This window comes from Streptomyces sp. NBC_00009 (assembly GCF_045040855.1).
Classification (GTDB): domain Bacteria; phylum Actinomycetota; class Actinomycetes; order Streptomycetales; family Streptomycetaceae; genus Streptomyces; species Streptomyces aureus.
The window spans coordinates 4,171,887-4,226,821 of record NZ_CP108312.1 but is presented as its reverse complement, the minus strand read 5'-3'; the positions used below and the strand labels follow the sequence as shown (position 1 = coordinate 4,226,821).

Below are 54,935 nucleotides of genomic sequence, written 5' to 3'. Positions count from 1 at the left end.
TGTCCAGGTCGCTCACAGTCGCTCCAACTGGCGCTTCGCGAGAGCCATCACGGTCTTCTCGGGGATCGGCCTGGTGTCGTACAGCCGGATGTCCATGACGATGTCGCCACGGGCGGCGAGCGCCCTGGCCTGGTACATCGGGAGGTAGCCGGCCTCGGTGTGCGGCTTGTCGTAGACGTAGACGCGGCCGTTGCCGCTGCCGGTGAGCGGCACCCCCTCGTTGCCCGCCCAGTCGCTGTCACCCATGTAGCTCTGCTGGCCGTCCAGGAACTTGCGCGAGCCGGAGTCGGTGTCATCCCGGAACTGGATGAGCTGGACCTCCGTCGTGGACTGTCCGCGCCGCCAGGCCTCGATCGTGGCCCGGCGGAAGCCGCCCTCGGCGAGCTGCCCGAACATCCAGCGCGGATCCCGGAAGCCGTTCGCGAAGTCGTACTGGTTCAGCCAGCCCTGCCGCGCGTCCGACTTCTGCGTCCCGGCGGGCCTGGGCGCGAGGAGCTTGCGCAGATCGCCGTCCTGGGCCCGGGGCGCCGTCTTGGGGCCCTCGCCCTTCGCCTGCCCGACCACCGCCAGGGACAGCGGCGGCAGCGCGGTCGGCTTCCGGTCCGCCTGTACGACGTAGCCGGTGCACACGCCCGCGACGGCGCCGAGCAGGGCGGCGCAGGCGATCAGCAGGGTGGTGCGGCCGCGGCGCCGCGGTCTCTCCGGCGCCACGGGCACGGAAGGCTCCGGCGCCCCCTGCTGTATTCGTTCGTCATCCAACGGGTCCCCCCACGGAACTCGAAGCGCGGATTCCGTATCCGCGCGCACAGGAGACCCACCAGCAACATCCCTGGTTGTACGGGAGGTGATTACGATTCAGTCATGGCGAACAAGCTCGTGATCAAGGTGACCGCGGGGGCCGATGCCCCCGAACGCTGCTCGCAGGCCTTCACGGTCGCGGCGGTGGCCGTGGCCAGCGGCGTGGAGGTCTCGCTCTGGCTGACCGGTGAGTCGTCGTGGTTCGCGCTGCCGGGCCGCGCCGCCGAGTTCGAGCTGCCGCACGCCGCGCCGCTGCCCGACCTGATCGAGTCGATCCTGGCGGCCGGGCGGATCACGCTGTGCACGCAGTGCGCGGCCCGCCGCGAGATCACGGAGAAGGACGTCATCGAGGGCGTCCGGATCGCCGGTGCGCAGGTCTTCGTGCAGGAGGCGATGACGGACGGGACGCAGGCGCTCGTCTATTGACGCGGCGCGGACCTACGCTTGAAGCATGTACTCGCGGCGTCGTCACCTGTACTTCGCCATGATGGGCCTCTGCATCGGCCTGTTCGTCCTGGCCTGGGCCGTTGTGCGCCTCTGGTCCGTGCCCGCCGCGGTGGCGATGTGCATCGTGGCGATGGTGATTCCGCCCGTCGCCGCGATCGTCGCGAACCGCCGCGGGCCCGACGACCGCTGGTGGGACGACCCCTCGGGCGACGCGAAGTCCGACGAGTGGTGGGACGAGCTGGACGGCAAGAAGCGCCCCCAGGACCCGTATGACCGTTAGGGCCTTTCGTTTGGATCAGGCTGGATCAGGGAGCGGGGTCATGGGGGTCCCCCCTGCTCGAGCGAAGCCGAGAGCTTGGGGGAGCGTGCAGCTGCAAGGCGGAGGATTGAGGCGACGCGGAGCGTCGGTGATTGACGACAACGCGGCAGATGTGCGTGCCAGACCCCGCGAGCCCAGCCCGATCCAAACGAAAGGCCCTAGGCCACCCAAGGAGCCCCAGGACCTGTAAGACCCCTAGGGCCTCTCGTTTGGATCATGCCGGCCGGCGCGGCGCATCGCGACGATCTCCGCGACCGTCTCCAGCCACCGCGCCGCCCGCGTCTCGTCACCCGGCGCCTCGGCCACCTGCGCCGCCGTCTCCAGCCAGTCCCGCAGGCAGGCGGACGCCGCACCTGACGGCAGCGGCTCGGGCAGCGCGGCCGCGTACGCGAGGCCGCCGGCCCGGACGATCTTTGCCACGTACGTCACCGAGCGCGGCAGCACGCCGAGCCGGTCGAGGGTGACGGCGGCGGCGATCGCACCGTCGCCGAAGAGCGCGGTGCGGAAGGTGTCGCGGGTGAGGCCGTGGCGCAGCAGCGTCGAGACGTCGGTGGCGGCGAGCACCTCGTCGTCGGTGCGCGGGGAGCGGTCGTGGACCATGGTCATTCCGTTCCGTTCCGTCGTTCCGTTCCCGTGCAGGTCAGCGGACGGTGATCGTGTAGACGTAGTAGGCGACCTGGTCGTCCGACTTCGTCGGGGCCGCCGTGTTCGTGGCGGTCGGGACCGGGCTCGCGCTCACCTCCGCGGCGCTCCCGCACAGGCCGTGCGGGCAGAACAGCAGCTTCACCGTCGTCCTGCCGGCCGCGCGCGCCTTGAAGTCGAAGAACTGGGCACCGTCACCGCTGCCGATGAGGTCCTCGTCGCCCCCGTCTTCCTCCTCGCGCCGGCCCTGGTACGTGACGACGCCCTTGTCGGGGTGCGGGCTCGCCAAGTACCAGTTCTGGCCGAGGGCGGGGCTGGCCGGGACCTCGAGCGTGAACGTGTCGCCCTTGTCGACGGAGACGCTCCGCTCGCCCGGCCCGAAGGCGGTGGGCCCGGTGGAGCCGCCGCATCCGGAAAGGGTGACGAGGGCGGCGGCCGAAGCGGCCGCAGTACGCACAATGTTTCGCATTCGCAGGGTGTTTCGCATTCGCACGGTGGGTTCAGTCCTGCTGGAGGTAGACGCGGTTGACGTCGCCGTGGTGAGCCTTGGAGTAGCGGTCGTCGGCGGCGGACTCGAGATCACCGTTGATGAAATCGTCCTCGCTGATCCAGGACGTGGTGCCCCACGGGTTGTAGACCTGGAGTTTGCCGTCCTCCTGCCCGATGATCATCAGGCTGTGGCCGTGGCGGTTGCCGTCCTCGTCGACGCGCGTGATGTTGATGGGCACGGGCTTGCCGTCGGCGACGGACTTCTCGATGTCGGGCAGGACGCCGCGCCGGTCGTCGGCGCCGTCCATCTCCTTCTGGTCGTACTTGTCACCGGTGTGCGGGCCGAGCTCCTTGTTGGAGATCTCCTCCTGCCCGTCGGAGTCCATGCCGGCCGGGTGTTGGTCCCACCACCAGCCGTCCATCTCGCCGTCGCCCTCGTCGTTCATCCGGAACTGCTCGTCGTGCAGGCGCTTGCGGAAGTGATCCGGGTCGTCGTCGGTGCCATCGGGGCCGCCGGTGAGTTCGAGGGCGTACACCGGGTCGACGAGGGCGCGGGCCGTGACCGTCGAGGACGGGACACAGGTCTCGTCGTCCTGGTCCCAGAGCTCGCCGCGGAAATCCTGCTGCTCCTTGCCGGGCGCGACAGAGTTCGTGGTGACCGGCGTCAGGTGCTCCGAGAGCCACGCCGCGTCCTTGCCGTGGATCTTCCCGCCGAACTTCTCGACCTCGCCGACGTCGTAGCCCGAGGCGAGGGCCTTCATGAGGTACGCCTTCTCCTGCGGGCTCGACGCGTTCGCCAACAGCTTTTCCATGCGGGCCCGTTCGGCGGGCGACATGTCCTCCATGGCGCGGCCCGAGCGTTCGAGGTCGTTGGCGCTGAGGATCTCGTTCAGTTCGAGGTCGCCGCCGGGGTTGGCGGTGTCGGCGAGGGCGAGCCGGTCGGCGGCGGTCAGCTCGTCGGTGCCCATCTGGCCGGCGCGGGCCTCGGCGGCGAACTTGTTGAGGTCGCGGGCCGCGACACGGGCGGCGTCGTCGGCGTCGGCGGCGGCCTTGTGCAGGTCGTCGGCGCCGTGGGAGGCCAGCGAGCGGGCCTTCAGACGGAGGGCTTCCTCGTCGTCGTCCTCGTGCCAGTCGTCGAACCAGCCGTCCTTGCCCCCGAGCATGCCGCGGGCGTCGCGAAGCTTGCCGCGCCCCGTGCCGTCGAGGGTCTGCGCGGTCTCCAGCGCGTCGGACAGTGCGATCAGGGCCTTGCCGCCGCCCTGGAACGCCTCGATCATCTGCTGGGCGTCGCGGGAGGCCGCGCCCACCACGTCGGAGGCGAGGACACTCGTGTCGCCGACCCAGACCTGCGGCAGACCCTTGCGGGCGATCTTGTCGATCCGGTCGCTCACGGCGTCGGCCTCGTCGGTCTGGCCGGTGTAGCGCTTGCCCAGCGCTTCGATCACCTTCGGATCGCCCACCGGGCCCGAGACGCCGAGGGCGTCCTCGATCGCGTCGATCAGGTCGTTCTTGCTGCCGGCCGAAGAGATCTTGTCGCGCAGGCCGTTGAGTTTCTGCCTGCGGTCGTTCGTGGATTCCGTCACGGTCGCGGGCCCCGTCAGTAGGCGGACAGCGCGGACGGGCGCTCGGCGTACGCCGGCATCGTGCCGACGCGCTCCTCGGCCGCCGAGCCGACGGATACGGACTTCGCCCCGTTGCGTACGCCGATGTCGGAGCCGGAGTACGCGCGGCTGGAGAGGCGGACCTTGTCCGCGAGTTCGTGCAGGGCCGCTTCGAGGACCTTGGTCTCGGCCTCCCAGGCGGCCGCGAACGTGTTGAACGCGGGTGCGGTGTCGGAGCCGCCGAGCGCGTCCTGCGAGTAGCACATCGTGCTGGCGATGGCCTTGCCGATCTTGCCGACGTCGCTGCCCGCGCCGTCGAGTTCGCCGGCCTGGCCCGACATGCCCTTGTGCCCGACCTGGTAGCCCTCCGGAGAGGCCATGGCTGTTCCCCCGAATTTCTTGAGTCCACGACCTCGACGCACCTTCCGCACAAGGAAGTTGGGTCAGGTCACAGCCTTCAAGAAATTAGCAGAATGCCGCCATGTACACGCCTTTCAGCACGGGCTCCGCACAAAGCCGAGGGACCGCACCTCGATTCCGTAGGCGTCCAACCCCCGGAGGTGCGGCCCCTCGGCCGTATCTGCGCCGCCGTCACACGGCGAGCCGCGTCAGACGGCGATGGCGACCTCGGAGAGACCACCGGTCTGGGCGACGACCGTGCGGTCCGCCGAGCCGCCGGGGACCAGGGCGCGCAGCGTCCACGTGCCCTCGGCCGCGTAGAAACGGAACTGGCCCGTCGCCGAGGTGGGGACCTCGGCCGTGAACTCGCCGGTCGAGTCCAGCAGGCGCACGTAACCGGTGACGGGCTCGCCGTCGCGGGTCACCTGGCCCTGGATGGTGGTCTCACCGGGCTTGATCGTCGAGGCGTCGGGGCCGCCGGCCTTCGCTCCACACATGTGCTTCTCCAAAAAGGTCGGTCAGGTCTGTCTGAGGGGTCCGGAAGGGTTACTTGTTGGCGCCGAGCTCGATCGGCACACCGACGAGGGAGCCGTACTCGGTCCACGAGCCGTCGTAGTTCTTGACGTTGGCCTGGCCGAGCAGCTCGTGCAGGACGAACCACGTCAGGGCCGAGCGCTCACCGATGCGGCAGTACGCGATGGTGTCCTTGGCCAGGTCGACCTGCTCGTCCTCGTAGAGGGCCTTGAGCTCGTCGTCCGACTTGAACGTGCCGTCGTCGTTGGCGTTCTTCGACCACGGGATGTTGCGCGCGGACGGGACGTGGCCCGGACGCTGCGACTGCTCCTGCGGGAGGTGCGCCGGCGCGAGGAGCTTGCCGGAGAACTCGTCGGGGGAGCGCACGTCGACGAGGTTCAGGCTGCCGATCGAGGCGACGACGTCGTCACGGAAGGCGCGGATCGAGGTGTCCTGGGCCTTGGCCTTGTACTCGGTGGCGGGGCGCTGGACGATCTCGGCGACGAGGTCGCGCGAGTCGAGCTCCCACTTCTTGCGGCCGCCGTCGAGGAGCTTGACGCTGTCGTGGCCGTAGAGCTTGAAGTACCAGTAGGCGTAGGACGCGAACCAGTTGTTGTTGCCGCCGTAGAGGACGACCGTGTCGTCGTTGGCGATGCCGCGCGAGGACAGGAGCTTCTCGAAGCCGGCCTGGTCGATGAAGTCGCGGCGGACCGGGTCCTGGAGGTCCTGCTGCCAGTCGACCTTGACGGCGTTCTTGATGTGGTTCTTGTCGTACGCCGAAGCGTCCTCGTCGACCTCGACGATGACGACCTTCGGGTTGTCGAGGTTCGCCTCGACCCAGTCGGCGTCTACCAGGACGTCGCTGCGGCTCATGTTTTTCTCCTCCGGGGCAGTTACGGCGGGGTGCGGGAGTGCGGGTGCGGTGCGGGCACGGTCCCTGCATGCGAACAGGGACGGCATTCGGCGCGCGCGGGGAGGCCTCAAAGGGGCCTGGGGAAGCGGGAGTTGCCGTCCCGCTCAGGCGGTGCGACAGAGCATGGCGGCGACGCGGCACAGGTCTACTGCCCGCCGCTTCGTGAGATCCGCCTGTCGCTTCATGCCACCGATCGTAGGTACGCACGGGCAGCTGTGTCACCGGCGTGTCGCATCGTGAGACACGATCGTCCGCGATACGAGACGGGTGCGGCCCCGGAGCCTCTTTCCTCAGGCTCCGGGGCCGCTGCGGCTCCGCCGATCACTGCTGTGCGGACGGCTCCGTCTCGCAGTGCGGACGCGCCGTCTTCCGGGTGCCTGCCCGACGAGTTTCCGGGTGCCTACCCGACGAGGTTGAGCTTCGAACCCTTCACCGAGATCTCGACGCCGTCCTTGACCGCCTCGACCCGGTCCAGCTCGATCCCGGCCGGCAGGTCGTCGATCGCCTGCTGGAAATCGGTGACGGCGCGGATCCGGCCCTCGGCCAGGTCGAACGCGCCGACCTTGGGCAGGCTGTCGGCACGCGCCGAGACCTTGCCGTCGGTGACCTTGATCGAGCTGAGGACGGTGGGGTGCAGGGTGCCCAGCGGCGTGTGCACGGTGACCGCGACCTTGACCTTGTCGCCGCCGCCGTAGGAGAGGCCTTCGATCTGCGCCGTCATGCCCGGGGCGACCTGGGCGGCGTCCTGCTTCCTGACGGCCTTGAGCAGCTCGGCGTAGGAGATGCGGGCGGTGCCGGTGGCCGAGTCGGCGGTGGCGGAGCTGAAGCTGCTGTTGAACTGAACGCCGTGCATCTCGGCGTTCAGATCAGCGATCCGGATCGACTCGCCGCCGCTCTTCGCGTCGTAGTCCTTGATGCCGATCTCTACGTCGTCCAGCGTGCCGCCCGCGAGCTGAGTCAGGAACGGGAAGCCCTTGATGGACACGTTGGGCGTACTGGCCAGGCCCTCGCTGGTGCGCACCCGGTCGGCCGCCTCGCCCTCCGCGTAGTTCACCGCGACCCGGTCGGCGATGACGAACAGGCCGCCCAGGATCACGACGACGATCAGAAGTATCCGCAGAGCACGCATGGCCCGGTGTTTCCCCCCACCTGGACGACAGTTCCTGATCGCGAGCGTACGGGCCGGGCCCCCACGAAGGGGGCCCGGCCCGATTCTTGTCGATCAGCTGTGACAGGCCGTACGCCCGCCGGACGCTCAGCCCACGACCCGCCCGAGCAGGTAGACGGCCGGGGCTGCGGCGGCGAGCGGCAGGGCCACGCCCGCCGTCATGTGCACGAAGCGGGACGGATAGTCGTAACTCGCGACGCGGTGGCCGATCAGCGCGCAGACACCGGCGCCGAGGCCGAGGAGCGCGCCCTTGGACCCCATGTCCGTCATACCGCCGGCCGCGATTCCGGCGCCCGCGGCGGCGAGCAGCGCGACGACCACGGAAGCGGGCGTGGGCAGTGGGAGCGCCCGTGCGAGGACGGCGACGGCGACGGCCACGCCGCCGACGGTCACGGCGTCCGGGTCGGCCGCCAGGTGTCCGGTCGCGACGATGGCGAGCGCCGTCGAGGCGACCGTCGCCATCAGGCCGTACATGCGCTCGTCCGGTGCCGCGTGGCTGCGGAGCTGGAGGACGAGGGTGAGCAGGACCCAGACACCGAGGGTGCCGAGGATCGCTGCGGGCGCATTCTCCCGGCCGGTGACGAGCAGCGCGGCGTCGGCGGCGAGGCCGCCCGCGAAGGCGAGCGCGATGCCCTGCCGGGCCGGCCACATGCCGTTGAGCCGGAACCAGCCGGCGGCCGTGACGGCCTGGAGCAGCACGAGCGGGACGAGCAGCGCGTACTGGCCCACCGCGGCGCCGCCCGCGAGCAGCAGCCCGAGCAGCGCGGTCAGCGCGGCGGGCTGCATCCCCGGCTCCATGATCGGCGACCGCCCCTCGGCACGGGCGCGCTGCGCGTCGGTGACGCGGGGGTTGCCGGTGACGGTGGCGGGCCCGTAAGCGGCGGCCTCCGGCTCGGCGACGGGCAGCGGCTGGGCTGCCGCCACCGTCCCAAAGGCCTGCGTCTGCTGGTCGACACCGGGAGTGTGGGGGCCCTGCCCGTACGCTGCCGGTTCGCCGTACGCGGCATGCGCGGGCGGCGGCGTGGTCTGCCCGCCCGGCGTCTGCACCGCCGGCCCCTGCCCGTAGCCGTAAGCCTGCTGGTCACCGCCGTAAGCCTGCTGGTCGCCGCCGTAAGCCTGCTGGTCGCCGTACGCCTGCTGGTCGCCGCCGGTCTGGCTCACCGGGCCCTGCCCGTACGCGGCCTGCCCGTACGCGGCCTGGCCGGGCTCGAATCCCCCGGGCTGGGGGTACGTCGACTGGACCTGGGTGTCCCAGGTCTGGCCCTGCCACTGCTGGGTCTGCTGGGGCGGCTGCTGCTGCCCGTACTCGTCTTCGTACGGCTCGTTACTCATCGCGGTCACCCTCCTGCGAACGGCGGGAGCACCTCGACCGTGCCGCCCTCGGCAAGCCGTACCGTCTCATGCCCGCGCTTGCCGACGGGATCGCCGTCGATCAGGAACGAGGAACGCTGCAGGACGCGCACCAGGTCTCCGGGGTGTCGCGCACGCGCGCCCTCCAGCGCGTCGGCCAGCGTCTCGGCCTCGTATGGCTCCTCGGCGACACCGGCGGCCGCCTTGGCCGCGGCCCAGTAGCGGATGATCCCGTTGGCCATGTGCGGCGTTCCTCCCATGCGGTCTATTCGGCGGTTGCCGTCGTCCATGATGCCGTGGCCCAGTCGCCGATCCGCGCGAGGAGCCCGTCGTCCGCCGCGTGCTCGGCGTGCCCCATGCCCGGTTCCAGCCACAGCTCGGCCCCGCCGGACGCGGCCGCGGCGAGCATCCGCGGGTGGTCGAGGGGGAAGTACGGATCCCGGTCGCCGTGCACGATCAGGAGCGGCGTCGGCGCGATCAGCGGCACGGACTCGACCGGCGAGAGCGGCACCGGGTCCCACTCGTGCGGGTGAATGCGGGTGCGGAGCCCGACACGGCCCACGATCCGTCCGGCGGGCCGCGTCACCAGCCAGTGCAGCCGCCGCATCGGCGCGGTCCCCCGGTAGTACCAGCGGGCCGGGGCACTCACCGCGACCACGGCGTCGGAGCGCGCTTCCGTGCGCCCCCTGTGCAACGCGGCGTGCCGCAGGACGACGGAACCGCCCATCGAGAAGCCGACGGTCACCACTTGTTCATGCCCGAGTGACCTCGCCCACTCCACGGCGGCCACCAGGTCGAGTACCTCCCGGTCGCCGACGGTGGACCGTCCGCCCGACCGCCCGTGCCCGCGGAACGAGAACGTGACCACGGCGGCACGCTGCGCGAACACCCCCGCCGCGCGCCGGACGTGCGGCCGTTCCAGATCGCCCGTGAACCCGTGCGCGACCACGATCACCGGGCCGCCGGCGGGGCCCGGCCCGGGGTCGTGGGCGGCCTCGATCGGGACCCCGTCCCGCGTGCGCAGCATCACACGCCGTGAGCGGGCAGTGATCGGCTGCACAGAAGATCGTGCGTCTTGACCTGCCGGACCGGAGCTCATGTGGGCTATTCTCCTAGGCAGAGGATCCGGGCAGCGAAGCCCCCGGGTCCTTTTGTGCTTTCGGACGGCGTTGTATACGAACGCCGGCCGCGAGGCGCACAGGGCCCCGGGGCGCGGGACCCGAAGCACCACAAAGCAGTACGAACAAGCAGTACGAAGCAGTGCCGTAAACGTCCTCGCAGGGACCGAGGAGGAACCGACGTTATGGGCGAGCGAAACGTGCACGACCGTAGGACGACCCAGGCAGGTGGGCCGCGATGAGTTCATTGCTGCTCCTCACGAATGCCCTTCAGCCGTCGACGGAGGTGCTCCCCGCTCTCGGCCTGCTGCTGCACAACGTGCGGGTCGCCCCCGCCGAGGGCCCGGCTCTCGTCGACACCCCCGGTGCCGACGTCATCCTCATCGACGGGCGCCGCGACCTCCCGCAGGTACGCAGCCTGTGCCAGCTACTCCGCTCCACCGGGCCCGGCTGTCCGCTGGTCCTCGTCGTGACGGAGGGCGGCCTCGCGGCGGTCACCGCCGACTGGGGCATCGACGACGTACTTCTCGACACGGCGGGACCGGCCGAGGTCGAGGCGCGGCTGCGCCTCGCGATGGGCCGCCAGCAGATCGTCACCGACGACTCCCCGATGGAGATCCGCAACGGCGACCTGTCGGTCGACGAGGCCACCTACAGCGCGAAGCTGAAGGGACGGGTCCTCGACCTGACCTTCAAGGAGTTCGAGCTCCTCAAGTACCTCGCGCAGCACCCGGGCCGTGTCTTCACGCGCGCCCAGCTGCTCCAGGAGGTGTGGGGCTACGACTACTTCGGCGGCACCCGCACCGTGGACGTCCACGTGCGGCGCCTGCGCGCGAAGCTCGGGCCCGAGCACGAGTCGCTGATCGGCACCGTGCGCAACGTCGGCTACCGCTTCGTGACGCCGGAGAAGGTCGAGCGGGCGGCGGACGGGGCGAAGGCCAAGGCGGCGGCTCCGAGGCCGGACCAAGCAGAGCACGCGGCACCGGCGGAGCACACGGCACACGCCGACACCACGGACTCCGCGCCGGATTCCCGTGCCGTGCGGGAGCCGGCCGAGCAGCCCCGGGCGGGCGCTCATCAGGCCGCCACCGGACGCCCTGCCCAGCGGTAGGTCCATCCGCGTAGACTCCGCGCGTGGCCAAGGTGACTCGGGATGATGTGGCGCGACTGGCGGGTACTTCGACCGCGGTCGTGAGCTACGTCATCAACAACGGACCTAGGCCGGTTGCCCCGGCCACGCGCGAGCGTGTACTCGCCGCGATCAAGGAACTGGGGTACCGGCCCGACCGGGTCGCCCAGGCCATGGCGTCGCGGCGGACCGACCTCATAGGCATGATCGTGCCGGACGCGCGCCAGCCGTTCTTCGCGGAGATGGCGCACGCCGTCGAACAGGCGGCGTCCGAGCGCGGAAAGATGGTCCTCGTCGGCAACTCCGACTACGTCGAGGAGCGCGAGGTCCACTATCTGCGCGCCTTCCTCGGCATGCGGGTCTCCGGCCTCATCCTCGTCAGCCACGGCCTGAACGATCTGGCCGCGGCCGAGATCGAGGCGTGGGACGCGCGCGTGGTCCTGCTGCACGAGCGCCCCGAGGCGATCGACGACGTCGCGGTCGTGATCGACGACATCGGCGGCGCCCAGCTCGCCACCCGCCATCTGCTTGAGCACGGTCACCCGTACGTCGCCTGTGTCGGCGGCACCGCCGAGACGCCGTCCGTCGGCGACCCGGTCTCCGACCACGTCGAGGGCTGGCGCCGGGCCATGCACGAGGCGGGACTCTCCACCGAGGGACGGCTGTTCGAGGCGCCGTACAACCGCTACGACGCGTACAAGATCGGGCTTGAGCTGCTCGCCGGGCCCCAGCGGCCGCCGGCGATCTTCTGCTCCACGGACGACCAGGCCTTCGGCATCCTGCGGGCCGCGCGCGAGCTGCGGATCGAGGTGCCGGGCGAGCTGGCCGTCGCCGGGTTCGACGACGTGAAGGAGGCGGGTCTGACGGATCCGCCGCTGACGACGGTCGCGTCCGACCGCTCGGCGATGGCGCGGTCCGCCGTCGACCTCGTCCTCGACGACTCGCTGCGCGTCGCCGGGTCCCGGCGCGAGCGCCTGAAGGTGTTCCCCTCGCGGCTGGTCGTCCGCCAGTCCTGCGGCTGCCCCTGACCTCACACAGCGCACGCGCCGGCCCGGAACACCGGACCGGCGCGCTGCTGTGTTCCGGGTCGCTCAGAACATCAGGTTGTACTGGTTGAACCCGGTGCCCAGGCTCTTGCGCGCGCCGAAGACGTCGGCGGACGCCTTGTTGGTGCCCGGGTAGAGCCAGAGCGTGCCGCCCGAGTCGCGGGCCATGACGTCGGCGATACCGTCGCCGGTCACGTCGCCGCTCGTCACGTACGAGGTGAAGTTCCAGCCCGTACGCGCCTGGATGCGCGCGGCGAACGGGGTCTTCTCGACCTGCGTGCCCCGGTAGAGGTACAGGACGCCGGAGCTGTTGCGGACCAGGAGGTCGGCCTTGCCGTCGCCGGTCAGGTCGCCGCGGCCGAAGATCTTGACGCCCTTCCAGGCCTTGTCGACGACCTTGACCCTGCCGTAGAACTCGCCGTTGCCCTTGCCCGGGTAGAGGTACGTCGAGCCGTCGGCGTCCACCGCGACCAGGTCGGGGCGGGCGTCACCGGTCATGTCGCCGGGGATGGCATAGGACTTGTAGCCGCCCCACACCGAGGTGATCTGCATCCACTCGAAGGCGTCCGACGCGTGGTTGTAGTAGCTGCGGTACAGCTTGCCGTCGGTGCTGTCGCGGATGACCAGGTCCTGGAAGAAGTCCCGGTCCAGGTCGGCCTGGAGGGCCCAGCTCGCGGTCTGCCAGCCGGCGCTCCGGTAGGCGCGCGTGGCGAGCGACGTGCCCTTGCTGTCCTGCTCGAACAGGCCCCCGGAGGGGGTGCGCGCCAGCAGGTCGGCCCGGCCGTCGAAGCTCAGGTCCGTGTCGTCGATGCGCGGCTGGGCCGCCCAGACGTACGAGGACACCTTGGTGAAGACGGGGTAGGCGCCCTTCGCGGTGCAGCCGGAGACGCCCCACGAGACGATGCCGACGACGCGGCCGCCGACGACCACCGGACCGCCGGAGTCACCGCTGCAGGTGCTCTTGGTGCCCTCGTCGGTCCCGGTCGCCGGGGTGCCTGCGCAGAACATCGAGCCCTCGACGAAGTCGTCCTCGCCGAGCACGGACTGCATCGCGGTGTTGCAGGTGGAGTCGGAGACCAGCGGCAGGGTCACCTTGCGCAGGGTCGCCGACAGGTCGGCGTCCTCGGCGCCGGAGGTCAGGCCCCAGCCGTAGACGGTGGCGGAGGTACCGGCCTTGTAGGAGGCGGTGTCGTTGCTCTGGACCAGCTTCGTCCACTGGTCCTCCAGCGGACGGTCCAGGGTGAGGACCGCGATGTCGTTCTGGATGGTGTCGGCGTTGTACCGCGGGTGGTTCCACTGGCGCCAGACGCCCGCGACGGTGCCGTTGGTGCTGTCGAGCAGGCCTGTGGCGCCGGCCACGACCGCGCCGTTGTTCACCCAGTCCAGACCGGCGACGCAGTGGGCCGCGGTGAGGACCTTGTTCGGGGCGACGAGGGTGCCGCCGCAGAAGTAGCCGTCGCCGGACGCGGCGTCGTAGTACGAGAGCTGGACCATCCACGGCGCGGAGGAGATCGACGTCTCGGTGCCGCCGATGATGAACGGCGTCTTCCTGGGCTCTGTCTCCGGGGTCGCCCGGGTCTTCGCGGCCTCGACGACCCGCTTGCGCAGTTCGGCGTCGGAGGCGGAAGGGGCCGGATTCGCGGTGCGGGCGACGCTCGCGTCGGGCAGTCCGGGCGGATCGTCGGCCGCGGTGGCGGGGTGCGCCACGAGGGCGCCGGCGCAGCTCAGCGCCAGCGCGAGAGCGGCCGTGGACAGCGCCGTGACGGGGCGTCTCCAGCGGTCGCGCAGGGCAGGTATCACTCAGGGCTCCTGGTGTGAAGAGTGGCTTCAGGGCCCGAGAAGAGGCATACGGCGCGCACCACGGCAGGTACCGGACACCGAGCGGACAAGAAGTCGGATTCGGGCTCGGACCCAGGCACCACCGCAGACCCCCCTCCGGCGCACGGATCGTAGATCCCGCGGGCCCCTCGACACACGACCTTCACAGCAGGCAGGTGAGAGTTGTTCCGGCGCCCTCCCGCACCTCACCCTCAGTCAACCCGCCGTTTTCCGGGGGCGTCTTTATTTCGGGCAAACAGGGTTCTCGCGGGACTCTCAGGGCACGCTCAGGTGGCTCTCATGAACGCGGCACAGGCTTGCTGCCATGACCGAGAGCTTCCGCCGAAGCGGCGAGTACCCCCAGGGCCAGCAGCAGCACTCGCAGTCCTCGTATCCGGGGACCCCCGAGGCGGGCGGCGCCTTTCCGCCCCCGCCCGCGTACGACCCGCCGCAGCCGGTGAACGCCGCCCCGGGTTCGGCGATGTGGCCCGCTCCCACGCCGGAGGGCTCCCCCGCGCCGCCCGCCCCGCCCGCGCGCCGGCGGCGGGTCAAGGGCCCGCTCGGGCTTCTCGCCGCGGTCGCCATCGCCGCCGCGGCCGTGGGCGGCGGCACCGCGTACGCCTTCCAGGAGCTGACCGGCAAGGAATCCACGTCCACCAGCGCCGGCGCGAGCGTCGTGCCGACCAGCAAGAAGGGCACCGTCGCCGGTGTCGCCGAGGCCGTCAGCCCCGCCATCGTGGAGATCAGCGCCACCTCGAACGCGGGCAGCTCCACCGGCTCCGGCGTCGTCATCACGAGCGACGGCGAGATCGTCACCAACAACCATGTCGTCTCCGGCGCCTCGACGGTCAAGGTGCAAACGAGCGACGGCAAGACCTACACCGCCGAGGTCGTCGGCACCGACGCCAAGAAGGACCTCGCCCTCATCAAGCTGAAGAACGCGTCCGGCCTCAAGACCGCGTCCCTCGGCGACTCCGACAACGTCAAGGTCGGCGACGAGGTCGTCGCCATCGGCTCCCCCGAGGGCCTGACCGGCACCGTCACCAGCGGCATCGTCTCCGCGCTCGACCGCGACGTCACCGTCTCCACGGACGAGGAACAGCAGCAGCAACAGGGCGGCGGCAGCGACGGCCGGTGGCCGTTCGAGTTCGGCGGGCAGCAGTTCAACGGCGACACGGGCTCGTCGAAGACGACGTACAAGGCCATCCAGACCGACGCGTCCCTCAACCCCGGCAACTCCGGCGGCGCCCTCATCGACATGAACGGCAACATCATCGGCATCAACTCCGCGATGTACTCGGCCAGTTCGGACAGCGGGTCCGGATCGTCCAGCGCGGGCAGTGTCGGTCTCGGCTTCGCCATCCCCGTCAACACCGTCAAGGCCGACCTCGACTCGCTGCGCAGCGGGGGCACCTCCGGCAGCTGACCCCGGCCGCGCGCCGCCGCGCCGCACGCACCCGCAGCGCCACCGTGCGAGGCTGATACCGGCCCCCCACCACCGTCCGCACCCCCGAGGAAGCCCGCCCATGAGCCCCGCCGAAGGCGACCGCGAACCCCAGCGCATTCTCATCGTCGACGACGAACCCGCCGTCCGCGAGGCGCTCCAGCGCAGCCTCGCCTTCGAGGGCTACGGCACGGAGGTCGCCGTCGACGGCGCGGACGCGCTCGACAAGGCGGCCGCGTACCAGCCCGACCTGGTCGTCCTCGACATCCAGATGCCGCGCATGGACGGCCTCACGGCCGCCCGGCGGCTGCGGGCCGGCGGGTCCCGCACCCCGATCCTCATGCTCACGGCCCGCGACACCGTCGGCGACCGCGTGACCGGGCTCGACGCGGGCGCCGACGACTACCTGGTCAAGCCCTTCGAACTGGACGAGCTGTTCGCGCGAGTACGGGCGCTGCTGCGGCGCAGCGCCTACGCCTCCGCGACGGGCCCGGCGGACGACGCCGGTGACGTCCTGTCCTTCGCCGACCTGCGCATGGATCTCGCGACCCGCGAGGTCACGCGCGGCACGCGCACCGTCGAGCTGACCCGCACGGAGTTCACGCTCCTGGAGATGTTCCTCGCCCACCCGCGCCAGGTCCTCACCCGCGAGCAGATCCTCAAGGCCGTGTGGGGCTTCGACTTCGAGCCCAGCTCCAACTCCCTGGACGTGTATGTGATGTATCTGCGGCGGAAAACGGAGGCGGGCGGGGAGCCGAGGCTCGTTCACACGGTGCGGGGTGTGGGGTATGTGCTGCGCTCGGGCGGGAGCGAATGAACCGGGTCGTCCGCTACTTCCGGAAGCTGCCCCTCAGGTCCCGGCTCTCGGTGCTGTCCGCCGTCGCCGTGGCGTTCGCCGTGGCCGCGGTGTCGGTGACCTGCTGGTTCATCGTGCACGACCAGCTGTACAGCAAGCTCGACGACGACCTGCGTGACGCCCTCCCGGGCGCGCCCGCGTCCCAGTACGCGCAGCTGGTCGCCAACTGCACGACGACGACCGCCGAGGACAACGGCTTCGGCCACCCGCAGGTGTACTACATCCAGGTCGTCGACAGCCACGGAAGGGTGTGCGTCGCCCTGAACTCGCTCGGCACCGTCGAGGCCACCTCCACCGACCGGGACATCGCCCGGCGGGGCGACGCCGATCGCGTCTACTTCCGCAACGGCGTCGACAGCGACGGCAAGCCCCTGCGCGTCATGACCCGCGCCGCCGTCACCGACGGCCCGGCGCGCGCCGTGGTGCAGAACCTGGCACTCACGGTCGCCGTGCCTCTGACGGACACCGACAAGACCCTCAACCGCCTCGCGCTGGTCCTCCTGGTCATCGGCGGGATCGGCGTCGTCGGCGCGGGCGCCGCCGGACTGTGGGTGGCCCGCACAGGGCTGCGCCCCGTCGACGAACTCACCGACACCGTCGAACACGTGGCCCGTACCGAAGATCTCACCGTCCGCATCCCCGTGGAGGGCGACGACGAGATTGCGCGCCTGTCCGCGTCCTTCAACTCCATGACCGCCTCCCTCGCCTCGTCGCGTGACCTCCAGCGCCAGCTCATCGCCGACGCCGGGCACGAGCTGCGCACCCCCCTCACCTCCATGCGCACCAACATCGAGCTGCTCACCCGCAGCGACGAGACGGGCCGGGCGATCCCGCCGGACGACCGCAAGGCGCTGATGGCCTCGCTCAAGGCCCAGATGACCGAACTGGCCGCGCTCATCGGGGACTTGCAGGAGCTGTCCCGTACGGGACTGGCCGGCGGGGACGGCCCGATCAAGGTCGTCTCGCTGCACGACACGGTCCGCACCGCGATCGAGCGGGCCCGGCTGCGCGGACCCGAGCTGACGATCACGTCCGAGCTCGCCCCCTGGTACGTACGGGCCGAGCCGGCGGCTCTTGAGCGCGCGATCGTCAACCTGCTCGACAATGCGGTGAAGTTCAGCCCGCCCGGCGCCACCGTGGAAGTCCGGTTGATGCGGGGAGAGTTGACGGTACGGGACCACGGCCCCGGCATCCCCGCCGACGAACTCCCGCACGTCTTCGACCGGTTCTGGCGCTCACCGACGGCCCGCGCACTGCCGGGCTCGGGCCTCGGCCTGTCGATCGTGGCCCGCACCGTGCAGAACTACGGCGGCGAGGTCGCGCTGGCCGCGGCGGAAGGCGGCGGCACGGTGGCGGCCCTGCGGCTTCCGGGGGCGCCTACGCCGCCGCCGGATGTCGATCACAGCGGGCACGGCGGGAGCGCCGACGCCGGCCAGTGAAAGCCGAGCATCCTCGGCGCGTCACCTCGGCTCCCGTACGTCACCGACGAAGGCGGCCCAGGCGCCCACGCCGAACACCAGGGCCGGGCCCTGGGGGCGCTTGCTGTCGCGGACCGGGACGACGCCCGGGTAGTTGTCGGCGACCTCGACGCAGTCGTTGGCGCCGCCCTCGCTGAAAGTGGACTTGCGCCACACAGCGGTGCTGAGGTCAGGACTCCGCATCATGATCTGTGCTCCTCCAGTGCGCCCCTGATGAACGCGAGTGACTCCGGCGGGGACAATGCCAGATCCCGAAGGCGATCGTAGGACAGGCGAGCCTTCAGGACCTCCTCCTGATCCTCGATCAACTCGCTGCACCCGTTGCCCTCCTTGTAGGCAACGGCCGTTCCGTCCTTCTGCCACAGCAAGGCCAACGTCCCGCTCATGTGGTGGTGGGCGCCAGCAGCAAAGGGCAGCACCTGGAGTGCCACATGCCGCCACATCGCGACGGCTTCAATGCGCAGCAGTTGGTCGTCCCAGGTCTGGGCGAGCGCGGCAGGACGACGGAACGCGAACTCGTCGATGACGATGCGGACTTCAGGGGCCGGAGAACGCTCCAACAACTGCTGACGCCCTACACGGGCTGCCACCTGCTCGTCAATCTCTTCGTCACTGTCTGCCGTTGTCTGCGCGCCGGACAACAGATAGTGGGCGAACTCCTCCGTCTGCAGAAGCCCCGGCACTCCCAGTGAGAACAGACGGATGACCCGAGCCGTCTCCTCCAGCCCCATGTACTCCTTGTACTTGTCCTTGAAGACGTCGTTCCGCGCGGCCTTCCAGAGGCTGACCAGCAGGTCACCGGCCCCGTAATACCGGCCCAAGTCCTCCATCACAGCCACCTTGGACAGCCGCTCCCCTGACTCAAGGCGCGACAGATAGCTCTTGTCGTACGCCGTCTCCTCCGCCAGCTGCCCCAGCGTCTGCCCGGCCTTCTCCCGCAGGAACCGCAACGTCCTGCCCAGCGCGGCGCGCCCCGACTCGCCCTCAACGGACGGCAGTTCGACCATGTCACCCCTCCCCGTTGCCTGGCGCACAGGCAACACCAGGCCTCTTCCGCAGCGTACGCCGGGCCGGTGACGATCGAACCACGAACGGTAATCACCGCTCGTCAGCGCCCTGCCCGGAAGGCCCCGCCATGCCCCAACGCGCTCTGCTGCTCCCCTTGTTGCTCCTCCTCGCCGCATTACTCCCGCCGCGCGGACGCCACCGCGCGACAGCTCCCCCGCCCCGCACCCGCCGCGAGCGGCGCCTGCGACGGCGGCGCCGCCACACCCTCTGGCTCGCCGCGCACGGCATCGACGTAGGACCGAGGCGCATCCACGGCGTGGAGGTGGCGGCGCGATGAACCGGCCGGCCACCCTGCGCCTGCTCCCCTGGACCAGCCCCGAGGGCAAGCCCTGCTATCTGAGCACCGACAAGCCCGACAGCCCGCTCTCCCGGCTCGCCGACGACGTAGAAGAGGATCAACTCACGTGTGCGTACGACGTGTTGGCCGGGGCACGCGCCGTGCTGGCAGACGCGAGGGCGGGTGAGCACGCCCTGCGTTTCGCGCTCACCCGGGCCGCCGAGTCACTGCGGGACGCCCTGCGCGTGGCGGAGAGCCGCGGCGGCGCCCACGGGGAGGGCGCCCGCGGCTACGACGTCGCGGAGTGAGCGGAGCGGAACGCCTTCAGCGTCATCGTCGCCTGGTCGGGCACCGTGCCGCCGCCCGCCTGGTGCAGCCCCGCGTACACGCCCCCGCGCCGCAGCAGCTCCCCGTGCGTGCCGCTCTCCACCACCCGTCCGCCGGCCACGACCAGGATCCGGTCGGCGTCGGGGGCGAGCGCGAGGTCGTGCGTGATCATCAGGGTCGTACGGCCGTTCATGAGGCGGCGGAGCGGCCCCACGACCCGGCGGGCGGCCACGGCGTCGAGGCCGGCCGTCGGCTCGTCCAGGACCAGGACGGGAGCGGCGCGCAGCATCGCGCGGGCGATGGCGATCCGCTGGAGCTGGCCGCCGGACAGGGCCGCGGTGCCGGGGTCGATCGGGGTGTCGTAGCCCTCGGGGAGTGCCGTGATGAAGTCGTGGGCGGCGGCCGCGCGGGCCGCCTGCTCGATTTCCGCCTCGCTCGCCCAGGAGCGGCCGCAGGCGATGTTCTCGCGGACCGTGCCGTGCAGGATCAGCGTCTCCTGAGGCAGGAGCGTGACATGGTCGCGGAGGAATTCGAGCGGGACGTCGGACAGCGCAACGCCGTCGAGGCGTACGGCGCCCGCGTCGGGGTCGTAGAACCGGATCAGGAGCCGGGAGAGTGTGGACTTGCCCGCGCCGCTCGGGCCGGTGACGAGGACCAGTTCGCCCGGCTCGACGGTGAAGGAGACCGAGGTGAGTGAGTCGTCCGCGGCGCCCGGGTAGCGGAAGGTGACGTCGTCGAAGGAGATCCGTCCCTGCACCCACCACGGCTCGGCGGGCGTGGCGGGGTCGGTGACGGCCGGGCGGGCGCTCAGGATCTCCAGCAGGCGTGCGGCGCCCGCGGTGGCCGCGGTGAAGGTGAGGCCGAGCTGTCCGAGATTGCGGATCGGCGGGTAGAGGTAGCCGAGGAAGGCGGCGAAGGCGAGCAACTCGCCCAACGTCATGCGCCCTTCGGCGATCTCCCAGGCTCCGAAGCCGATGACCGCGAGCACGCATACCGTCTCGACGACCTCGACGAGCTGCTCGTACAGTTCGCTGGCCCGCGCCCCGCGTACCGAGGCCCGCATCCAGGCGCGGGCCTCCTTGTCGAGGCGCTGTTCCTCGGCGCGGCGCCGGTTGTAGGCCTGGGTGAGGACGATGTTGCCGAGGGACTCCTCGACGACCGAGGTGATCGCGCCGTCGGCAGCCCGCTCGTCCTGTGAGGACTCCTTGATTCGGCCGGAGAAACGGCGCGCGGCGAGGAGGAAGAGGGGCGCGAGCAGGAAGGTGACGAGGGCCAGGTCCCAGCGCATCCAGAGGGCGGCGCCCGCGTAGAACACGGTGGAGAAGAGCGCCGCGACCGTGCCCACGACGCCGGAGACGACGAGCGCCTCGATGGACTCCACGTCGCCGGTGAGCCGTTCCACGAGGTCGCCCTGGCGGTGGCGCTGGAAGAAGTCGGGCGGCAGGTCCTGGATGTGCCGGAAGACGTGGGCGCGCAGGCGCAGGACGAAGCGCTCCGCGGTCCAGGTGGCGAGCGAGTTGCCCAGGTATCCGACGATCGCGCCGAGCACGGCGACTGCGAGCCACTGGCCCGCCGGCTGCCAGAAGGCGGATACGGAACCGGCTTGCAGGGCGTGGTCGGTGAGGTTCGAGAAGATCAGGATCGACGCGGTCTCGGCGACTGCCGCGACGATCACGCACAGGATGACGACCAGCAGCCACTTGCGGTCCCCGCGCGTCAGCGGCCAGAACCGTCTGAAGGTCAGCCCGACTCCGCCGGACGTGTGCAGGCTCGGCACTGGACTCCTCTTTACTCCGTGGCCTTCTGTGGCAGTACGACCGCGGCGGGCCCCCGGAAGTACGTCCGGGGACCCGCCGTCGGCGATGGGGCGAAGATCAGCCCTGCTGCGGGCCCACCGGACGGCGCGGGGCCTTCTTGGCGGCCGGCTTCGGGGCGGGCTTCGCGGGGTGCTTGTGCTTGTGCTCGTGGGGCTTCGGCGGCGCGGGCTTGCGAGCGGGCTTCACCGGGGCGATCTTGCGGAAGCTCATGGGGCTCTCCCTCTTTATGCGATGCAGATGACTGACACAGATGAATTCTGTGACTTCTGACGCGTCGGCCGCTTGGCCAGTGCGGCTTTCGACGTCGGCGACATTACGCACCGAACATCAAGGGAGTACAAGATCAGGTAAAGGGCGGGCAATGCACGCAGGAGAACGGCATTTACTCAGCCTATTGACAGCCGATTGACAGCCGATTGACGCCTTTTGCAAGGCTGCACACAGCGTGTGTTCACACCGCGCCTACACCCCTTGATACAGGGGCTCAGTGCCCCTGACCGCCGACCGGACGACGCTTCGCCGCGACCTTCGGGGCCTGCTTGGCCTGCCGGTGAGCGACCGGCTTCGCCTTCGGGGCGACAGGCTTGCGGTTCTTTTTGACCGGGGTGATCTTGTGGAAGCTCATGGGGTTCCTCCCTGAACAGCGAATACTTACCGAACACCTTTTCCGTGTCGCGCCGCGTCCGGCTCGACACGGAAAACATTACGCGCCGCACGGAGCGGAAATCGCCGATTCTGGTGAGATTCCAATTAATCGAGGCAAAGGGAATTCACGGACACATTCACAGCGATTATCGGGAACCGCCCACCGCAAGTCCGGAGCCCGTCAGGCCGACCCGGATCCCGTCCTTTTCGACCCGCACGTCACTCAGCTGGACGTCGCCCATGCCCGCGCCCGGCAGTTTCGGCAGCCGGAACGCCAGTGAGAGGCGGTCGGCGAGTTCGGGGCGGGTGAGCCGGGTGAGGCCCTGGAGCAGTGCCGGGTCGAGGCCGAACTTCTTCAGGAGCGCCGGGTGCGCGAGCGCGAGGTCGACCAGGTTCAGGGACATCAGCTGGTGCACGAAGCGCGGCGATCCGGTGAGTTCGCTCAGGCGCCGGTCGCTGCGCAGCGCCGCGCGCACGGCCGAGTCGGGCACGCCGAGCCGGTGCACGAGGGACGGCACGGACAGCAGGGCCTTCGCCTTCGCGGTCTCGGTCGCGAGGCGGGCCACGGAGCGGCGGCTGAGGTGCAGGCCCTCGGAGGGACGCGTGCCGGGCCGGTACGTGGCGAGGTCGCCGATGTCGAGCCGCATGCCGCCGATGTCGGTGGCGATGCCGGTGTCGCCGATGCGCCGGATCGTGGCGTCGGCGCGCACCTTCAGGTCGTGTCCGGCGACGGGCAGTGTGCCGCGCGCGAGGACCCGGTCGCGGCCCTGTCCGCTGAACGTGACCTGGGAGGCGCCGAGTTCACGGTTCAGGTCGTCGAAGGTGAGCAGGACCTCGCCGGTCATGCCGCCGATGCGGGCGCCGCGCACATCGGTGGGCCCGTCGCCGTCGATGCGTACGTCGCGGATGGTCGCGGAGACCTTGGCGAGGGAGACGCGGCTCGCTGCGACGTCGGGGACGGTGATCTTCACCTCGTCCAGGCGCCGGTCGGCGAGCTGGGTGAGGAACGGGAAGCCCTCGATGTCGACCTCGGGCGCGGCGCTCAGGTGCAGCTGGTCCTTGAGCCGGTCCGCGGCGCGGTGCTCGGCGTAGAGGAGGGCCCAGCGGTCCGCGAGGGTGACGAAGGCGGCGAGGACGAGGATCCCGACGACGGCCTTCGTGGCGAGCGGCAGCCCGGCGAACCGGTTGCGGCGGCGGCTGCCGCGGCGGTGGTTGGGCCTGGACCAGGGCTGGTCGTCCGGCCCCGCCTCGGGGTCTTCCTCGTGCAGGAACTCGTCGAGCGGACTGTCCGCGAGGGCGCCCAGCTCGTCGTACGGGTTGTGCGGCGCAGTGCCCGATGGAACGGATTCCTCCGTGCGTACATCAGACAGTTCGGCGGACTCGGACGTGAACGTGGCTATGCGGTGGGGGGAACGCATCGTGAGATTTCACCATACGAACCGACCCCACCGCTAAGCTTTACTCCCAGTAAGGGACGGTTTAGGTCCCCAACTCGGCCGTGCGATACGTCACTTCACGATCGTGATCCGGTCCGCCTTCGGGGGCGCGATCGGCGACGTGGCCGACGAGTTCGCCGTCAGATAGTCGTTGAACGCCTTCAGGTCGTCGCTGCCGACCAGCGGGTTCTTGCCCTGGCCGAGCGCCGCGAAGCCGTCGCCGCCGCCCGCGAGGAACGAGTTCATCGCGACGCGGTACGTCGCCGCCGGGTCAATCGCGGTGCCGTTCAGCTTGATGGAGTCGACGACGACCCGGGCCGCGCCCGTCTTCGTCATGTCGAGCGTGTACGTCAGGCCCGCCGACGGCTGGAGGATCTTCGGCGAGGCCTCGTTGGAACCGCTGACCTGCTGCTGGAGCGCGGTGATGACCTGGGCGCCGGTCAGGTCGGCCAGGTTCACGGTGTTGCTGAAGGGCTGCACGGTGAAGCCCTCGCCGTAGGTGACGACGCCGTCGCCCTCGCTGCCGCTCGCCTTGTACACGAGGTCGGAGCGCACGCCGCCGGGGTTCATCAGGGCCAGCGAGGTCTTCGGGTCGAGGGTCTTGGCGTGCGCGAGCTGCGCGTCCGCGATCAGATCACCGAGCGGCTCCTCGGGCGTACCGGCGCCGCGGCCCGGGATGTCGGCCGAGATGTAGCCGACGGGCTGGTTCGCGACCGGCGCGGCCAGCTTGTTCCAGCGGCCGATCAGCGCGGTCATGTCCGGCGCCTTGTCCTGCGTGCGGCTCACCACGTGGTTGGCCGACTTCACCGACGTACGCACGATGTCCTTGGTGCGGCGGTCGTACGTCAGCGTCGTGTCCGTGTAGAGCTTCCCGTACGAGGACGCCGAAGTGACCATGCGGGGCTTGCCGGACGGGTCGGGGATCGTGCAGACGTACGCGTTGTGCGTGTGCCCGGTGACCAGGGCGTCGACCTTCGGCGAGATGCCCTTGGCGATGTCGACGATCGGGCCCGAGATGCCGGCGCCGCCGCTCGGGGAGTCGCAGTCGTAGTTGTACGAGCCGGAGGCCGGCACGCCGCCCTCGTGGATGAGCGTGACGATCGACTTCACGCCCTGCTTGTCGAGGATCTTGGCGTACTTGTTGACGGTCTCGATCTCGTCGTGGAACTTCAGGCCCTTGACGCCGTCCGCGGAGACGATGTCGGGGGTGCCCTCAAGGGTCACGCCGATGAACCCGATCTTCACGCCGTTGTGCTTCCACACCCAGTAGGGGGCGAGGATCGGCTTGCCGGTCTTCTCGTTCGTCACGTTGGCGGCGAGGTAGGGGTAGTCGGCGCCCTCGAACTTCTTGCCGTCCTCGAAACAGCCGTCCTTGGGGTGGCAGCCGCCGTTCTGCATGCGCGCCAGCTCCGTGGCGCCCTCGTCGAACTCGTGGTTGCCGACGCTCGTGACGTCCAGGTCGAGCTTGTTCATCGCCTCGACGGTGGGCTCGTCGTGGAAGAGCCCCGACAGCAGCGGGCTGGCCCCGATCAGGTCGCCGGCCGCGGCGGTGACGCTGTACGGGTGGCTCTTCCTGGCGGTCCGCAGGGACGTGGCGAGGTACTCGACGCCGCCCGCGTCGACCTTCCTCGTGGTGCCGTCCGGCAGGTTCTCCGTGACCTGGCCCGACGAGCCGGCCGGCGGCTCCAGGTTGCCGTGGAAGTCGTTGAAGGAGAGCAGCTGCACGTCGACCGTGCGGCCGCCCTTGCCCCCGTGGTGCCGGTCCTGCGTGGCGTTCGCGGGCAGCGCCGCGACGAGCGCGCCGACGGTGGCGAACCCGGCCGCCGCGGCGAGTATCCGCGATGCGCGGCGTCTGGGCCTGTGCGGTGTCAGCGGAGTCAGCGGAGTCATGGGTACGTCCCCCTGTGTGGGTGCTGTGAGACGACGGTGGTGGCGGTGTGTCGTGACCAAGTCGGCAGCCTAGGGTCAACGCGCGTAGCACGACAGGTGTTTGCCGGTTACGAGCTGATTGCCATCACCTGGCAGCAGGCCCGGCGCGGGCCCGTCGCCGTACCCTCTTGTCCATGACCAGCGATGCCGTGCCCACCGCCCCCGACCGCCAGATCGAGACGCTCACCGCCCTCACTCCCGACCAGGCGGAAGCCGTCCTGGAGATCCTCTCGGACGCCGCCCGTGCCGACGGGCAGCAGGCGGTGTCGGAGCAGGGCAGGCTGCAGCTGCGCGGCGGCCCCAGGGCGGGCGTGCGCCACTTCCTGCTGACCGTCGACGGCGAGCTGATCGGGTACGGCCAGCTGGAGGACACCGACCCGATCGAGGCGCCGGCCGCCGAGCTCGTCGTGCACCCCGCGCACCGCGGGCACGGGCACGGGCGGGCGCTCGGCTCTGCGCTGCTCGGCTCGTCCGGCAAGCGGCTGCGGGTCTGGGCGCACGGCGGCCACTCTGCGGCCCGGCACCTCTCGCAGGTCCTCGGCCTGACCCTGTTCCGCGAACTGCGCCAGATGCGGCGCCCGTTGGCCGAGGGTCCCGCGCTCGCCGAGCCGGTACTGCCCGCGGGCGTCGTCATCCGCACCTTCGTGCCCGGCGATGACGACGCGGCCTGGCTCGCGGTGAACGCGGCGGCGTTCGCCCACCACCCCGAGCAGGGCTCGCTGAACCAGCGCGACCTGGACGACCGCAAGGCCGAGCCGTGGTTCGACCCGGCCGGCTTCTTCCTCGCCGTCCGGGAGAGCGACGGCGAGGTCATCGGCTTCCACTGGACCAAGGTCCACGCCGAGGAACAGCTCGGCGAGGTGTACGTCGTCGGGGTCGCGCCGGACCACCAGGGCGGCGGCCTCGGCAAGGCGCTCACCGCGGTGGGCCTGCGGCATCTGGAGGCGTCGGGCATGCCGACGGCGATGCTCTACGTGGACGCCGACAACAAGCCCGCGGTCACGGTCTACGAGCGCCTCGGCTTCGTCACCCACGAGACGGACCTGATGTACCGCACGGAGTCGTAGCCCGCAGGAGCGGAAAGCGGCCGGCAGGCACCCGAGGGGCAGTCGTCACTTGACACTGCCCCTCTCTTGCACCACCCTTTCACTACTTGATTAGTGAAAGGGTGGTGTTGAGGAACGTGGTCGAGTACCGGATCGACCGGCGCAGCGGCGTCGCCACCTATCTCCAGATCGTCCAGCAGACCCAGCAGGCCCTGCGCCTCGGACTGCTGGAACCCGGCGACAAGCTGCCCACGGCCCGCGAGGTCGTCGAAGCCACCGCGATCAACCCGAACACCGTGCTCAAGGCGTACCGCGAACTGGAGCGCGAAGGTCTGGTCGAGGCCCGCAGAGGTCTCGGCACCTTCGTCCGCAGGACGCTCGGCGCGGCCCCGGCCGACTCGCCGCTGCGGGCCGAACTCGCGGACTGGGCCCGGCGGGCCCGCGCCGCGGGCCTCGACCGCGAGGACGCGGCCGCCCTGTTCGGCGCCGTACTGGACGAAAACTTCCCGAAGGGGGATCAGTGAGTTCCACCAGCACCACCCCGGCCGTCGCCATCGAAGCGACAGGGCTCGGCAAGCGCTACGGCCGCCACGGCCACGCCGCCCTCGACGTGTGCTCCTTCCGGCTGCCCGCCGGGCGGATCAGCGCCCTGGCCGGGCCCAACGGAGCGGGAAAGTCCACCCTGCTCGCGATCGCCGCCGGGCTCATGCGGCCCACCGCGGGGCGCGTCACCGTCCTCGGCGCCGCCCCCGGCGTGCACCGCGACCGCGTCGCGTACCTCTCGCAGGACAAGCCGCTGTACCCCCAGCTCTCCATCGCGGACACCCTGCGCATGGGCGCCGAGCTGAACCCGGAGCACTGGGACGCGAAGTACGCCGCCGCGATCGTCGCGCAGGGCGACCTCGACCCCGCGGCCCGCGTCCGCTCGCTCTCCGGCGGACAGCGCACCCGCGTCGCGCTCGCCCTCGCGCTCGGCAAGCGCCCCCAGCTGATGCTCCTCGACGAGCCGATGGCGGACCTCGACCCGCTGGCCCGCCACGAGATGATGGGCACGCTGATGGCGGACGCCGCCGAACACGGCACCACCGTCCTGATGTCGTCGCACATCGTCGCCGAACTGACCGACGCCTGCGACCACTTGCTGCTCCTGGGTGGCGGCCGCATCCGGCTCGGCGGCGGCATCGACGACCTGACGGCCGCGCACAGCCTGGTCACCGGGCGCGGCACGGCCGCCGACCTCGCCCCGCACACCGTGATCGAGTCCCGCCCCGCGGGGCGTGGCCTGACCGCCCTGATCCGCCGCGACGGGCCGCTCGACAGCGCCTGGGAAGCACAGGAACCATCCATGGAGGAGCTCGTCATCGCCCATCTGCGCAACCCCGGCGCCCCCGCCCTGATCACCCCGGGCACGACCGTCACCGCCGCGGCGGTGACGGCATGACCGCCCTCCTGGACAAGGACACCGGCCGCCCCGCCGCGCGCCGCAGCCTTCCCGGCGCCGACGGCCTCGTCTGGACCGTGCTGCGGCTGCACCGCACCGCGATGTGGGTGTGGACCGCGTACGTCGCCGTCACCGCGGGCCTGCTGCTGTGGCTGTGGGGCCCCGGCGCGAGCGCGGCGCAGAAGGCGTTCGACGTGTTCGGCTACAGCGGTGCGCAGGAGAACGCGTACCTCGACGGGTTCTCATTTCTCGGTTTCGGCGGCTCGTTCGACTCCCGCTTCTACGGCCCGTCCTCGCTGATCGGCATCGCCTCGTGCGCCATCGCCGTCTTCGCGGCGGGACCGCTGATCGCGCGTGAACTGGAGCGGGGGACGGCCGGGCTGGCCTGGACCCAGTCCGTGTCCCCCGCCCGCTGGCTCACCGCGAAGCTGGCCGTGCCCGCGGTGTTCGTCGCCGTCGGCACGGGCCTGCTCGTCGTCCTGTACTGGCTGGTGTGGAACGCGCACAACCACCTCCTGGTGGCGGGCATCGGCCCCCGCTCGTTCGCCTTCTCCCTCGGCCCCGCCACCGTGGCGAGCGCCCTGTTCGGCCTCGCGGTCGGCGTGCTCGCCGCCCTCGTCCTGCGCCGTACGCTGCCCGCCCTGGCGGCCGCCGGTGTCGTGCAGTTCCTGGCCGGCGCGATGCGCGGCAACAACTGGCCGTTCCAGCACTCGCCGTTCTCGCGTCTGCAGCCCGAACTGCCCGTGTACAGCAAGGCGATCACGTCCACGGGCGCCAAGGTCTCCGACCCCGGCTGCTACCTGAGCCAGAAGTGCCTGGACCGCCACCACATCACCGGCTTCACCCGCAGCTACCTCCCCTCCCCCGACTACTGGCCCCGCCAGCTCGCGGAGACGGGCATCCTGCTCGGCCTGACCGCGCTCGCCGTGGCCGCCGCGTTCCTCGTCCTGCGCCGGTACCAGCCGAAGAAGGAGACCGCCGCATGAGCACCGCCTCCCTCTCCCCCTTCTCCCCCTCGACCGGCCTGACCTGGACGGTGCTGCGGCTGCACCGGCTCGCCCTGTGGCTGTGGGCCGCGTACGTCGCGGTGACCGGGGCGATGCTGCTGTGGCTGTGGGGACCGGGCAGCTCCGGGTGGCACATCACGGGCAAGTGCGTCGCAGGCGTCATGAACGCCTGCAGCGCCACAGGGCCGGGCGCGGGCACGTACGAGTTCCTCCTCGGGCTCACCACGAGCCTGATCACGATCGTGCCCGCGCTCGCCGCCGCCTTCGCGGGCGGGATCCTCTTCGGCCGCGAGCTGGAGCGCGGCACGGCCGCCCTCGCCTGGACGCAGTCCGTCTCCCCGGCCCGCTGGCTGACGACGAAGCTCGCCCTCCCGGCCGCCTTCCTCGTCGTGGGCACCGGCATCCTCGTGGCCCTGCGCCGCCTGGTCGCCTCTGCGGCGAGCGGCCTCCCGTCGAACCAGTGGTTCACCAACGGTGTCTACGGCGCGCTGGGCCCGACCGCCGTCGCGCTCCCGCTGCTCGGCCTGGCACTCGGCGCGCTTGTCGCGTTCATCTCCAAGCGCGTGATCCCGTCGATCTGTGTCTCGCTCGCCCTCGTCGGCATCGTGACCGTCGCGCTCGGCGAGATCCGCGACCACCTCTGGCCCCCCGTCACCGTCATCGGCGACGTCCACGAGGGCTACCGGGCCTTCGCCGGCCTCCTCCTCGACGAGGGCGCGGTCACCGGCAGCGGCGCGCACATCGCCGACCCCCTGTGCGTCGACGACAAGAGCTGCCTCGTCCAGCACAACATCACGGGCTTCTACCGCGAGTTCCAGCCCTCCTCCCACTTCTGGCCGCTCCAGCTCGTCGAGACCGGCATCCTCCTCGCCCTGACGGCACTGGTGGCAGCCGCCGCCTTCGCCCTCCTGCGCAGGAACCAGCGGCCCTGACGACGTGCGGGGCGTGGCGGGGCGTCCCCGTAGACGTGTGGGGGACGCCCCGCCATGCCCCGCACGTCATGTCGCCGTAACCAACCATTCAGACGGGCTTGCCACCCTCTCAGAATGCAGCCCGCCGCGCCCGACCCCGCCGGGGCCCCGGCGGAGCACTCCCCGAACGGGAGACTCCGCCTCACGCCCGCGCTCTCCGACGCGCCCATCGTGGTCCGGGCGCGGAAGAATGGGTCCATGAGCCAGCAGAACGCCCAGGACCAGGCCTCCGAGCGGCAAGCGCAGCCGTCCGTCGGCTCGATAGCCGCGCACCGCCCGCACACGGTCGCGGGCGGTGACTTCGAACCCGAGCTCCCCGAGCTCACGGCCGACATCGACGCCGACCCCGACGAGTTCGAGGACTACAGCGCCGAGCTGCCCCAGGGCCGTTTCCTCGACCGGGAGCGCAGCTGGCTCGCGTTCAACGAGCGCGTACTCGAACTGGCCGAGGACCCGGACACCCCGCTCCTGGAGCGGGCGAACTTCCTGGCGATCTTCGCGTCCAACCTGGACGAGTTCTTCATGGTCCGCGTGGCCGGCCTCAAGCGACGTATCGCGACGGGCGTCGCCACCCGTTCGGCCTCCGGGCTCCAGCCCCGCGAAGTCCTCGAGCTCATCTGGAACCGCTCGCGCGAGCTCATGGCCCGGCACGCCGCCTGCTACCAGGAGGACGTCGCCCCCGCGCTCGCCGACGAGGGCATCCACCTGGTGCGCTGGGAGGAGCTCACCGACAAGGAGCAGTCCCGGCTCTTCACGCTGTTCAAGCAGCAGATCTTCCCGGTGCTCACCCCACTGGCCGTGGACCCGGCGCACCCGTTCCCCTACATCTCCGGCCTGTCCCTGAACCTCGCCGTCGTCGTGCGCAACCCGGTCTCCGGGCACCGCCACTTCGCGCGCGTCAAGGTGCCGCCGCTGCTCTCCCGCTTCCTGGAGGCATCGCCGCAGCGCTACGTCCCCATCGAGGACGTCATCTCGGCGCCCAAGCACCTGGGCGAGCTGTTCCCCGGCATGGAGGTCCTGGAGCACCACATGTTCCGGCTGACCCGGAACGAGGACCTGGAGGTCGAGGAGGACGACGCGGAGAACCTCCTCAAGGCGCTGGAGAAGGAGCTCATGCGGCGCCGCTTCGGGCCGCCGGTGCGGCTCGAGGTCGAGGAGACCATCGACCGGTACGTCCTCGACCTCCTCGTGCGCGAGCTGAAGATCAGCGAGTCCGAGGTGTACCCGCTGCCGGGCCCCCTGGACCTCACGGGCCTCTTCGGCATCTCCGGCCTCGACCGGCCCGAGCTGAAGTACCCCAAGTTCATCGCGGGCACCCACCGCGACCTGGCCGAGGTCGAGTCCGCGTCCGCGCCCGACGTCTTCGCCGCCCTGCGCGAGCGGGACGTGCTGCTCCACCACCCGTACGACTCGTTCTCCACGTCCGTGCAGGCGTTCCTGGAGCAGGCCGCCTCGGACCCGGACGTCCTCGCGATCAAGCAGACGCTGTACCGGACCTCGGGCGACTCGCCGATCGTCGACGCGCTGATAGACGCCGCGGAGTCCGGCAAGCAGGTCCTCGTCCTCGTCGAGATCAAGGCCCGCTTCGACGAGCAGGCCAACATCAAGTGGGCGCGCAAGCTGGAGGAGGCCGGCTGCCATGTCGTGTACGGCCTCGTCGGCCTCAAGACGCACTGCAAGCTGTCGCTCGTGGTGCGCCAGGAGGGCGACACGCTGCGCCGCTACTGCCACGTCGGCACGGGCAACTACCACCCGAAGACGGCCCGCCTCTACGAGGACCTGGGCCTGCTCACCGCCGACTCGCAGGTGGGCGCCGACCTCTCCGACCTCTTCAACCGGCTGTCGGGCTACTCGCGCCGCGAGACGTACCGCCGTCTCCTCGTCGCCCCCAAGTCCCTGCGCGACGGCCTCATTTCGAGGATCAACAACGAGGTCCAGCACCACCGCGCCGGCCGCCCCGCCTACGTCCGCGTCAAGGTCAACTCGATGGTCGACGAGGCCGTCATCGACGCGATGTACCGGGCGGCGCAGGCCGGCGTACCCGTCGACGTGTGGGTCCGCGGCATCTGCGCCGTGCGGCCGGGCGTCGCGGGCCTGTCGGAGAACATCCGCGTACGGTCCGTGCTCGGCCGCTTCCTGGAGCACTCCCGGGTCTTCGCCTTCGGCAACGGCGGCGAGCCCGAGGTCTGGTTCGGCAGCGCGGACATGATGCACCGCAACCTCGACCGCCGCATCGAGGCCCTGGTCAGGGTCTCCGACCCGGCCCACCGCGGCGCCCTGAACCGGCTCATGGAGACGGGGATGTCCGACACCACCGCCTCCTGGCACCTGGGACCGGACGGGAACTGGGTCCGGCACGCCAAGGACGCGGAGGGCCGGCCCCTGCGGAACGTACAGGAGATGCTCATAGACGCCCGGAGGCGCCGGCGTGGCACAGCAACACCTTGAGACGACGGGAGCGGAGGGTTCCGCGGGCGAGGTCGTCGCGGCCTATCTGCGCGAGCAGGCCACGGAGTTCCTGCGCTCCCTGCGGCAGCACCGCGAGAGCGGTGGCTCCGCGCCCGGGGGAACCGCCGAGGAGGCGGCCGGGGCGGCGCGCGCCCTGCGCCGCTCGGCCCGCCGCATCAGCGGCACCCTGCACACGTTCCGTCCCCTGCTCGACCCCGAGTGGTCCGACGCGCTGCGCCCCGAACTGGCATGGCTCTCGGGCACGCTGGCGCAGGAGCACGCGTACGCGGGCCGCCTGGAGCGGCTGCTGTCGGCGCTGCACCGGCTCTCCGGCGCACACGCGGTACCGGCCCAGACCCCCGCGGCTCCCCCCGGGCGGGTGGGCACGGCCCAGCTGTCGCGGACCGAGAACACGGCGTCGGGGAATCTGACCGTGGGCGCGGCGAAGGCGGGCGCCCTGCTGGAGCGCCAGCTCACCCTCGCCCGGACCAGAGCCCACTCCACAGCGCTGCAGGCACTCGGCTCGTCCCGCTTCCACGCGGTCGCCGACAACGTCGCCGTACTCGCCAGCGAGGTCCCGCTGCGCGCCACCCCGGCCGACCTCGACGCGCTGGCCGCCTCCGCCGAGTCCCGCCTCGCCGAGGCCGTCGCCGCGCTGCCCCTCCACCGGGCGGGCCACCCCTACAACGCGGAGGCTCTCGTCCAGGGCCTCACCGCCGACACGGCACCCCCGTCCCAGGACGCCCCGTGGCACCACGTACGCCTCCTGCTGCGGCTGCACCGCTACGCCCAGGAGGTCGTGCCGTGCGGACCCGGCACCGGCGGCGGGCCGGCCGACGCGGAGACCGAGGCGGCCGCCGCGCTCGACCGGCACCGGGACGCCGCCGAGGCCGCGGCGGCCGCCGCCCATGCGGCCCGCACCCCGCGCATCGCCCCGGCGACGGCCTACGCGCTCGGCGTCCTGCACGCCGACCAGCGCCACGAAGTGGAAGCGGCCCGTTTCGCGTTCCAACGGGCCTGGCTGAAGGAGACGGTCCACACCACATGAGCAGGAGCGGCGACGACACGATCCGCGCGGCGGGCTGCGTGCTGTGGCGCCGCTCCCCGTACGACGACGGCCTCGAGATCTGCCTCGTGCACCGGCCCAAGTACGACGACTGGTCGCACCCCAAGGGCAAGCTGAAGCGCGGCGAGGAGGCACTTGCGGGCGCGCTGCGCGAGGTCGAGGAGGAGACCGGCTTCCAGTGCGCTCCGGGTGCCCGCCTCCCCACCACCCGCTATGTCGCAGGCGGTCGCCCCAAGCGCGTCGACTACTGGGCCGCCGAGGCGACGGACGGCGGGTTCACGCCGAACCGCGAGGTCGACCGCGTCGCCTGGCTCTCCCCGGCCGCCGCCCGCCACCGCCTGACCCAGCCCCGCGACAAGACGCTCGTAGACGCGCTGCTGAGCGCCCTCCACCTGGCATAGTCGCAGCGTGTGCCCGCGTCATCACAAAACGTCACACAGTACCTCACCGCACCGACCGCCGAGGTTCACCCGCCGTTCACTCATGCCCATTGGTCGCTTCACCTGTCCTGCCTAATTTCGGCCTTACACGGTGCGAGTCGCCCACACGGGCGAACACCGCACCGCCTACCTGGAACGAACAGACTTCGCACGCCGTCCCGGATCACCGACCGGCGGCTCCTGGAAGGAACATCCGAAAGTGAAGCTTCAGCGCAAGAACCGGCTCCGCGCCCTTTCCCTCGGCGCCATCGCCGTCTCCGGCGCCCTGGCCCTCACGGCGTGCGGCTCGGACGACACGAGTGCCACCGGCGGTTCGAGCAGCGGCCCGTCGGCCAAGGCCGGCAGCATCAAGTGCGACGACGCCAAGGGCCAGCTCCTCGCGAACGGTTCCTCCGCGCAGGCCAACGCCATCCAGGCCTGGGTCAAGGCGTACACCGCCGAGTGCAAGGGTGTGCAGATCAACTACAAGCCCGAGGGTTCGGGCGCCGGTGTCACGGCGTTCACCCAGGGCCAGGTCGCCTTCGCCGGCTCGGACTCCGCGCTGAAGCCCGAAGAGGTCGCCGCCTCCAAGAAGGTCTGCTCCGGCGGCCAGGGCATCGACCTCCCGATGGTCGGCGGCCCGATCGCGATCGGTTACAACGTCCCGGGTGTCGACAACCTGATCCTGGACGCCAAGACCCTCGCCCAGATCTTCGACGGCAAGATCAGCACCTGGGACGACGAGGCCATCGCCAAGCTGAACCCCAAGGCGAAGCTGCCCAAGACCAAGATCCAGGCGTTCCACCGCTCGGACGAGTCCGGCACCACCGACAACTTCACCAAGTACCTCAAGGCCGCCTCCCCGGCGGACTGGAAGTACTCGGGCGGCAAGGCCTGGCAGGCCAAGGGCGGCCAGTCCGCGCAGGGCTCCTCCGGCCTCGCCCAGCAGGTCAAGCAGACCGCCGGCGCGATCTCCTACTTCGAGCTCTCCTACGCCAAGGACGGCATCAAGACGGTCGACCTCGACACGGGCGCCTCCGCGCCGGTCAAGGCCACCACCGAAAACGCCACCAAGGCCATCTCGGACGCCAAGGTCGTCGGCACGGGCAAGGACCTCGCCCTCCAGCTGAACTACGCGACGAAGGCCGACGGCGCCTACCCGATCACCCTCGTCACGTACGAGATCGTCTGCGACAAGGGCAACAAGGCCGACACCTTCCCGGCCACCAAGTCCTTCCTCACCTACATCGCGAGCCAGGACGGCCAGGACTCCCTGGCGGCCCTCGGCTACGCGCCGATCCCCTCCGAGATCAACACCAAGGTCCGCGACACCATCGCGAGCCTGAGCTGACCCAGCGTGCGGCCCGTCCCCCACAGGGGGCGGGCCGCACCGTCCGGTGCACCGCCGCCTGGAGCCGCCCGACCGCGGCTCCGCAGACCGGAGAACCCCATGGATATATCCACGAAGACGACTGCTCCACCCGCCCCCGCCGAGCCGCCGGCCCCGTCCCTCAAGACGTCCCGCGGCGCCACCCGCCCCGGTGACCGGATCTTCCTCGGTCTCTCGCGCGGCTCCGGCATCCTGCTTCTGGTGATCATGGCCGCCATCGCGGCCTTCCTCACCTACCGCGCCTCGATGGTGCTGTCCAAGAACGACGGCAACTTCCTCACGACCTTCGAGTGGAACGCCAACGCGACCCCGCCGGTCTTCGGCATCGCGGTCCTCGCCTTCGGCACGATCGTCTCCTCGGTCATCGCCATGGCGATCGCCGTCCCGGTCGCCGTCGGCATCGCGCTGTTCATCACGCACTACGCGCCGAAGAAGATCGGCGGCGCGATCGCGTACGTCGTCGACCTGCTCGCCGCCGTACCGTCCATCGTGTACGGCCTGTGGGGCGCCCTCTTCCTGGTGCCGCATCTCACCGGCTTCTACAGCTGGCTCGACGACTACTTCGGCTGGACCGGCATCTTCGAGTGGCAGGGCGGCGCCCCGCGCACCCTCCTCGCCGTCGGCATCCTGCTCGCGATCATGATCCTCCCGATCATCACGAACGTCAGCCGTGAGGTCTTCCGGCAGGCGCCCCTGATGCACCAGGAGGCCGCACTCGCGCTCGGCGCCACCCGCTGGGAGGTCATCCGCATGTCGGTGATCCCCTTCGGCCGCTCCGGCGTCATCTCCGCCTCGATGCTCGGCCTCGGCCGCGCGCTCGGCGAGACCATGGCCGTCGCGACGGTCCTCTCCCCCAGCTTCGAGATCAACGCCAGCCTGCTCGACCCGGGCGGCGGCACCTTCGCGCAGAACATCGCCGCGAAGTTCAGCGAGGCCACCGAGCAGGGCCGTGACGCGCTCATCGCCTCCGGTCTGGTCCTGTTCATCATCACGCTGGTCGTGAACGGCGCGGCCCGCGCGATCATCGCCCGCCGCAAGGAGTACTCGGGGGCCAACGCATGAGCAACGCAACGATCACCCCGCCGGCCCCCGGCACCAACTCCCTCAGCGCCGCGCGCCTGCCCCGCTGGGCGCCGTACGCCATCGCCGTCGGCGCCGTCGCGATCGGCTGCGCGATCGGCCTGGGCGCCGGACTCGACAGCCAGATCCAGTGGGGTCTGATCGCCGCGGTCCTGTTCGTGCTCGGCACGTTCGGCATCGCCACCGCCGTCGAGGGCAAGCGCCAGGCCAAGGACCGCGTCGCGACCAGCGTCGTCTGGGTCGCGTTCATCCTCGCCGTGATCCCGCTGGTCTCCCTGATCTGGGAGACCGTCTCGCGCGGCGTGAAGGTCCTCGACGTCTTCTTCCTGACCCACTCGATGGGCGTCGTCACGGACTACGAGCCGGGCGGCGGCATCTACCACGCCATCATGGGCACCCTGGAGCAGGTCGGCCTCGCCACCCTGATCTCCGTGCCGATCGGCCTGCTCACCGCGATCTACCTGGTCGAGTACGGCCGGGGCAAGCTCGCCAAGGCGGTCACCTTCTTCGTCGACGTCATGACGGGCATCCCGTCGATCGTCGCGGGCCTGTTCATCCTCAGCTTCTGGATCCTGATCCTCGGCTTCAGCTACTCCGGCTTCGCCGGATCGATGGCGCTGTCCATCCTGATGATCCCGGTCGTCGTCCGCTCCACCGAGGAAATGCTCAAGCTCGTCCCGAACGAGCTGCGCGAGGCCTCCCTCGCGCTCGGCGTACCGAAGTGGCGCACGATCCTCAAGGTCGTCCTGCCGACGTCGATCGGCGGCATCACGACCGGTGTGATGCTGGCCATCGCCCGTATCGCCGGTGAAACCGCGCCCGTACTGCTGCTGGTCTGGGGCAATCCGCTCATCAACACGGACCCGTTCCAGGGACCCCAGTCCTCGCTGCCGCTGTACATCTACCAGCAGTACCAGAACAGCGGCGGCAGCCCGGCGGCGTACGACCGTGCATGGGCGGCGGCTCTCGTCCTCATCGCCTTCATCATGATCCTCAACCTGGTGGCCCGCGGCATCGCCCGCTGGAAGGCCCCGAAGACCGGTCGCTGACGCGACCTATCAGCGACCCGGAAGTAGTGAGTTAGTTATGGCCAAGCGAATCGACGTAAGCGGACTCACCGCCTACTACGGCTCCCACAAGGCGATCGAAGACATCTCGATGACCGTGGAACCCCGCTCCGTGACGGCCTTCATCGGCCCGTCCGGCTGCGGCAAGTCCACCTTCCTGCGCACCCTGAACCGCATGCACGAGGTCACCCCTGGTGGCCGCGTCGAGGGCAAGGTGCTCCTGGACGACGAGGACCTCTACGGCACCCACGTCGACCCGGTCGCCGTGCGCCGCACGGTCGGCATGGTGTTCCAGCGCCCGAACCCGTTCCCCACCATGTCGATCTTCGACAACGTGGCGGCGGGCCTGCGCCTGAACGGCTCGTACAAGAAGAGCGAGCTCGGCGACGTCGTCGAGAAGTCCCTCAAGGGCGCCAACCTCTGGAACGAGGTCAAGGACCGCCTCAACAAGCCCGGCTCCGGCCTCTCCGGCGGCCAGCAGCAGCGTCTGTGCATCGCCCGCGCCATCGCGGTCGAGCCCCAGGTGCTCCTCATGGACGAGCCCTGCTCGGCCCTCGACCCGATCTCGACCCTCGCCATCGAGGACCTGATCGGCGAGCTCAAGGAGCGCTTCACGATCGTCATCGTGACGCACAACATGCAGCAGGCGGCCCGCGTCTCGGACCGCACGGCGTTCTTCAACCTGTCCGCGGTCGGCCAGCCCGGCAAGCTCGTCGAGATCGACGAGACCGAGCGGATCTTCTCCAACCCGTCGGTCCAGGCCACCGAGGACTACATCTCGGGCCGCTTCGGCTAGACACCACCTGCTCCTTGCGGTGCTGCATGGCGGTGCCACCGCAAGGCAAAGGGCCCGCCCCCTGGCTCCCGGGGGGCGGGCCTTCTTTTGTGTCCTGTACGGATTGCCGGCTCTCAGCCGAAGGCCAGATTCACGACCCAGTAACTCGCCGCAGCCACGACACCCGCGGCCGGCATCGTAATGAACCAGCCCAGGACGATGTTCTTGGCGACGCCCCAGCGGACCGCGTTCACGCGCTTGGTCGCGCCCACGCCCATGATCGCCGAGGTGATGACGTGCGTCGTCGAGATCGGCGCGTGGAACAGGAACGCCGAGCCGAACATGATCGACGCGCCGGTCGTCTCGGCCGCGAAACCCTGCGGCGGGTCCAGCTCGATGATCTTGCGGCCGAGGGTGCGCATGATGCGCCAGCCACCCGCGTACGTACCGAGGGACAGCATCAGCGCGCAGACGAGCTTGACCCAGACCGGGATCGGGTCGCTGTACGACTCGTGCCCGGCGATGACGAGGGCCATCACCACGATGCCCATGGTCTTCTGCGCGTCCTGCAGACCGTGGCCGAGCGCCATGCCGGCCGCCGACACCGTCTGCGCGATACGGAAGCCGCGCTTGGCCTTGTGCGGGTTGGACCGCCGGAACAGCCACAGGATCACGCACATCACGAGGTAGCCGGCGATCAGGCCGACCACCGGCGAAGTGAGCATCGGGATGACGATCTTGTCGAGCACGCCGGTCCAGTGGACGGCCGTACCGCCGGCGAGCGCCGCGCCGACCATGCCGCCGAACAGCGCGTGCGACGACGAGGACGGCAGGCCGAAGTACCAGGTGACCAGGTTCCAGATGATCGCGCCGACGAGGGCGGCGAAGAGAATGCCCATCCCCTTGTCGCCCACGGGCGTGGCGATGATCCCCTCACTCACCGTCTTGGCGACGGCGTCGCCCATAAAGGCACCGGCGAGGTTCATCACCGCGGCCATCGCGAGCGCCGCGCGGGGCGTCAGCGCACGCGTGGAGACCGACGTGGCGATCGCGTTCGCCGAGTCGTGAAAGCCGTTCGTGTACGTGAATCCGAGCGCGACGCCGATCGTCACGATCAGTGCGAAGGTGTCCATGAGAGGGCTCAGGACTCCTTGACGGCGATGGTCTCCACCGTGTTCGCCACGTGCTCGAAGGCATCCGCCGCCTCTTCGAGCACATCCACGATCTGCTTGAGCTTCAGCACCTCCATGGCGTCGTACTTGCCGTTGAAGAGCTGCGCGAGCAGCTTGCGGTGGATCTGGTCGGCCTGGTTCTCGAGGCGGTTGACCTCGATCCAGTACTCGGTGAGGTTGTCCATGGTCCGCAGGTTCGGCATGGCCTCGGCGGTCAGCTCGGCCGCGCGCGCCAGAACCTCGATCTGCTGCTCGACACCCTTGGGCAGCTCTTCGACCTGGTAGAGGACGACGAGGTCGACGGCCTCCTCCATGAAGTCCATGATGTCGTCGAGGGACGATGCGAGGTTGTAGATGTCCTCGCGGTCGAAGGGCGTGATGAACGAGGAGTTCAGCTGGTGGAAAATCGCGTGGGTGGCATCGTCACCGGCGTGTTCCGCTGCCCGCATCCGCTCCGCGATCTCGGCCCGGGCGGAGGAATCCGCGCCGAGCAGTTCCATCAGGAGTTTCGAGCCCGTGACGATGTTGTCCGCGGATGCGGCAAACATGTCGTAGAAGCTCGTCTCCCTGGGGGTCAGACGAAAGCGCACGTGGGGTCCTCGGGGTGCTTTGGATTCGGTCAGGCTGATGCTAGGCGCATCATCCGGCCACGGCTAACCGGCAATACCCCAGTGTCGCCCATCAGGCACAGTGATCAGCACGGGGTCCCGCGAACCCGTCGGACCCCCTCGGAATTCGGTACCATATACCCAGTAGGGGTATACAACGGGAGGACGCGATGACCACGGAAGCGACCGAGATCGTGACCGACCACGACGGCGAGAACGTGACGGACCACGACCGTGGAATCCACGGGTACCACCACCAGAAGGCCGAGCACCTCAAGCGCCTGCGCCGCATCGAGGGCCAGATCCGGGGCCTGCAGCGCATGGTCGACGAGGACGTCTACTGCATCGACATACTCACGCAGGTCTCCGCTTCCACCAAGGCCCTCCAGTCCTTCGCGCTCCAGCTCCTCGAGGAGCACCTGCGCCACTGCGTCGCCGACGCGGCGGTCAAGGGCGGCGACGAGATCGACGCGAAGGTCGAGGAGGCGACGAAGGCGATCGCGCGGATGCTGCGCACCTGAGACGCCCGGGACGCGCACCGCGCGCCCTGCCCCTGTGAGATACCTGACCCGGAGCCGGGGCGCGCCCGACAGCCGGCCGCGCCCCTCACGGGTTCAGGACTCCCCGGGATCCTCGTCCCGGGGCCACCGCTCCTCGGCGACCCTGAGCACCTCGTCGATTTGGTCCGCACTGAGCCGGTCCTCATCCGCGGCCGACGCCGCGATGATCAATTCACCGCACAGCTCGATCTCGGCGAGGGCGACGTGGTCATGAACCGCCGTGCCGCCCACCGGAGCCACGTTCATCACCTCTTCCAGCCGTAAGCCGCAGCCGTAACCGACTTCCTAGAGTAGGGAGCGGCCTACGCGCTGCGCATGGCACGGACGGACCATTTCCGGACGGCTAATTCTCGGCGATCTTCCCGGCGAAGATGTCCTTTGTGTCGGGAAGTTCGATATTCGCCGAAATCCCGAAGCCGTAGAGAAGAGTGGTGGACGCCACATCGACGACCTCCCTCTTCCCGCCCTTCCCCTTCCCCTTCACCGCAGCCGTCGCCTTCGTATTCACGAAGCTGAACCGGTGGCGCACCTTCCGGATCCGGCCCTGGTCGTCGAGGTACACGTCGAACGGCACCTGGTCCTTGGCGAACCCTTTCGCCGCGGCCGCCAGCGACTGCCGGCTGGCCGGGGAGGCGGCGCGGGCGGCGGCCGCCATGTCGACGGTCCCGCGGTAGTGCCGGACCTCCGTCCCGGCGAGCTCGCTCTCCCCCACGTACGTCACCTTGCGCGCGCCCCGCAGCAGTTCGGCGGCGGCCAGCGGATCCGTGGCCCCGCCCGTGACCAGGTTCCCGTCCGACATGGTGGCCGTGTCGACCCGCACCCACTTGTCGGCGGGCACCCCCGCGCCCCGGTTCTTCATGTACAGGGCGCCGGGCGCGAGGAGTTCGGTGATGGGCCGGTGTTCCTCGGCGCCGGAAGGATCCTGCGGAAGTACGACCTTCAGCTGCCCGACGCGCGCCCGGTAGTCGTAGACGCCCTCGCCCCTGATCGTGACGCGGGTCCCGCCGCTCGCCATCTCCATGGACGTACGGGCCTTGGAACTGCCCTCCCTGACCAGGCGGTCGGCCGCGTCGTGCACGGCGACGGCGGACTCGGCCGGGCTCTCGTTGTCCGCCTCGGCAGCGGCCGAACAGCCGGAGGCGAGGCCCATCAGTCCGACCGCCGCGGCCGCCGCGACCGCCCGTGCTGCGCGTCCGTGCTGCACCATCGCCTGTCTGCCCCCAAGCCCTGTCCGAGCGTCCGCGGCCCCTCTGTCGACCGGATAACGACGGTTGCCTGCACCCGTCACGCGTACCGTTGAGCTGTGGCACAAGAGCAGTCCGAACTCCCCGGGACCCACCGAACGACCACGGCCGAACAAGGCCGCTTCTGCCTGGCCCGCTGCACGTGCGGCTGGCGCGGCCCCTCTCGCAGAGCCCGCTCGAAGGCGAGAACCGACGCCGAGGAGCACACGGCCCGCCCCTGAACCCCCCGGCGTGGAACCCCGCGCTTTCCAAAGACGTCTCGTACCCCGGGAACCAACGGGAGGCGTCCATGGATCGGCGTACGTTCATCGCAGTCGGCGCGGCCACCGTCACGGCAGGCGCGGCCACGGCATGCAGCACCGGCGCGGCGGGGGCCGGCGGGCGGACCACGCCCAGCGCGACGACCAGCGCGCCCATCCGCACCAAGAGCGCGAGCGCCTCCGCCGCGGCGAACCTCAAGGCACTCGCCAAGGACCTCGACGGCACCCTCGTCACCCCCGGCCAGGCCAAGTGGGCGGCCGCGCGCCAGCTCTACAACACCCGCTTCGACAGCCTGAAGCCGACCGCCGTCGCCTACGTCGCCCACCCCGACGACATCCGCACCACGCTCGCCTACGCGCGGGCCCACCACGTCCCCGTCTCGATCCGCAACGGCGGCCACTCGTACGCGGGCTGGTCGTCCGGCGACGGCCGCCTGATCCTCGACGTGTCCAAGCTCTCCGCGATCAGGGCCTCCGGGGGCGAGGCCGTGGTGGGCGCGGGCGCCAAGCTCATCGACGTGTACCGCGCGCTCGCCGCGAAGGGCGTCACCATCCCGGCCGGCTCCTGCCCCACCGTCGGCGTCTCCGGCCTCACCCTCGGCGGCGGCCACGGCGTCGTCTCCCGCGCCTACGGCCTGACCTGCGACAGCCTCACCCAGGCCACGCTGATCACGGCGGACGGCAAGCAGGTCGTCGCGAACAAGAGCGAGAACAAGGACCTGTTCTGGGCCCTGCGCGGCGCGGGCAACGGCAACTTCGGCGTGGTCACCGAGCTCCGCTTCCGCACGCACCCCGCCCCGCAGGCCGTCTCCGCGTACATGACCTGGCCCTGGTCGAAGGCCACGGCCGTCCTCAAGGCCTGGCAGGAGTGGGGCCCCTCGCAGCCCGACGAGATCTGGTCGTCCTGCCACATAGCCAACGCGGTGGGCGGCCGGCCGACCATCTCGATCGCCGCGTTCTCCCTCGGCACGTACCGCGAGCTCCAGAACGCCGTCGACCGCCTCGCCGACGGCCCCGGCGGCCCCGGCCCCGCGTCGAACGTCTCCCTCAAGCGGCGCTCCTACGAGGAGTCGATGGAGGTGTACGCGGGCTGCTCGGCGTTCGCCGAGGACACGATGTGCCATCTGCCAGGCACGACCCCGGGGCGCAGCACGCAAGGGGCTCTGGGGCGCGAGACGTACGCGGCCCGCTCGGACTTCTTCGACCGCTCCATCTCCTCGGCCGGCATCCGCGCCATGTTCGCCAAGATGGAGAACGTCACCTCGGGCGCCGGCAGCATCGCGCTGACCGCGCTCGGCGGGGCGATCAACCGCGTCGACCCGACCGCCACCGCCTTCGTGCACCGGCGCTCCCGGATGCTCGCGCAGTACATCGTGTCCTGGCGGGCCGGAACATCCGGCTCCACGGCCCGCGGCTGGCTCGATTCCACGCACGCGGCGATGCGCCCGTACGCGTCGGGGGCGGCGTACCAGAACTACACGGACCCGACGCTGACGGACTGGCGCAAGGCGTACTACGGCGACGCGTCCGCGCGCCTGACGACGGTCAAGAAGCAGTACGACCCGAACCGCTTCTTCACGTTCCCGCAGGCACTCTGAGCGCGCCCAGCCACCACCGGGCAGGCGCCGACGCACGACCGTTGCGGCGGTAAGCGCCCCCGGACGGCCCAACCCAACACGCCCTCAACTGGCCCAAAGCAAAGCGCAGCGTTCCGCTGGAACCATGAACAAGCCCCGGATACCCCGCATAGCCGCCGTCTTCGCGATCGCCGCCGCCGCGTTCGCCCTGGGCGTCACGACCGCCGCCGTCACCGACGACGGCTCGGACCATCCCGCTTCGGGCCCCCTCGCGGTCACGTCCGGCGCCGTGGCGCTCGCCGGCGCGGCCGGCGGCACCGTCCTCCTTGCCCGACGTGCGGCAGAAGAGGCTAAGCGGCCAGATCCCGCTCTTCCGACTCCCGAGCCTCAGGAATTTCCACCGTCTCCCGAGCCGACGAGGCAGGGCTAGGCGACCACACCAGCCACCGCAGCCGCGTCGTCCGACCGACGGTGCGCGCCAGCGGGGTGAGCAGCGCGGACGCGAGCGGCGACAGGAGCAGCGCCACTGCCGTGCCGAGGGCGAATCCGCCGACGACGTCCGTCGGGTAGTGCACGCCCATGAAGACCCGGCAGAACCCTTCGAGCACCGCGAGCCCCAGGCCGATGAGCCCGAACTTTCGGTGGGCGACGAAGAGGCCGGCTCCGATGGCCATGGCGAGCGTCGCGTGATCGCTGACGAAGGAGAAGTCCGACTTGCCGCTGACCAGGACGTCGAGGCCGTCGTGGTCGGTGAAGGGCCTGGGCCGTTCGACGAAACTGCGGATCGGCACGTTCACCAGGACGGCGATCCCGGCGGCGAGCGGCGCCCACACGACGGAGGCGACGGACGAGGCGGCGTCGTCGAGCGAGTCCCGCTTCCGCACGCCCCACCAGCACCACAGCGTGAGCAGCACGAGCGCGAGCAGCAGCCCGTACTCACCGATGAACGCCATGGTGCTGTCGACCCAGCCGGGGGCGTCCTTCGCCAGGCCGTTGATGTCGTAGAGCAGACCGACGTCGGGGTTGGACCCGGAGGCCCCGAGTGCCGAGAGTCCAGCCAGTCCAGCCATCTCGCCGCGGCCCCTTCGTCTTGCTGCTCAGTGGGCGCACACAGTCGTGCGCCGCTCGTCCACCCCCGTGGTCATAGATCCGCGGTCCACGTCGATCCGCGATCAGCTCAGGAAAAGGAACGCACGGTCCCCTCTCCTTCGTTCCACAATCCACTGAATGATCACGCAGACGTTATCGAAGAGAGACACGAAGCCGCAGCTCAGGGCAGGGCTCTAACGGAGAGTTCCGGCCACGTCACACTTCGGGGTTTCCGTCCGGGCTCGTGCTCGGCACCGCTTTCGCACCATCTTCGGTCACCCGGGTCGCCCCGAAATAGTCGAGGGTGTCGACCGGGTCGAACCGGATGACGGCTCCCGGGCGCGGCGCGTCGATCATGTAGCCACCGCCCACGTAGATCCCGACGTGCCGGATCGCACGGCTGTCGGTGAGATCGTCCGAGAAGAAAACGAGATCCCCCGGCAGGAGCTCGTCCCGCTTGGGGTGCGGCCCGGCGTTGTACTGGTCGTTCGCGACACGCGGCAGCTCGATCCCGACCTCCCGGTACGCGGCGAGCGTCAGCCCCGAGCAGTCGAACCGGCCGCCCTGATCGGCGGTCCCGTTCCCGCCCCACAGATACGGGGTCCCGAGCTTCTTCTGCGCGTAGTAAATAGCCCCCGCCGCCTGCTGCGACGGCTGCACCCGGCCGACCGGCCGCGCGAAGCTCTTCTCCAGGTTCGTGATCGTCTTCACGTAGTTCTGCGTCTCGCGGTACGGCGGTACGCCCCCGTACTTGATGACGGCGTACGCACCCGCGTTGTACGCGGCGAGCATGTTCTCGGTCTGATTGCCCGGCGCGTCCTTCACGTACTTGGCGAGCGAGCAGTCGTACGAGGCCGCGGACGGGATGGCGTCCTTCGGGTCCCAGATGTCCCGGTCCCCGTCCCCGTCCCCGTCGACCCCGTGCGCGGCCCACGTCCCCGGGATGAACTGCGCTATCCCGAGCGCCTTCGCCGGGCTCTTCGCGTTCGGGTTGAACCCGCTCTCCTGATACAACTGCGCGGCGAGCAGCGCCGGGTTGATCGCGGGGCAGAGGTTCCCCCACTCCTGCACGATCGACTGGTACGCGCTGGGCACGGCGCCCTTGGCGAGCCCCACGGCTCCCTTGCCGACCCCGCTCGCGAGACTGCCGGCGGCCATGTACGTACCGACAACGAGCAGCGTGACGAACCCGGTCCCCCCGGCGGCGAGCGCTCCCCCGACGACCCACGCCTTACGCACCGTCAACCGCCCCTCGCTGCCCCGAAGTCCACCGCGTCAGTTTAGATGCGGGTGTGGCGATACGAGGCGAGTCGATCCGGTTGGCTCGTTTCGGCACTCGGCCCACAACAGCTTGCCGCGACGGGCCGTACCGAGGGAGTACGCGCCCCAGGCGTCGGCGCAGGCCCGCACGAGGTGCAGCCCGCGACCGGATTCCGCCGCGTCGGCCGAGATCCCTCCCGCGTGGAACCCGGGAGGGATCTCGGGGTTGGAGTCCCACACGGACACGCGGACCCCGCCGGGCGAACGGGGCGCGAGGCGCAGACCGTACGCGCCGGTGGTGTGGAGGTGGGCGTTGGTGAGGAGTTCGGAGGCGAGCAGCTCGGCGTCGTCACGGAGGTCGGCGAGCCCGTGCGCGTCGAGGATGACGCGCAGGGCGGCCCGGGCGATGCCGGGAGCACGAGGGTCGTGGGGCAGATGGAGGGCGTAGGTCCAGGGGGGCGGGGTTACCGTGGCCATGGAAGTCTCCGGTTGGTGTGGGGAGTTGGGTGGCCCAGTGACGATGCCGCTCCGTCGAGCGGGGTTCTTCTGGGGACACTCAAGCTAGCGGCCAGAGTTATATTCTTCACTCGATTCCAGGGAAGATTAAGAATGACCACTCCTGTGAGTGACTTGGCAGGACAGAGGAGCTGGGACCGTGAGGACCAACCCGACGGGCCGTCAACTCCGAGTCGGCGCCGAGCTGCGCAAGCTCCGTGAGCGAGCAGGCCTGAGCTCGACGGCGGCGGCCCAGCAGCTCGGCATGAAGCAGGCACAGGTCAGCAACATGGAGACGGGCCGGGTCGGGGTGAGCGCGGAACGCGTACGCACGCTGGCGTCCCAGTACGACTGCTCCGACCCGGCCCTCGTCGACGCCATCGCGGGGATGACCGGCGACCGGAAGCGCGGCTGGTGGGAGGAGTACCGCGACATCCTGCCCGGCACCCTTCTGGACCTCGCCGAACTCGAATCCAACTCGATGCGTCTGCGCTCGGCCGTGACGGTACACATCCCCGGCCTGTTCCAGACGACCGAGTACGCACGCGAGGTCTTCCGCCAGAGCGTCCCTCAGCTTCCACCACCGGACGTCGAGCACCGGGTCTCGTTCCGGATCAAGCGGCAGGCCGTCCTCTTCCAGGAGTCCCCGGTCCCACAGCAGGTCTTCATCCATGAGGCAGCCCTGCGGATGAAGCTCGGGGGCCGTGACGTGACCCGCGCACAGCTCAAGCACCTGCTGGACATGAACGAGCGCGAGCACATCGCGATCGGTGTCATCACGTTCGACACCGGGGTCCTGGCCGGTTCCGGACAGTCGATCTACTACTCCGAGGGCCCCGTGCCCCACCTCGACACCGTGAACCTTGACCAGTCGCACGGCCCGGTCTTCCTCGACGCCGAGGCACAGCTGCACAAGTACCGCGTACTGCTCGACCGGATGGAGGCGGCCTCGCTCCCACCCGCGAAGTCGCAGGACTTCATCCACTCCGTCGTCCACGACCTGTGAAGGAGCCCAAGGTGACAGATCCGAACTGGCAGAAGTCGTCTTACTGCGCGGAGGGCAACTCCTGCGTGCACGTCGCCAAGGACACCGGCGCAGTGCACGTCACCGAGAGCGCCGACCCCAGCAGAGCGATACTCACCACCGCCCCCAGCGCCTTCGCCGCCCTCCTCCAGTCGCTCAAGGCGGAGCCTCATGTCTGACCTGCGTTGGGAGCGGGCCGCGCCCGAAGGGGCCGAGGGGCCCGGCCCCTGGATCGAGATCGCCTTCGGTCCGGACGACCTCGTGTATCTGCGTGAGACCTCCGACCCCGAGACCGTCGTCACGACTACGCAGAGGAAGTGGGACGCGTTCGTGCTCGGCGTCCAGGCGGGCGAGTTCGACCACTTCGTCGAGGACGCCGACCAGCAGAGCCCGTAGCCACGGGATTGGCGGATTCGGGCCTCCAGAGCGTTCGTTGACCGCAGGTCAGCAGCGGGCGGCACCGCCGAGCCCGGCCCGAATCTGCCATTCACCCCACGGGCCGCCGCCGCCGCGGAGCGGAAAAGTGGCCAACGAATCGTCACTCAACAGGTCACGGCGCAGACCGGACGTTCATTGCCCCAGGTGACTCTCCGTGATACACAGAGTGACCATACGTCGGCTCGTATACGCAAACACGTGCCGACGTACGAACTCGGCCAAGGAATGGCGCCAAGTCGGCAGGCATCCACGGCAATCTGGGCAAGAATGGGCCTGACCTCTGCGCTGCGGCGGGGGCGACAGAACTACCCACATGGGGCGGTGAGTTACACATGCTGCTGGCAGCCGGCAAGGGCAACATCGACACCATCATCGGCGGGATCGCCCCCGACTGGGGCCCATTCCAGAACCTGGGCAAAGAAGCACAGGTGATGGTCGAGGTCGTGATGGCGGTGGCGATCCTGCTGTGCCTGGGCATCGCCATCTGGGGCGCGGCCAAGCAACGGATCGGCGCGACGGCCCTGCGCGACACGTTCAGCGCCGAACAGGGCAAGGGCCTCATCGTCGCGGGCCTGACCGGCGTATTCATCATCGGTTCGCTCGGCACGCTCTTCACCATCGTGTACGGCATGGCGATCTAGCCCCTGTTCCGCCCGCTCCGGTCTCATCTGCACTGAGGTTGCAACTCCCTGATGTCGAGTCACCACACCGCGCCCGCGCGGAAAGCAGCGCGGCTACCGTCGTACGTGGCGGTTCAGCACGAGCCTGAGGGGGCGTACGCGGGATGAGTCCGGGCGACGGCAACGACGACGACCTCTACGGCGGCACGGGCCAGACCCGCACGCGCCTGCCGGAGGGCGGGCCGGGCGACGGGTACGGCGACGGGCGCAGACCTGCCAGGTCGTCGTCGCGCAGCCTCATCACGGTGGTCGGAGTGGTGGTCCTCCTCATCGCGGCGATCGCCTTCGCGAACCGCGGTGACGAGTCCTCTTCGGGGAGCGGCGACGGGAAGAAGCCGGGCGCGTCCGCGACGGCCCCTACGGGGACGAAGGCGGTCGCGTCGGGGTTCGCCCATGACAAGCAGGGGGCGCAGAGCGCTGCGGCGAATTATGCGGTGGCTCTGGTTTCCGCCGACATCCTGAAGCCGGACCGCCGGACCGAGATCGTCAGGCAGCTCTTCGTCGCCGACAAGGTCGCTGGGCTGGAGGCCAAGTTCGACAAGGCGTACTCCACCGACTTCCTCAGCCGTCTCGGGCTGGACACGAACGGCAACGCGCCGGCGGGCCAGACCTACGTGTCACGCACCGTCCCGGTCGGGACCAAGACCACCGCGTACTCGGACGGCACGGCGACCGCGGAGGTCTGGTGCACGGGTGCCTTCGGCACGGCCGGTGAGAGCACGAAGAACCCTGTCACGAACGACTGGTTCACGATGACTCTGAAGCTGCGGTGGACGGACGGCGACTGGAAGGTCGAGAGCTTCTCCCAGAAGGACGGACCGTCCCCTGTGAACGGCGACAACAAGATCTCGTCGGCCGACGAGATCGCCAAGGCCGTTGAGCAGTACGGAGGGTTCACCTATGCCCGGTAGTCGCCCTCTGCTGAAACTCGCCGCCGCCGCGGCAGCCGTCCAGACCACAGCCGTCCTGCTGGCGACCCGTGCCTACGCGGTGCCCGCCGATGACAAGTGCGACCTCATCGTCGGACCTGCCAAGCAGTACTGCGAGCGCGGCAACGGAAAGTCCAGTGGTGGGGGTCCCGCCACACCCCCCGGCACCACCAACCCCCTGGACCCCCTCTCCTCCCTCGCCAAGGGCTGTGCCGACGCCGCGTCCTGGACCGTGGACATGCTCAGCAAGTCCATCAAGCAGACCGCCAACGTCGACTTCACCAACCCGAAGTTCCTCCAGCAGTACGCCATCGTGTTCGCGGCGTCGGCGATTCTCACATTGCTGCTGTGGCTGCTCGCCGTGGCCAAGAGGGCCGTCCGGGGTGTCCCCCTCGGTACCGCCCTCTCCGAGGCCATCGGGTTCCTCTGGCTCACGGTCATCGCGTCCGCGTTCACGCCGCTGATCCTCTACACCGTCGTATCCGCGACGGACGGTGTCTCGGATGTGCTGGCGAAGGCGACGGGGGATCAGACGGACGCGTTCTTCGGGACGTTCTCCGGTGCGCTGAAGAAGGGCGACGACATAGGGGGCGGGCCGATCATGCTGATCGTCGTCTCGCTCGTGTCGATCCTCGCCGCCGGTGTGCTGTACCTGGAGCTGTATCTGCGGGCCGTGCTGCTGTACGTGGGCGCGCTGCTCGGCGTCGTGGTCTACGCGGGGCTCGTCGACAAGAACCTGTGGGGGCATGTCCGCCGGTGGGCGGGCGTCATGATCGCGGTGATCCTGGTGAAGCCGGTGATCGTGATCGTGCTGGGACTCGCGGGTGCGCTGTCGGGGTCCGAAGGGCCCGACTCGCTGGCCGCCGTCGTCTCCGGTCTCGCCATCGTGCTGCTCGCGATCTTCGCCAGCGGCATGATCTACCGCTTCGTACCCGGCTTCGGCGACGAGATCGCCAACGGCCGTAACAACCGCATCATGCGCGGCGCCGAGAACAAGGCGGCCGCAGTCATCAGTTCGCCCGCCGCACTCGTCTCGCAGGGCATCAAGACGCACAGCGCCCGCGCGGACGGTGGCGGCGGCAGCGGTGGCGGCCAGTCCCAGGCCCGCCCCGCGAACCCCGTGTCGGGAGGCGTGGCCGCACACAGCACACGCCCCTCCTCCGGGGGCAGTGGCGGTGGCGGCGGATCTGTCCCCTCCGCCGCACCTCCGCCCCGTACGAGTCCCACGAGCACGCCGCACGCGAGCAATACGCGTAGCGGCGGGAACACCGGCAACAGCAATCGGCAAGGAGGTGCAGGGCGTTGACGACCCAGTCCCATGTGTCCCCATCGGTCACGCCCCGCCGTACGTATCTGATCGGCCGTGCCCGGCCGAACGCCATCGTCGGCAAGAACCGCGAGACCGGCGAGATCGCCCTCATCATCGGGGGCGCTTTCCTGGGCATGATGTGCGGGCTTCTCGTCCCCGCCCTGTCCCTGCGCATCATGCTGCTCCTGGGCTTCCCGCTGATCGCGCTCGCGGCCGTCTACATCCCGTACAAGCACCGCACCTTCTACAAGTGGTTCGAGATCAACCGCAGTTACAAGCGGCAGCTGAAGCGCGGCACGACGTACCGGTCGCGGGCCATGGACGCGGGGGTGCGGCTCGACGGGCGTGAGGTGGAGATCGGGCCGCCGCCCGGCATCGGCCGGCTGACCTGGCTGGCCGCGCCGTTCGGGCCGGACGAGATCGCCGTGCTGCTGCACGCCGACCGGCGGACCGTCACCGCCGCCATCGAGATCGAGGGCCCGGGTGTCGGGCTGCGGGACAGTGAGGACCAGGAGGCGCTGGTCGACCGGTTCGGGACGCTCCTGAAGCACGTCGCCAATGGGGACGGCTTCGTCACGCGGCTCCAGATGCTCGCCCGTACGCTCCCCGCCGACCCCGACGCGCACGCCAAGGACGTCGCCGTACGCGGGAACGACCGGACGCCGGGCTGGCTGCAGCAGTCGTACAACCAGCTCCAGTCGATGGTGTCGACGAGCAGCGAGCAGCACCGCGCCTACCTCGTGGCCTGCATGCACTACACCCGCGAGCTGGCCGCCGAGGCGCACGCCATGGCCCGCGCGGCCCGTCCCCACAGCGGCCGCAAGGTCGACCGGGACGCCGGGCTCGCGGTCGTCATGGCGCGCGAGCTGACCGACATCTGCTCGCGCCTCCAGGAGGCCGACATCCGGGTGCGGCAGCCGCTCGGGCAGGGGCGCCTCGCCTCGCTCGTGCACTCCATGTACGACCCGGATCATCCGATCGACCACATTCAGGCCATGACCAAGCGCAACGCCTGGCCGGCCGAGCTGGACGCGATGGAGCCGACTTATCTCCAGGCCAAGACGCGTGAGTCGTCGACGCGCGCGCCCTGGTGCCACGCCACCGCCTGGGTGAAGGAGTGGCCGATGACGCCGGTCGGCGTGAACTTCCTGGCGCCGCTCCTCGTCCACACCCCGGATGTGATCCGTACGGTCGCCGTCACGATGGACCTCGAACCCACCGAGGTCGCCATCGAGCGGATGCTCACCGAGAAGACGAACGACGAGGCGGAGGCCAGCCGCCAGGCCAAGATGAACCGCACCGTCGACCCGCGCGACGTCGCCGCCAACACCCGCCTCGACCAGCGCGGCGAGGACCTCGCGAGCGGCGCGGCCGGGGTCAACCTCGTCGGCTACATCACCGTCTCCTCCCGCTCGCCGGAGAGCCTCGCGCGCGACAAGCGCACGATCCGCGCCTCCGCCGGCAAGTCCTATCTGAAGCTGGAGTGGTGCGACCGCGAGCACCACCGGGCCTTCGTCAACACATTGCCGTTCGCGACCGGCATCCGACGGTAGAGGCAGGGCTCTGAGATGCGGGATCCGCTGTCCATGGCCACGGACGCCTTCACCTCCTTCCTGTTCGGGAAGGTGGAGACGACCCGGCTTCCGGTCCGTACGTCGACGGGGCAGGCCCAGGCCGTCTACCTGCCGACGGCCGCCCCCGGCCTCGGCGACTCGGGCGTCATCATCGGCCGCGAGGTGTACTCCGGCAAGGGCTATATCTACGACCCGTTCCAGCTGTACGGGCAGCAGCTGCCCGCCCCGCACTGGCTGGTCCTCGGCGAGTCCGGCAACGGCAAGTCCGCGCTGGAGAAGACGTACGTCCTGCGGCAGCTGAGGTTCAAGGACCGCCAGGTCGTCGTCCTCGACGCGCAGGGTGAGGACGGGGTCGGCGAATGGAACCTCATCGCCCAGGAGCTGGGTATAACTCCCATCAGGCTGGACCCGACGGCCGCTCTGGACATGGGGATCCGGCTCAACCCGCTCGACCCGGCGATCACGACGACCGGGCAGCTCGCCCTGCTCCGGACGATCATCGAGGTCGCCATGGGGCACGGCCTCGACGAGCGCTCGGGCTTCGCCCTCAAGGTCGCGCACGCCTACGTCAACGAGACCATCGTCGAGCGCCAGCCCGTCCTGACCGACATCGTCGAGCAGCTCCGCCACCCGGAACCCGAGTCGGCGGAAGCGATGAACGTGGCCATAGACGACGTACGGGCGTGGGGACTCGATGTCGCCCTCGTCATCGACCGTCTCGTGGACGGTGACCTGCGCGGCATGTTCGACGGTCCGACGACGGTCGGCATCGACCTCGACGCCCCGCTGATCGTCTTCGACCTCTCCCACATCGACCGCAACTCCATCGCGATGCCGATTCTGATGGCGATCGTGGGTGTGTGGCTGGAGCACACCTGGATCCGGCCGGACCGCAAGAAGCGCATCTTCCTGGTGGAGGAGGCGTGGCACATCATCAACTCGCCCTTCGTGGCGCAGCTGTTCCAGCGGCTCCTGAAGTTCGGCCGGCGCCTCGGTCTGTCGTTCGTGGCCGTCGTCCACCACCTCAGTGACGTGGTCGACGGGGCCGCGGCCAAGGAGGCGGCCGCGATCCTGAAGATGGCCTCGACCAGGACCATCTACGCCCAGAAGGCCGACGAGGCACGGGCCACCGGTCTCGTACTCGGCCTGCCACGCTGGGCCGTGGAGATCATCCCCTCGCTGACCCCGGGTATCGCGGTCTGGGACGTGAACGGGAACGTCCAGGTCGTGAAGCACCTCATCACCGAGACGGAACGGCCCCTGGTCTTCACCGACCGCGCCATGACGGAGTCCTCCGCCGAGACGCTCGGCGACGACGCCCTGCGCGCCGCCGACCTGGAGGCGGAGGAGCGGGCGGCCGCGTTCGTGGAACAGCACCTGGGCGACCGGCTGAAGGACTCTTCGGAGTCGACGGTGGCCTGAAGTCTCTGAGGCCGGTGGTCTGAGGTCGGAGGCCGGTGGCCTGAGGTCTGAGGCTTGGGAAGTTTTACTGGTGGGGCTCGGCGAGAGCGAGAGCGGCATGCGGCGGCACGACGCCTACGAGCAGGACGACAGGTACGGGGACCGGGGCCGGGGTGGCCCCGCCCCGCGGGAACGGGAACGCGGCATTCCCGACGGGCTGCTCCTCGGCGTGCTCGCGTTCCTGCTCGGCATGACCGTCATGGTGTGGACGGCGACGGGCCTGTCGGGCCTGTTCTCCAAGGGCACCTGGCCGGACGGCGTGACGATCCGCCACACGCCGGTGGCGATGCGCTCCCTCATCGGCCGCCCGCACGACCTGCCGGGCGCGTGGCCGGACACCCCGGACGGGCAGCTCTCCGGGTACGGGCTGTTCTGGGGCCTGTTCATCGGCCAGGTCCTTGTGCTGATCGTGCTCACGGTGTTCGTCGCGGGGACGGTGGCGCGGTGGCGGGCCGTACGGCGTCGGGGCCGGACGGAGGCGGCTGCTCCTCCTTCGGCCGAGCCGGCGCCCGTGGCCGACCCCGCTCCCGCTCCCGCTCCCGCTCCCCGGGCCACGGTCTCCGAGGTCCCGGCAGCCGGGCCGGAGCCCCACGAGAACCACGAGAAGCAGGAGAAGCAGGAGAAGCAGGAGCGTCACGAGAGTCCTGCCATCCCAGCCGCCCCGGCCACCCCCACGACCGTCCCCACCCCCCGCGGTCCCGTCGTCCTCGGGCCCGCCGAGACCCGTGCTCCCCGGGCCATTCAGGCCATCAGGGACGCCGAGGGTCCCGTCCTCGTCGTCACGTCGTCGGCGAGTGTCTGGGCGGAGACCAAGGACGCCCGGTCGAAGCTCGGCCCCGTCCTCGTCTACGACCCCACCCACCTGTGCGACACCCCCGCCCGCCTCCACTGGAACCCGGCGCAGGGCTGCGAGGACAGGCCCACGGCCGCGTCCCGGGCTGCCGCCCTCCTCGCCCCCATCCGGCCCACAGCCAAACTCGACACGGCCACCGCCGACACGGCGGAGACACTGCTGCGGAGCTTTCTGCACGCCGCCGCCGTGGACGCGAAGCCGTTCCGGCACGTGCACCGCTGGGCGCAGGGCACCCAGGTCCAGGAGGCCGTACGCATCCTGCGTACGAGTCCGAAGGCGGCGGCCGGCGCCGCGGGCGAGCTGGAGGCCGCGCTCACCTCGCACCCCGAACGCCGGGACATGGCACAGGAGTTGACGGCCCGCGCGCTGTCCTCGCTGTTCTCCGTCCACATCCGCGAGGCGTGCACCCCAAACCGAACTGATGCGCTCACCCTGGATTCCTTCGTGAACGAAGGGGGCACGCTTTATGTGGTGGGTGAAGCCATCGAGGATCCCAAGGCGGACCCGGGCGCGATGCCCCTCCTCACGGCCCTCGCCTCAAGCGTGGTCGAGCACGGCCGGCGCATGGCCGAACGGTCATCTGCCGGTCGGCTCGACCCACCAATGACGCTCGTCCTCGACGACGTCGCCGCGGTGGCTCCGCTTCCCCAGCTTCCGGAGCTGCT

The 54,935-nt window shown here is 70.2% G+C and carries 60 protein-coding genes (2 of these 60 cut by a window edge); 32 read left to right on the top strand and 28 right to left on the bottom strand.

Translation table 11 applies throughout. The features are described from left to right. Both OHA58_RS19145 and OHA58_RS19140 read right to left on the bottom strand, forming a co-directional pair. Positions 1–16, bottom strand: partial view of a hypothetical protein gene (locus OHA58_RS19145; RefSeq protein ID WP_405480150.1) — the 5' end (the start) only. 839 nt of this gene lie to the left of the window's left edge; the window shows 16 of its 855 coding nt (coding positions 1–16); it begins with the start codon at positions 14–16; its stop codon lies off the left edge, out of view. Beyond that, positions 13–717, bottom strand: a complete 705-nt coding sequence (locus tag OHA58_RS19140; RefSeq protein ID WP_405480149.1) for a hypothetical protein — start codon at positions 715–717, stop codon at positions 13–15. Before OHA58_RS19140 ends, OHA58_RS19145 begins: the two co-directional genes overlap by 4 nt. Positions 718–861: 144 nt before the next feature. On the opposite strand from OHA58_RS19140, the gene OHA58_RS19135 reads away from it, so the two are divergent. Together OHA58_RS19135 and OHA58_RS19130 are read left to right on the top strand one after the other, a co-directional pair. Then, positions 862–1,224, top strand: coding sequence for a DsrE family protein (locus tag OHA58_RS19135; protein WP_100595624.1), 363 nt, complete (start codon positions 862–864; stop codon positions 1,222–1,224). 25 nt (positions 1,225–1,249) lie between these two features. Then, positions 1,250–1,525, top strand: a complete 276-nt coding sequence (locus OHA58_RS19130; protein ID WP_326712311.1) for a DUF3099 domain-containing protein — start codon at positions 1,250–1,252, stop codon at positions 1,523–1,525. Between the two features lie 234 nt (positions 1,526–1,759). On the opposite strand, the gene OHA58_RS19125 is transcribed toward OHA58_RS19130, so the two are convergent. From OHA58_RS19125 to OHA58_RS19075, 11 genes are all read right to left on the bottom strand, one after another. Further along, entirely contained in the window at positions 1,760–2,170 is a 411-nt protein-coding gene (locus OHA58_RS19125) for a hypothetical protein (RefSeq protein ID WP_405480147.1), read from the bottom strand. A gap of 34 nt (positions 2,171–2,204) precedes the next feature. Further along, positions 2,205–2,675 (bottom strand): protease inhibitor I42 family protein, encoded by a 471-nt coding sequence (locus OHA58_RS19120; RefSeq protein ID WP_405480145.1) that lies wholly within the window; start codon positions 2,673–2,675, stop codon positions 2,205–2,207. A 31-nt stretch (positions 2,676–2,706) separates the two neighbouring features. Then, the gene (locus tag OHA58_RS19115) at positions 2,707–4,278 is read right to left on the bottom strand and encodes a peptidoglycan-binding protein (protein WP_405480143.1); all 1,572 of its coding nucleotides are present in this window, start codon (positions 4,276–4,278) and stop codon (positions 2,707–2,709) included. Positions 4,279–4,292: 14 nt separating this feature from the next. Further along, entirely contained in the window at positions 4,293–4,676 is a 384-nt protein-coding gene (locus OHA58_RS19110) for a hypothetical protein (RefSeq protein WP_405480141.1), read from the bottom strand. 228 nt (positions 4,677–4,904) lie between these two features. After that, complete coding sequence (locus OHA58_RS19105; protein ID WP_100595620.1) at positions 4,905–5,192, bottom strand: DUF1416 domain-containing protein; 288 nt, start codon at positions 5,190–5,192, stop codon at positions 4,905–4,907. A gap of 49 nt (positions 5,193–5,241) precedes the next feature. Beyond that, entirely contained in the window at positions 5,242–6,081 is an 840-nt protein-coding gene (locus tag OHA58_RS19100; protein WP_405480140.1) for a sulfurtransferase, read from the bottom strand. Positions 6,082–6,225: 144 nt separating this feature from the next. Beyond that, positions 6,226–6,306: a putative leader peptide gene (locus OHA58_RS19095; protein ID WP_351257108.1), complete on the bottom strand. Its 81-nt coding sequence runs from the start codon at positions 6,304–6,306 to the stop codon at positions 6,226–6,228. Between the two features lie 215 nt (positions 6,307–6,521). Continuing rightward, on the bottom strand, positions 6,522–7,250 hold the full coding sequence (locus tag OHA58_RS19090) for a DUF2993 domain-containing protein (RefSeq protein WP_405480138.1): 729 nt from the start codon (positions 7,248–7,250) through the stop codon (positions 6,522–6,524). Between the two features lie 126 nt (positions 7,251–7,376). Further along, on the bottom strand, positions 7,377–8,621 hold the full coding sequence (locus tag OHA58_RS19085; protein WP_405480137.1) for a hypothetical protein: 1,245 nt from the start codon (positions 8,619–8,621) through the stop codon (positions 7,377–7,379). 5 nt (positions 8,622–8,626) lie between these two features. Continuing rightward, positions 8,627–8,881 carry a MoaD/ThiS family protein gene (locus tag OHA58_RS19080; RefSeq protein ID WP_405480136.1) on the bottom strand — a complete coding sequence of 85 codons (255 nt, stop codon included), beginning with the start codon at positions 8,879–8,881 and terminating at the stop codon, positions 8,627–8,629. A 23-nt stretch (positions 8,882–8,904) separates the two neighbouring features. Next, positions 8,905–9,738 (bottom strand): alpha/beta hydrolase, encoded by an 834-nt coding sequence (locus tag OHA58_RS19075; RefSeq protein ID WP_405480135.1) that lies wholly within the window; start codon positions 9,736–9,738, stop codon positions 8,905–8,907. A gap of 257 nt (positions 9,739–9,995) precedes the next feature. Between OHA58_RS19075 and OHA58_RS19070 the strand changes: the two genes are divergently transcribed. Both OHA58_RS19070 and OHA58_RS19065 read left to right on the top strand, forming a co-directional pair. Then, positions 9,996–10,868: a winged-helix domain-containing protein gene (locus tag OHA58_RS19070; RefSeq protein ID WP_405480134.1), complete on the top strand. Its 873-nt coding sequence runs from the start codon at positions 9,996–9,998 to the stop codon at positions 10,866–10,868. Between the two features lie 23 nt (positions 10,869–10,891). Further along, positions 10,892–11,914, top strand: a complete 1,023-nt coding sequence (locus OHA58_RS19065; RefSeq protein ID WP_116512267.1) for a LacI family DNA-binding transcriptional regulator — start codon at positions 10,892–10,894, stop codon at positions 11,912–11,914. Between the two features lie 63 nt (positions 11,915–11,977). On the opposite strand, the gene OHA58_RS19060 is transcribed toward OHA58_RS19065, so the two are convergent. After that, positions 11,978–13,732: a trypsin-like serine protease gene (locus OHA58_RS19060; protein ID WP_405480132.1), complete on the bottom strand. Its 1,755-nt coding sequence runs from the start codon at positions 13,730–13,732 to the stop codon at positions 11,978–11,980. Positions 13,733–14,075: 343 nt separating this feature from the next. On the opposite strand from OHA58_RS19060, the gene OHA58_RS19055 reads away from it, so the two are divergent. From OHA58_RS19055 to OHA58_RS19045, 3 genes are all read left to right on the top strand, one after another. Beyond that, entirely contained in the window at positions 14,076–15,176 is a 1,101-nt protein-coding gene (locus OHA58_RS19055; protein ID WP_405480130.1) for a S1C family serine protease, read from the top strand. 100 nt (positions 15,177–15,276) lie between these two features. Further along, positions 15,277–16,011, top strand: a complete 735-nt coding sequence (locus OHA58_RS19050) for a response regulator transcription factor (RefSeq protein ID WP_405480128.1) — start codon at positions 15,277–15,279, stop codon at positions 16,009–16,011. After that, on the top strand, positions 16,008–17,489 hold the full coding sequence (locus OHA58_RS19045; RefSeq protein WP_405480127.1) for an ATP-binding protein: 1,482 nt from the start codon (positions 16,008–16,010) through the stop codon (positions 17,487–17,489). The genes OHA58_RS19050 and OHA58_RS19045 overlap by 4 nt, the downstream gene beginning before the upstream one ends. A 21-nt stretch (positions 17,490–17,510) precedes the next feature. Here the strand turns inward: OHA58_RS19045 and OHA58_RS19040 are convergent, their stop codons facing one another. Continuing rightward, complete coding sequence (locus OHA58_RS19040; RefSeq protein WP_405480125.1) at positions 17,511–17,714, bottom strand: DUF397 domain-containing protein; 204 nt, start codon at positions 17,712–17,714, stop codon at positions 17,511–17,513. Then, positions 17,711–18,535 (bottom strand): helix-turn-helix domain-containing protein, encoded by an 825-nt coding sequence (locus OHA58_RS19035; protein WP_405480124.1) that lies wholly within the window; start codon positions 18,533–18,535, stop codon positions 17,711–17,713. The genes OHA58_RS19040 and OHA58_RS19035 overlap by 4 nt, the downstream gene beginning before the upstream one ends. Positions 18,536–18,663: 128 nt before the next feature. Between OHA58_RS19035 and OHA58_RS19030 the strand changes: the two genes are divergently transcribed. Both OHA58_RS19030 and OHA58_RS19025 read left to right on the top strand, forming a co-directional pair. After that, positions 18,664–18,873 carry a hypothetical protein gene (locus OHA58_RS19030; protein ID WP_405480123.1) on the top strand — a complete coding sequence of 70 codons (210 nt, stop codon included), beginning with the start codon at positions 18,664–18,666 and terminating at the stop codon, positions 18,871–18,873. Next, positions 18,870–19,181, top strand: a complete 312-nt coding sequence (locus tag OHA58_RS19025) for a hypothetical protein (RefSeq protein WP_405480121.1) — start codon at positions 18,870–18,872, stop codon at positions 19,179–19,181. Before OHA58_RS19030 ends, OHA58_RS19025 begins: the two co-directional genes overlap by 4 nt. Here OHA58_RS19025 and OHA58_RS19020 read toward each other — a convergent pair. The 5 genes from OHA58_RS19020 to OHA58_RS19000 form a co-directional block, all read right to left on the bottom strand. After that, positions 19,163–20,977 (bottom strand): ABC transporter ATP-binding protein, encoded by a 1,815-nt coding sequence (locus tag OHA58_RS19020; protein ID WP_405480120.1) that lies wholly within the window; start codon positions 20,975–20,977, stop codon positions 19,163–19,165. The two genes, OHA58_RS19025 and OHA58_RS19020, sit on opposite strands and share 19 nt — an antisense overlap. Before the next feature lie 97 nt (positions 20,978–21,074). Beyond that, positions 21,075–21,227, bottom strand: coding sequence for a hypothetical protein (locus OHA58_RS19015; RefSeq protein ID WP_329572533.1), 153 nt, complete (start codon positions 21,225–21,227; stop codon positions 21,075–21,077). Between the two features lie 274 nt (positions 21,228–21,501). After that, positions 21,502–21,642, bottom strand: coding sequence for a hypothetical protein (locus OHA58_RS19010; RefSeq protein WP_405480118.1), 141 nt, complete (start codon positions 21,640–21,642; stop codon positions 21,502–21,504). A gap of 166 nt (positions 21,643–21,808) precedes the next feature. Continuing rightward, a complete protein-coding gene (locus OHA58_RS19005) occupies positions 21,809–23,080 on the bottom strand; it encodes a DUF2993 domain-containing protein (RefSeq protein ID WP_405480116.1) in 1,272 nt (423 codons plus the stop codon). 90 nt (positions 23,081–23,170) lie between these two features. Further along, the gene (locus OHA58_RS19000) at positions 23,171–24,988 is read right to left on the bottom strand and encodes a bifunctional metallophosphatase/5'-nucleotidase (protein ID WP_405480115.1); all 1,818 of its coding nucleotides are present in this window, start codon (positions 24,986–24,988) and stop codon (positions 23,171–23,173) included. 173 nt (positions 24,989–25,161) lie between these two features. Between OHA58_RS19000 and mshD the strand changes: the two genes are divergently transcribed. The 12 genes from mshD to pstB all read left to right on the top strand — a co-directional run bounded on the left by mshD (position 25,162) and on the right by pstB (position 37,758). Continuing rightward, positions 25,162–26,094: a mycothiol synthase gene (gene mshD, locus OHA58_RS18995; protein WP_405480113.1), complete on the top strand. Its 933-nt coding sequence runs from the start codon at positions 25,162–25,164 to the stop codon at positions 26,092–26,094. 116 nt (positions 26,095–26,210) lie between these two features. Beyond that, positions 26,211–26,597: a GntR family transcriptional regulator gene (locus OHA58_RS18990; RefSeq protein WP_266569342.1), complete on the top strand. Its 387-nt coding sequence runs from the start codon at positions 26,211–26,213 to the stop codon at positions 26,595–26,597. Continuing rightward, the gene (locus tag OHA58_RS18985) at positions 26,594–27,514 is read left to right on the top strand and encodes an ABC transporter ATP-binding protein (protein ID WP_405480112.1); all 921 of its coding nucleotides are present in this window, start codon (positions 26,594–26,596) and stop codon (positions 27,512–27,514) included. The genes OHA58_RS18990 and OHA58_RS18985 overlap by 4 nt, the downstream gene beginning before the upstream one ends. Continuing rightward, positions 27,511–28,500, top strand: a complete 990-nt coding sequence (locus tag OHA58_RS18980) for a hypothetical protein (protein WP_405480111.1) — start codon at positions 27,511–27,513, stop codon at positions 28,498–28,500. The genes OHA58_RS18985 and OHA58_RS18980 overlap by 4 nt, the downstream gene beginning before the upstream one ends. Beyond that, a complete protein-coding gene (locus OHA58_RS18975; RefSeq protein WP_405480110.1) occupies positions 28,497–29,453 on the top strand; it encodes an ABC transporter permease in 957 nt (318 codons plus the stop codon). Before OHA58_RS18980 ends, OHA58_RS18975 begins: the two co-directional genes overlap by 4 nt. Positions 29,454–29,567: 114 nt before the next feature. Further along, complete coding sequence (locus tag OHA58_RS18970) at positions 29,568–31,940, top strand: RNA degradosome polyphosphate kinase (protein ID WP_405480108.1); 2,373 nt, start codon at positions 29,568–29,570, stop codon at positions 31,938–31,940. Further along, positions 31,921–32,988 (top strand): CHAD domain-containing protein, encoded by a 1,068-nt coding sequence (locus OHA58_RS18965; protein WP_405480106.1) that lies wholly within the window; start codon positions 31,921–31,923, stop codon positions 32,986–32,988. Before OHA58_RS18970 ends, OHA58_RS18965 begins: the two co-directional genes overlap by 20 nt. After that, positions 32,985–33,407 carry an NUDIX hydrolase gene (locus tag OHA58_RS18960; RefSeq protein ID WP_405480105.1) on the top strand — a complete coding sequence of 141 codons (423 nt, stop codon included), beginning with the start codon at positions 32,985–32,987 and terminating at the stop codon, positions 33,405–33,407. Before OHA58_RS18965 ends, OHA58_RS18960 begins: the two co-directional genes overlap by 4 nt. A gap of 238 nt (positions 33,408–33,645) precedes the next feature. Next, positions 33,646–34,776, top strand: a complete 1,131-nt coding sequence (gene pstS, locus OHA58_RS18955; protein ID WP_405480104.1) for a phosphate ABC transporter substrate-binding protein PstS — start codon at positions 33,646–33,648, stop codon at positions 34,774–34,776. A gap of 99 nt (positions 34,777–34,875) precedes the next feature. Then, complete coding sequence (gene pstC / locus OHA58_RS18950; protein WP_405480102.1) at positions 34,876–35,877, top strand: phosphate ABC transporter permease subunit PstC; 1,002 nt, start codon at positions 34,876–34,878, stop codon at positions 35,875–35,877. Continuing rightward, positions 35,874–36,944, top strand: coding sequence for a phosphate ABC transporter permease PstA (pstA, locus tag OHA58_RS18945; protein ID WP_405480101.1), 1,071 nt, complete (start codon positions 35,874–35,876; stop codon positions 36,942–36,944). Before pstC ends, pstA begins: the two co-directional genes overlap by 4 nt. Positions 36,945–36,981: 37 nt before the next feature. Further along, entirely contained in the window at positions 36,982–37,758 is a 777-nt protein-coding gene (gene pstB, locus OHA58_RS18940) for a phosphate ABC transporter ATP-binding protein PstB (protein WP_100595598.1), read from the top strand. A 113-nt stretch (positions 37,759–37,871) separates the two neighbouring features. Here the strand turns inward: pstB and OHA58_RS18935 are convergent, their stop codons facing one another. Then, a complete protein-coding gene (locus OHA58_RS18935; protein WP_405480100.1) occupies positions 37,872–38,870 on the bottom strand; it encodes an anion permease in 999 nt (332 codons plus the stop codon). Positions 38,871–38,878: 8 nt separating this feature from the next. Next, a complete protein-coding gene (locus OHA58_RS18930; protein ID WP_116512248.1) occupies positions 38,879–39,499 on the bottom strand; it encodes a DUF47 domain-containing protein in 621 nt (206 codons plus the stop codon). Between the two features lie 188 nt (positions 39,500–39,687). Between OHA58_RS18930 and OHA58_RS18925 the strand changes: the two genes are divergently transcribed. Beyond that, positions 39,688–40,038, top strand: a complete 351-nt coding sequence (locus OHA58_RS18925; protein ID WP_266562661.1) for a metal-sensitive transcriptional regulator — start codon at positions 39,688–39,690, stop codon at positions 40,036–40,038. Between the two features lie 93 nt (positions 40,039–40,131). On the opposite strand, the gene OHA58_RS18920 is transcribed toward OHA58_RS18925, so the two are convergent. Together OHA58_RS18920 and OHA58_RS18915 are read right to left on the bottom strand one after the other, a co-directional pair. After that, positions 40,132–40,323: a hypothetical protein gene (locus tag OHA58_RS18920; protein WP_405480099.1), complete on the bottom strand. Its 192-nt coding sequence runs from the start codon at positions 40,321–40,323 to the stop codon at positions 40,132–40,134. Between the two features lie 97 nt (positions 40,324–40,420). Further along, positions 40,421–41,284, bottom strand: a complete 864-nt coding sequence (locus tag OHA58_RS18915; RefSeq protein ID WP_405480097.1) for a hypothetical protein — start codon at positions 41,282–41,284, stop codon at positions 40,421–40,423. A 326-nt stretch (positions 41,285–41,610) separates the two neighbouring features. Here OHA58_RS18915 and OHA58_RS18910 point away from each other — a divergent pair, with 326 nt between their 5' ends. Then, a complete protein-coding gene (locus OHA58_RS18910) occupies positions 41,611–43,179 on the top strand; it encodes an FAD-binding oxidoreductase (RefSeq protein ID WP_405480095.1) in 1,569 nt (522 codons plus the stop codon). A gap of 329 nt (positions 43,180–43,508) precedes the next feature. Here OHA58_RS18910 and OHA58_RS18905 read toward each other — a convergent pair whose 3' ends face one another. The 3 genes from OHA58_RS18905 to OHA58_RS18895 all read right to left on the bottom strand — a co-directional run bounded on the left by OHA58_RS18905 (position 43,509) and on the right by OHA58_RS18895 (position 45,984). Continuing rightward, on the bottom strand, positions 43,509–44,228 hold the full coding sequence (locus tag OHA58_RS18905) for a phosphatase PAP2 family protein (protein WP_405480094.1): 720 nt from the start codon (positions 44,226–44,228) through the stop codon (positions 43,509–43,511). 235 nt (positions 44,229–44,463) lie between these two features. Then, complete coding sequence (locus OHA58_RS18900) at positions 44,464–45,492, bottom strand: NlpC/P60 family protein (RefSeq protein WP_405480092.1); 1,029 nt, start codon at positions 45,490–45,492, stop codon at positions 44,464–44,466. 30 nt (positions 45,493–45,522) lie between these two features. Further along, positions 45,523–45,984 (bottom strand): ATP-binding protein, encoded by a 462-nt coding sequence (locus OHA58_RS18895; protein ID WP_405480090.1) that lies wholly within the window; start codon positions 45,982–45,984, stop codon positions 45,523–45,525. A 178-nt stretch (positions 45,985–46,162) separates the two neighbouring features. Between OHA58_RS18895 and OHA58_RS18890 the strand changes: the two genes are divergently transcribed. From OHA58_RS18890 to OHA58_RS18850, 9 genes are all read left to right on the top strand, one after another. Next, the gene (locus OHA58_RS18890; protein WP_405480088.1) at positions 46,163–47,008 is read left to right on the top strand and encodes a helix-turn-helix domain-containing protein; all 846 of its coding nucleotides are present in this window, start codon (positions 46,163–46,165) and stop codon (positions 47,006–47,008) included. An 11-nt stretch (positions 47,009–47,019) separates the two neighbouring features. Beyond that, positions 47,020–47,205: a DUF397 domain-containing protein gene (locus OHA58_RS18885; RefSeq protein WP_405480086.1), complete on the top strand. Its 186-nt coding sequence runs from the start codon at positions 47,020–47,022 to the stop codon at positions 47,203–47,205. Continuing rightward, complete coding sequence (locus OHA58_RS18880) at positions 47,198–47,422, top strand: DUF397 domain-containing protein (RefSeq protein ID WP_405480084.1); 225 nt, start codon at positions 47,198–47,200, stop codon at positions 47,420–47,422. The genes OHA58_RS18885 and OHA58_RS18880 overlap by 8 nt, the downstream gene beginning before the upstream one ends. A 374-nt stretch (positions 47,423–47,796) precedes the next feature. Next, positions 47,797–48,105 carry a hypothetical protein gene (locus OHA58_RS18875; protein WP_100595588.1) on the top strand — a complete coding sequence of 103 codons (309 nt, stop codon included), beginning with the start codon at positions 47,797–47,799 and terminating at the stop codon, positions 48,103–48,105. A 143-nt stretch (positions 48,106–48,248) separates the two neighbouring features. Further along, positions 48,249–49,055, top strand: coding sequence for a hypothetical protein (locus OHA58_RS18870; RefSeq protein ID WP_405480083.1), 807 nt, complete (start codon positions 48,249–48,251; stop codon positions 49,053–49,055). Beyond that, positions 49,045–50,379: a hypothetical protein gene (locus tag OHA58_RS18865; protein WP_405480082.1), complete on the top strand. Its 1,335-nt coding sequence runs from the start codon at positions 49,045–49,047 to the stop codon at positions 50,377–50,379. Before OHA58_RS18870 ends, OHA58_RS18865 begins: the two co-directional genes overlap by 11 nt. Next, entirely contained in the window at positions 50,376–51,935 is a 1,560-nt protein-coding gene (locus OHA58_RS18860; RefSeq protein ID WP_405480081.1) for an SCO6880 family protein, read from the top strand. Before OHA58_RS18865 ends, OHA58_RS18860 begins: the two co-directional genes overlap by 4 nt. 15 nt (positions 51,936–51,950) lie before the next feature. Further along, on the top strand, positions 51,951–53,378 hold the full coding sequence (locus OHA58_RS18855) for an ATP-binding protein (RefSeq protein ID WP_405480080.1): 1,428 nt from the start codon (positions 51,951–51,953) through the stop codon (positions 53,376–53,378). A gap of 97 nt (positions 53,379–53,475) precedes the next feature. Then, positions 53,476–54,935, top strand: the 5' portion of a protein-coding gene (locus OHA58_RS18850) for a TraM recognition domain-containing protein (protein ID WP_405485037.1). The gene runs 100 nt beyond the window's last position; the window shows 1,460 of its 1,560 coding nt (coding positions 1–1,460); it begins with the start codon at positions 53,476–53,478; its stop codon lies beyond the right edge, outside the window.

What these genes read in the sequence shown, in the direction of transcription:
- OHA58_RS19010 (WP_405480118.1), bottom strand. Translation starts at nt 21,642, where the DNA reads ATGAGCTTCCACAAGATCACCCCGGTCAAAAAGAACCGCAAGCCTGTC.
- OHA58_RS18880 (WP_405480084.1), top strand. Translation starts at nt 47,198, where the DNA reads ATGTCTGACCTGCGTTGGGAGCGGGCCGCGCCCGAAGGGGCCGAGGGG.
- OHA58_RS19075 (WP_405480135.1), bottom strand. Translation starts at nt 9,738, where the DNA reads ATGAGCTCCGGTCCGGCAGGTCAAGACGCACGATCTTCTGTGCAGCCG.
- pstC (WP_405480102.1), top strand. Translation starts at nt 34,876, where the DNA reads ATGGATATATCCACGAAGACGACTGCTCCACCCGCCCCCGCCGAGCCG.
- OHA58_RS19015 (WP_329572533.1), bottom strand. Translation starts at nt 21,227, where the DNA reads ATGAGCTTCCGCAAGATCGCCCCGGTGAAGCCCGCTCGCAAGCCCGCG.
- pstA (WP_405480101.1), top strand. Translation starts at nt 35,874, where the DNA reads ATGAGCAACGCAACGATCACCCCGCCGGCCCCCGGCACCAACTCCCTC.
- OHA58_RS18895 (WP_405480090.1), bottom strand. Translation starts at nt 45,984, where the DNA reads ATGGCCACGGTAACCCCGCCCCCCTGGACCTACGCCCTCCATCTGCCC.
- OHA58_RS19085 (WP_405480137.1), bottom strand. Translation starts at nt 8,621, where the DNA reads ATGAGTAACGAGCCGTACGAAGACGAGTACGGGCAGCAGCAGCCGCCC.
- OHA58_RS19080 (WP_405480136.1), bottom strand. Translation starts at nt 8,881, where the DNA reads ATGGCCAACGGGATCATCCGCTACTGGGCCGCGGCCAAGGCGGCCGCC.
- pstB (WP_100595598.1), top strand. Translation starts at nt 36,982, where the DNA reads ATGGCCAAGCGAATCGACGTAAGCGGACTCACCGCCTACTACGGCTCC.
- OHA58_RS18925 (WP_266562661.1), top strand. Translation starts at nt 39,688, where the DNA reads ATGACCACGGAAGCGACCGAGATCGTGACCGACCACGACGGCGAGAAC.
- OHA58_RS18980 (WP_405480111.1), top strand. Translation starts at nt 27,511, where the DNA reads ATGACCGCCCTCCTGGACAAGGACACCGGCCGCCCCGCCGCGCGCCGC.
- OHA58_RS18870 (WP_405480083.1), top strand. Translation starts at nt 48,249, where the DNA reads ATGAGTCCGGGCGACGGCAACGACGACGACCTCTACGGCGGCACGGGC.
- OHA58_RS19005 (WP_405480116.1), bottom strand. Translation starts at nt 23,080, where the DNA reads ATGCGTTCCCCCCACCGCATAGCCACGTTCACGTCCGAGTCCGCCGAA.
- OHA58_RS19050 (WP_405480128.1), top strand. Translation starts at nt 15,277, where the DNA reads ATGAGCCCCGCCGAAGGCGACCGCGAACCCCAGCGCATTCTCATCGTC.
- OHA58_RS19040 (WP_405480125.1), bottom strand. Translation starts at nt 17,714, where the DNA reads ATGATGCGGAGTCCTGACCTCAGCACCGCTGTGTGGCGCAAGTCCACT.
- OHA58_RS18910 (WP_405480095.1), top strand. Translation starts at nt 41,611, where the DNA reads ATGGATCGGCGTACGTTCATCGCAGTCGGCGCGGCCACCGTCACGGCA.
- OHA58_RS19090 (WP_405480138.1), bottom strand. Translation starts at nt 7,250, where the DNA reads ATGCGTGCTCTGCGGATACTTCTGATCGTCGTCGTGATCCTGGGCGGC.
- OHA58_RS19095 (WP_351257108.1), bottom strand. Translation starts at nt 6,306, where the DNA reads ATGAAGCGACAGGCGGATCTCACGAAGCGGCGGGCAGTAGACCTGTGC.
- OHA58_RS19025 (WP_405480121.1), top strand. Translation starts at nt 18,870, where the DNA reads ATGAACCGGCCGGCCACCCTGCGCCTGCTCCCCTGGACCAGCCCCGAG.
- OHA58_RS19120 (WP_405480145.1), bottom strand. Translation starts at nt 2,675, where the DNA reads ATGCGAAACATTGTGCGTACTGCGGCCGCTTCGGCCGCCGCCCTCGTC.
- OHA58_RS19055 (WP_405480130.1), top strand. Translation starts at nt 14,076, where the DNA reads ATGACCGAGAGCTTCCGCCGAAGCGGCGAGTACCCCCAGGGCCAGCAG.
- OHA58_RS19125 (WP_405480147.1), bottom strand. Translation starts at nt 2,170, where the DNA reads ATGACCATGGTCCACGACCGCTCCCCGCGCACCGACGACGAGGTGCTC.
- OHA58_RS19030 (WP_405480123.1), top strand. Translation starts at nt 18,664, where the DNA reads ATGCCCCAACGCGCTCTGCTGCTCCCCTTGTTGCTCCTCCTCGCCGCA.
- OHA58_RS19105 (WP_100595620.1), bottom strand. Translation starts at nt 5,192, where the DNA reads ATGTGTGGAGCGAAGGCCGGCGGCCCCGACGCCTCGACGATCAAGCCC.
- OHA58_RS18935 (WP_405480100.1), bottom strand. Translation starts at nt 38,870, where the DNA reads ATGGACACCTTCGCACTGATCGTGACGATCGGCGTCGCGCTCGGATTC.
- OHA58_RS19070 (WP_405480134.1), top strand. Translation starts at nt 9,996, where the DNA reads ATGAGTTCATTGCTGCTCCTCACGAATGCCCTTCAGCCGTCGACGGAG.
- OHA58_RS18920 (WP_405480099.1), bottom strand. Translation starts at nt 40,323, where the DNA reads ATGAACGTGGCTCCGGTGGGCGGCACGGCGGTTCATGACCACGTCGCC.
- OHA58_RS18960 (WP_405480105.1), top strand. Translation starts at nt 32,985, where the DNA reads ATGAGCAGGAGCGGCGACGACACGATCCGCGCGGCGGGCTGCGTGCTG.
- OHA58_RS18970 (WP_405480108.1), top strand. Translation starts at nt 29,568, where the DNA reads ATGCAGCCCGCCGCGCCCGACCCCGCCGGGGCCCCGGCGGAGCACTCC.
- OHA58_RS18915 (WP_405480097.1), bottom strand. Translation starts at nt 41,284, where the DNA reads ATGGTGCAGCACGGACGCGCAGCACGGGCGGTCGCGGCGGCCGCGGCG.
- OHA58_RS19110 (WP_405480141.1), bottom strand. Translation starts at nt 4,676, where the DNA reads ATGGCCTCTCCGGAGGGCTACCAGGTCGGGCACAAGGGCATGTCGGGC.
- OHA58_RS18905 (WP_405480094.1), bottom strand. Translation starts at nt 44,228, where the DNA reads ATGGCTGGACTGGCTGGACTCTCGGCACTCGGGGCCTCCGGGTCCAAC.
- OHA58_RS18975 (WP_405480110.1), top strand. Translation starts at nt 28,497, where the DNA reads ATGAGCACCGCCTCCCTCTCCCCCTTCTCCCCCTCGACCGGCCTGACC.
- OHA58_RS19000 (WP_405480115.1), bottom strand. Translation starts at nt 24,988, where the DNA reads ATGACTCCGCTGACTCCGCTGACACCGCACAGGCCCAGACGCCGCGCA.
- OHA58_RS19100 (WP_405480140.1), bottom strand. Translation starts at nt 6,081, where the DNA reads ATGAGCCGCAGCGACGTCCTGGTAGACGCCGACTGGGTCGAGGCGAAC.
- mshD (WP_405480113.1), top strand. Translation starts at nt 25,162, where the DNA reads ATGACCAGCGATGCCGTGCCCACCGCCCCCGACCGCCAGATCGAGACG.
- OHA58_RS19035 (WP_405480124.1), bottom strand. Translation starts at nt 18,535, where the DNA reads ATGGTCGAACTGCCGTCCGTTGAGGGCGAGTCGGGGCGCGCCGCGCTG.
- OHA58_RS19130 (WP_326712311.1), top strand. Translation starts at nt 1,250, where the DNA reads ATGTACTCGCGGCGTCGTCACCTGTACTTCGCCATGATGGGCCTCTGC.
- OHA58_RS19135 (WP_100595624.1), top strand. Translation starts at nt 862, where the DNA reads ATGGCGAACAAGCTCGTGATCAAGGTGACCGCGGGGGCCGATGCCCCC.
- OHA58_RS19045 (WP_405480127.1), top strand. Translation starts at nt 16,008, where the DNA reads ATGAACCGGGTCGTCCGCTACTTCCGGAAGCTGCCCCTCAGGTCCCGG.
- OHA58_RS18865 (WP_405480082.1), top strand. Translation starts at nt 49,045, where the DNA reads ATGCCCGGTAGTCGCCCTCTGCTGAAACTCGCCGCCGCCGCGGCAGCC.
- OHA58_RS18855 (WP_405480080.1), top strand. Translation starts at nt 51,951, where the DNA reads ATGCGGGATCCGCTGTCCATGGCCACGGACGCCTTCACCTCCTTCCTG.
- OHA58_RS18875 (WP_100595588.1), top strand. Translation starts at nt 47,797, where the DNA reads ATGCTGCTGGCAGCCGGCAAGGGCAACATCGACACCATCATCGGCGGG.